Raw genomic sequence first — 57671 nt, 5'->3', positions numbered from 1 at the left:
GGTTGAGATCGACCGCGATCACCTCTGCCGGGTCCGCAGTCAGATAGGACAGCACATTACAGCCGCCGGAACCGATGGCGATCATCCGGCTGCCGGGCTTCAGCTCCAGTACCGCGAGGTCAACATCCGGGTCTTCCCATATCTGCGGATAGACAAGTCCCTTGAAGGCAGCCGTGAACATCCGCTCGAGCAAACCGGCGCGGGTCCAGGGCTTGTACTGATGCACGGCCTTACGCAGACGTTGTTCCGTTGCTTCGGCGGTGGTATCAGCGGGGGCATCTGAAGAAAAAGAACTCGTGGGCTTCGGCGTGTTGCTCATGCCAGTATTCCATAATGATGGGCGTGCCGGGGCACTGCCAGCCGTGCTCCTAGATACGGCAAAACCGGGTATAAGCCAAGCGGCAGCAGCAAGCCAGAGAAGAGTAAAGCAGCAATCCCATGCGTCTCACGGTCCTGATCCTTTCGATCCTACCCCTTGTTGTCGGCCTGATCGGTCTGCTGATCGGCCCGGCGAGCCGTTTCGGCCTGATCGAACCGCGCACCGGGATCAGCCTGCTCGCGATCCTCGCCGTACCGGTCGCGCTTGCCACCCTCGGCGGGCTGGTCGCCATCGGCATTGCCACATGGCGAATGCCACAGATGCTGGGGTTGGCGATCCTCGGCACCCTGCCCGCCCTTGCCCTGACGGCTGCCTTGCTGATGATGAAACAGGCGGTGGACAGCAACCCGTTCATTCATGACATCACCACCGACGTCGAGAACCCGCCGCAGATCATCGCGGGCGCAGACAAGGTGCGGGACAATCCACCGGCATATGATCCTGATGCACCGGTTCCGGGTGCTGCCGAGGGTCAGACGCTGGCCGAGGTTCAACGCGCTGCCTTTCCCGATATTCAGCCGATAACCCTGCCAGTGGCACCGGCAGAAGCAGAAAAACTGACGCGTGATGTCATGTCGGCAATGGGTCTTGCCATTACCGATGAGCGCCGGGTCAATGACGCCATGGTGATCGAGGCAATCGACCGCTCACTCTGGTTCGGTTTCACCGATGACGTGGTTGTACGCCTTCAGGCTCTGTCAGAAACAGAGACCCGCATCGACATACGCTCGAAATCCCGGATCGGGGCCTCTGACCTCGGGGTCAATGGCAAACGGGTGCGGGAACTCAGCCAGCGGCTGAAGGCACAACATCAAGGTTCCTGATCGGTCGTCCCGGTGCCAGCGACTGCACCGCCGACATGATCCCGCGCGCATCGATACCAAAATGGCGGTAGAGATCGGCAATGGTGCCGGTCTGGCCGAAATGCTCAACACCGAGCGACCGTGACCGGTGGCCATAGACCGATCCGAGCCAGCCGAGCGTCGCCGGGTGACCATCCAGAACCGTGACCATGGCAGCATGGTTCGGCACCTGATCGAGCAGACGCTCAACATGGCTGATCGCATGAATCAGGCCGCGCTCACGGGCACGCTGGGCCGCAGTCCAGCCGGCATAGAGGCGATCTGCCGAGGTAATCGCCAACAGGCCAATATCGCGCCGGTCCTCGGCCATCAGCCCCACCGCCTCGATCGCTTCCGGTGCCAGCGCGCCGGTATAGGCAATCACCGCCTGCGCATTCGGCCCCGGTTTGCGCATCCAGTAGGCACCGGCGATGATGTCATGCTCCAGCTCTGCCGTCATGGCCCGCTGCGGTTGCTCCAGTGGCCGGGTGGACAGGCGCAGATAGATTGATCCACCGGTCTGGTCGCGCAGCCATGTGCGCTCATCGGGATCACCCTCGCCATCCCGCTGCATATACTCGAAGCCGAAGCGCATGATCACCGCCAACTCGTCGAGATAGGCCGGCTCGAAGGCGGCGAGGCCATCTTGTGCCATACCAACCAGCGGCGTGCCGATGGACTGATGCGCCCCACCCTCCGGTGCCAGCGTCACGCCCGACGGCGTCGCCACCAGCATGAAGCGGGCATCCTGATAACAGGCATAATTCAGCTGATCAGCACCGCGATAGATGAAGGGATCATAGACCGTACCGACCGGCAGTAGACGCTGGCCGTGGATGCTGTGTGACAGCCCGAGCGCCGAAAGCATCAGGAACAGATTGGATTCCGCAATCCCCAGCTCGAGGTGCTGGCCCTTGGGCGAGAACGACCATTTATAGGTTGAGGGAATACGCTCGGCCTTGAAGGTGTCGTTCAATTCCTCAACCGCGAACAGCCCGCGGCGGTTGACCCAGTTGCCGAGATTGGTCGAGACCGTAACATCCGGCGATGTGGTCACGACACGGGCGGCGAACTCACTGTCCTCGCGGCCCAGATCATTGAGTATCTGGCCGAAACCGGCCTGTGTCGAGACCGGCTTTTCCTTCGGATCGGGATAGCTCAAACTGGCGGGAATACTGATTTCAGGTGCCGTATAACGCCGGGTCCCCTTGGCGAAGAACGGCGCGCTGGCGACAAAATCACCGAGCGCATCGGCACGCTCATCCATTCCGGCCCATTTGTCCCATTCCCGGCCTTCGGGTACCTGCATGGCATGTCGGAAGGCTGCCATCTGGTCCGGGGTCATCAGCCCGGCATGGTTATCCTTGTGCCCGGCGAGCGGCAGGCCAAAGCCCTTGATCGTATAGCACAGGAACAGGGTCGGTCGGTCGTGACGGCCAGCATCTTCGAATGCCTCAAGCAGCGATGGCATGTCATGGCCACCGAGATTGCCCATCAGGGCTGCCAGTTCATCATCACTGCGCTTGTCAATCAGTGCCGAAACCGCCCCCTGATCGCCGAGATCGTTCATCAGGCGCTGGCGCCATGCCTTGCCACCCTGAAAGGTCAGGGCGGAATAAAGCTGGTTCGGGCAATCCTCGATCCATTGTTTCAGGCGATCACCGCCCGGCTCGGCAAAGGCCGCCTGCTGGTTCTTGCCATGGCGCAGGATGATAACGTCCCAGCCGAAGTTGCGGAACATGGTCGCCAGCTTCTCCCACAAGCCCTCACGGACCACGCCGTCGAGGGATTGCCGGTTGTAATCAACCACCCACCAGCAGTTGCGCAGATCATGTTTCCAGCCCTCGAGCAGGGCCTCATAGATATTGCCCTCATCCATCTCGGCATCACCGATCAGGGCAACCATACGGCCCATCTCATCCGGGTTGATCCAGTCATGGGCAGCGACATAATCCTGAACCAGCGAGGAAAACAGCGTCTGTGCCACGCCGAGGCCGACCGAACCGGTGGAGAAGTCCACATCATCCACGTCCTTGGTCCGTGACGGGTAGCTCTGCGCACCCTTGTATTTGCGGAAATCCTGCAGCTTCTCGCGTGTCTGGTTGCCTGCGAGATACTGGATGGCGTGAAAGATCGGCGAGGCATGGGGTTTGACCGCGACCCGGTCCTGCGGGCGAAGCACATCGAAATACAGCGCGGTCATGATGGTGGCGAGCGAGGCGGACGACGCCTGATGCCCACCAACCTTCACGTCCATATCGGATTTTTCGCGCAGGTAATTGGCGTTGTGAATAGTCCATGATGCAAGCCACAGGGCCCGACGCTCCAGGTCAGACAGAAAATCCAGACGATGACGGCTCATGATACCTCCGAAGAACAAGGCAGGCAGTATGCCCGGTTTCAGAAGGCTTGTCGCGACAAGACAGCGGTACGCTCAGGCCGGTCATGCCTGATGCGCCAGCACGGTTTTGAACAGCTTGCGCTGCTCGACCAGCTCATCAAGCAGTTCGGCATCGTTGCGCCCGCTCAACTCGATCTCGAGACAGGTTTTCGACAGACCGGAAAACCCGAAATTGGCAGCCGACCCGGCGAGTTTGTGCGCATGGCTTTTGACGTCTTCGGTGACGCCGTGGGTTACCAGATCAGCCTCAAGCTGATTGAGGTCATGCTCGACCAGTTCCATGCTCTCACGAAACTTCTCCCTCCCCAGCACATCGAGCGCCTGCCCGAACAGATCCTTGTCAAAGGCCGATGGCGGCGCATCAATCGCCATCACCGGATCACTACCGGTCTCCATAACCGGCTGATGACTGTCGATCAGGCTGGCGATGGTGTTGAGCACACCGGCAGCGCGGAACGGCTTGGGGATGATCGCATCAAATCCGGCTTCCTGATAGACGGTCTGCTGTTCCTCAAGCGCGTTTGCCGTGATGGCGACAATCGGCATCTGCTTGTGCAGATCATTGCGGATGGCCGCCAGTGCCTTCATGCCATCCATGACCGGCATCCGGATATCGAGCAGCACGATGTCGAAACCCTGTTGTCTGACCGAATCCACCGCCTCGGCACCGTTCTGCACGGTTTTCACCCGATGCCCGTGATTGCTCAGGATCATTTTCAGGATTTCGCGGTTTTCCTCGACATCATCGGCAATCAGCACCCGCTGTTCCGGCATGGCTCTGGCCTTGGTTGCCGGTTGCTCAAGAGTTGAGTTTTCAGCCTCAACCAGCGGGATCAGCACGGTAAACACGCTGCCGATACCGACCGAACTCCGGCAGGTGATCGTCCCTCCGTGCAGGTCGACCAGCGACCGGCAGATATAGAGGCCGAGGCCGGATCCATAGGCATCGGGCGTATGGGCATCGACCTGCATGAACCGTTCAAAAATCGCCTGCAATTCAGTTGCCGGTATGCCCTTGCCGGTATCACGCACGACAATCCGCAACAGTCGTTCGCCATTCCCATTCGGTTCGACATATGGCTGGGCCGTAACCGTAACGCTGCCATATTTGGTGAATTTCAGTGCATTGCCTACCAGATTGAACACAATCTGGCGGATCACCTTCGGATCGGCCTGAATTGACTGCGGCACGGTTTCATCAACGCTGCAGATCAGGGCAATACCCTTCTGGGATGCCAGAGGGCGGAAGCTCTCCACCAGATCCTCAAGGAACGGCTTGATCAGCAGCGGCACGGTATGCAGCTTGAACTCACCGCTCTCCAGCTGCGAGACGCTGATTACGTCATTGACCAGTGACAGCAGGTTTTCCCCAGCCCGGTCGATCGCCTCGGCATAGCTGCGGATGCCGGGATCATCGGTGGCGTTGAGGATCATGTCGTTCATGTTGCTGATGATATTCAGCGGGGTGCGGATATCGTGACTGACAGTCGCCAGGAACATGGTCTTGGCCGTATTGGCGGTGTCGGCCATATCCTTGGCCTTGCTGAGCGCGAGCTGCGCCTCATGCTTCTCGGTCACGTCCTGAACGATGCCGAACAGCTCGGTCACCTCATTGGCCTTGCCATTCCTGATATTCGGTTCGGCCTCGACCATTACGAAACGAACCTCTCCGCCCGGCGCCACCACCCGGAACAGCTTGCTTTCCGGCTGCTTCGTTGTGGAAACACGGCTCAGCATGGCGCGCAGCTGATCCTGATCCTCCACATGGATACGGGTAATCATTTCACCGAAATTGCTGATGAACTGACCGTGTTCCTTCACAAAGTTATCGGTATCAAAACCGAAGGTGATGATCACACCGGGCGACCAGATCACCTTGTCACTGCCAACCTTCCAGCGCCAATGAGTCAGCCTCGCAGCATTCTGCGCACGCTCGAAATGATCATTCGACAGATTGAGTGCCCGGTTCTCATCCGAGAGCCGGTCAACCGACTGGGCCCGACGGAAATTGAACAATCCGGTCATCAGAGCCAGTGCCGAGACCAGCATTACCACCGCCATGGCGACCAGCATGGCTATCCGCTGACTGTCCCACCAGAAACCAAGGGTATCGGACGAGGCATGACTTACCACCGTCAAATCATTGGCCCCAACGGTCAGATCACGAGCTTCAAACGGCTCACCTGCGCCGAGACTGCCGGCAACCAGATTGTCCCGATTGACCAGCAGGCCGATACTGCAGGTCTGACAGATATCCAACTCGTTGATATAGCTCTCGAAAAAGCTCGGCTCGAAGGCAGCGGCAACAACGCCAATCAGATTGCCTTCCTCATCAAAGGCGGGAAATGAAATCGGGAAATACCGGACACCGGTGAACCTGCCCGGTAGCAGGTCACCGACATAGAGGTCGGAAATGCCCTGCTGACGATGGATGAAGTAATATTCCCGGTCTGACACGTTCAGATCGGGGGCCGGAAAACGATCGGAATAAACGCGCATCCGACCATCACTACCGGCAATCCAGATACTGCGAATGGCAGGTCTTTCCTGCATTTGTTCACGGAATTTTTCCCACGCAGGGCGGCCTTCGGCCACTTGCTCAATGCCGTATTTCTCAATCTCGTCGGCAGTCAGTTCAAGCAACTGCCGGGCAGCATCGAAATTTGCCATCACATGCTGCTCAAGCAGACTGGCCGCTGTGCTCAATCTGGCCTTATTGGCCTCGGCATAGCTCTTGTAGTCCTGAACAAAGACATAGGATGAGACAACCGCCAGCAGCACAACGACAACAAAGCTGAGCACAAGCCCCAATATGCCGATTTTCTTGTTCATAAACGGTCCGGTTTACAAGGCTGCACTGCCGGTGACGATCACCCGGTCAAGAGGCGTCATGATAGGTAAGGCGCTCGCGGAATAACATTTTTTTCGTTTAAAAAACGCGGCGTATTTTAGCAAAATTTCACCTACCGGGTCCGAGCGATATTGTCCGAAAGGCCGGTTTTTCAAGCCTTGGCATAGACCCGTTTGAGGATATACAGGGCATAGAGACGCTTGCGATGATCGGCCCGCCCCTTAAGGTGCTGGTCCCAGAGCGTCATGACATAGTCATGGTTCAGCCAGCCATCGAGCACATGGTCGCGCTGGTTCAGCACATCACCGATGGCTGTACGCAACGGTCCACGGAGCAGGTCGGACAGAGGCGGGGCAAACCCGTGTTTCGGACGCCGGATAATCTCTTTCGGCAGCATGCCCTCAGCCAGAGAGCGCAACAGTCGCTTGCCCTTGCCGCCAGCATATTTATAGGCCGAAGGCAGCGCCAGCGCCGCCTCGGCCAGCTTGCGATCCAGAAACGGGGCCCTCAACTCCAGCGAATTATACATTGAGGCGCGGTCGGTCTTGGTCAGGATATGCCCGGTCATGTAATGCTCGAGAAACTGCCGGGAGACATCGTCGATCAGATCAACACCATCAGCGGCATCGAGCGTACGGGTGTGCAGGGCGTCGGCATCGGGGATCAGTCTGGCCAGCATTTCCGGCGGGAATGGTGACATGAAGTGATGCCACTGATCGCCCTCGGGCTGGCCGAAACCCTGGCTCATCTGCTGCAGGACAAAGCCCGGCCCCATATAGCCGCCCGATGGCGGTGCCAGGGACAAGAGCCGCCGCAAGGCCCGCCCGGCACAGGACGGCACAGCCCCGATCATCCCGGCATATTTCAGCAGCCGCATGGGCGCATAGCCGGCAAACAGCTCATCCGCCCCGTCACCGCCGATTGCCACCGTCACATGCTGGCGTGCCGCCTCACAGACCAGATAGGTCGGGATCAGCGAGGCATCGGCCATCGGCTCGTCGAGCATACCCGTTGCCTTGAGGAATACCCGCTCAACATCCTCATCGCTGAGGTCGATGACTTTGTGATCCAGCCCCAGATGCTCCGCCACCCGGACCGTATAGGGGGTTTCGTCATAACTGCCCGACGGCATGCGGATGGTATAGGCGGTAATGTCCGGCTTGTGCCGTTTGGCGTAAGCGGCAATCAGGCTGGAATCCAGCCCGCCGGACAGGAACAGTCCGAGCGGCACATCGGCAACCAGCCGTTCGGCGACCGAGCGTTCCAGCGACTGCCCGATTGCGGCGACCGCTTCCTCATAGGGTGGAACATCATCACTTGCGACCGGATACCGGCTCGGATGCCAGTAGCATTCCTGCGCGTCCAGATCATCGAGCCCCTCTTCCGCATCCCAGCGCAGCATATGGCCGGGTGCCAGCCTGCGGATACCGAGCCAGCCGGTCTCAATCCCCGGCACATATTCAAAATGCAGGAAGTCATGCAGACCGGCAATGTCCGGGCCAACCGCATCCAGCGCCGGATGCTCGAGCAGCGCCTTGATCTCCGAGGCAAAGATCAGCTGCCCCTGCCGCTCGGCGTAGTAGAGCGGCTTTTCGCCGAACCGGTCACGGACCAGCGTAATGCTGCCATCCTCGCCATCCCGGAAAGCAAAGGCGAACATACCGTCGAGGCGGTCGAGCGCGGCATCGAGGCCCCAATGACGGATGGCCTGAAACAGCACCTCGGTATCGGAAGCATCGGCGAGGTGTATGCCCTCGGCCTGCAACTGCCGGGCGACATTCTGGTAATCATAAATCTCGCCGTTGAAGATCAGGCAATCACCGCTCGCCTCATCATGGCGTGGCTGGTAGCCGCCTTCCGGCGCAATGATCGCCAGTCGCAGCCAGCCGAAGGCCATATGCGGTTCAACCCGTTCGCCGCGCATATCCGGCCCGCGATAGGCGATGCTGTCGAGCATCCGGGACAGGATGCCCGCCGCATCATCATATCGTCCGGTAAAGCCGGCAATGCCACACATGATCCAGCCTATACCCCGGCATCATCGGGCAGATTACGGGTCTCGCGGATGGCGTAAACGGTGCGGTTCTGGGACTCGAAATAGACCCGCGACATCATCTCGGCGAGCAGGCCGAGCAGGATGCACATAACGCCGAGCACGGTCAGCAGCACCATCAGCAGCGGCAAGGGCGTCTGCACGAAGCTGGTACCCATGAATTTCAGATAGATGGCCCACAACCCGACCAAACCGGTCAGGAAGAACGACAGCAGGCCAAGCTTGCCGAAGAACTGCAATGGCCGATCAAGCGCCCGGTCGAGGAAGTATAGCAGGATGGCGTCGAGCAAGACGCGCGGCACCCGGTCGATACCGTATTTTGATTGCCCGGTAGTACGCGCCCGGTGATTGACCGGCAGTTCGGTCACCCGCGCGCCGTTCCAATGGGCATGAACCGGGATGAAACGGTGCATCTCCCCATAGAGCGAGACCCGCTGCATGACGCTGCGGCGATAGGCCTTGAGCGTACAGCCATAGTCATTCAGCTGTACGCGTGTGATCCATGAGATCAGGCGGTTGGCGATACGGGACGGGATCTTGCGGCTGATGGTACGATCCTGACGATCCTTTCGCCAGCCGGAGACCACATCAAAGCCCTTGTCCAGCTCATCGACCAGCCGCGGAATATCCGCCGGATCGTTCTGGCCATCGCCATCCATCGGCACCAGCACCTCACCGCTGGCATGGCGAAAACCGGCCATGAGCGCTGCTGTCTGACCGAAATTGCGGCGGAAATGCACGACTTTGACCAGCGGATCACTGGCCGCGAGTTCATCAAGCAGATCAGCGGAGCCGTCGCTGCTGCCGTCATTCACGAAGATGATCTCATAGGCATCATCGCGCCCGACAAAAGCCTGTCTGGTTTCATCATAGAGGTCGCGTATGGCGCCAACTTCGTTATAGATAGGCACAATAATGGAGATCATGGCGGTATCGACGGTCAAACCTGATGGCAAACTTGGTGGGCAAATTCGATAGGCAAAATTCAAAGGAACAGCTTGAATTTCACACGAGCATGGCCCTTCATGCACGCCTTGGATCACAACAGCAACTATTGAAACGCGGAAAGTGAAAAGATGCTGACCTCCGCAGCACAATCGAGCCCGGACAATCAGGCCGCTTCCCCGCTTGACCGGGTACTGCCGCTGCTGCGCTGCCCGGCAACCGGCAGTGCGCTCACCCATCAGGGCGACAGGCTGGTCAGTGCGGATGAGCCCGACACGAGCTATCCGGTCCAGCCGAACGGCGTGCCGCTGTTTGCCGCCATCCCGAAGACCGAGGACAGCATCCGGCAACAAGCCCATTACGACCGGGTTGCCGCCGCCTATATTGCCAACCTGAATTACCCGCACACCATCGTCTATCAGCAGTCGCTCGATGACGCTGTGACCGAGGCGGTCGCCGACCAGCCGCTTGGCACCACACTTGAGGTCTGCTGCGGTCGCGGCGAGGCTTTCGCCCTGTTCGCCGATCAGATCGAGACCGGGATCGGTGTCGATATTTCCGCCCAGATGCTGGCCAGTGCCCGCGAGCATCATGATCCTGCCCGCTTTACCTTCCTGCAGGGCGATGCCACCAACCTGCCCGTCGCAGACAGCTCAATCGACACGGTGTTCATGCTGGGCGGCGTTCATCATGTGAATGACCGCCAGACCCTGTTCAATGAAATCGCCCGGGTGCTGAAGCCCGGCGGTCGGTTCATCTGTCGCGAGCCGCTCGATGATTTCTGGCTCTGGCGCGGTATCCGCAAGATCATCTATCGCCTGTCCCCGGCCCTCGATGACCAGACCGAGCGCCCGCTGGTGCATGAAGAAACCGTACCGCCGCTGGAACAGGCCGGCCTCACCGTCACCCATTGGAAGACCTATGGCTTCTTTGGCTTCTGCATCTTCATGAACAGCGACGTGCTGGTGTTTAACCGGCTGTTCCGCTTCATTCCCGGCATTCGCGCCATCACCCGTGCGGCGGTCAAGCTCGATGACTTAACGATCCGGGCACCGGGCATGTCGCGGGCCGGGCTGCAGCTGGTCGCGGTTGCCACCAAGCCGGTCGACAAAAAGTAACAGCTTCTCCCCGTGCGCAATTCCATCAGCAAACAACTCGGCCTGTGGCTGCCGCTCCTGCCCCTGCTCATGCTCTGGGGCTGGCACCTCATGGTGTCGTCGGATGCGCGACCTGACGTGCTCTATGCCGATGACTGGGCGGTGTTCCGCATCCCCGGCTATTCCCGCACCTTCCGGCTCGAGAATGTCTTCGGCACCCAGAATGACACCATCGCCGCCTATCAGAACCTCGTGCAGTATCTGGCCCTGCGACTGTTCGACCTGAAATTCACCACCTATATCGCCCTGCAGAACTGCTTCCTGCTCGCCTTCCTGCTGGCGGCATGGCGGGTCCTGCTCAAGGCATCGGGCAAGGCGACGTGGTGGATGTCCGGGCTGATCGTGCTGCTGCTGCTGCCATCGCTTACCGGCACCGTGCATTTCTCGGCACAGGCCATGAGCTTCGTACACCAGATGGCGATTGTGTATCTGACGCTGGCGCTCCTCTGCCTGTCGAGCGACCGGTTGGGCAAGGCGCGGCAACCGCTGGTCGGGCTGTTCCTGTTCCTGAGCGCCGTTTCCTACCTCTCCGGCGTTATGTATCTGCTGGCCGTCACCGGTACACTACTGGCCTTGATCATCCTGCGGGCCGAGCGCACCGCCCTGCCGCGCATCACCACAATCGGTGCCTGCTGGCTGCTGCTGGCAGCGGTTGCCGCAGCCTCGATCATGTTCAGCGACCGCGCATTCCAACTGGTCGAGGCCGGAACCAATCATAAGGACAACCCGCTGCTGCTGCCCAATAATGCACGGTTCTGGACCTATTACCTCATCACCATCGCCCGCGGTGTCGGGTTGAAAGCCGAACCACTGTATGGCGCTGTCGCCATGGTGCTGTTACTGGCCCCGTTACCGCTGTTGGGGTTACGCGAGTGGCCCCTGCCCGCAGCCAATGCCCGATCACTGTTCTGCCTTGCAACGCCAGTGCTTGGCGCACTGGCTGCACTGGCGATGATCACCAGCGGTCGCGCGTTGCTGGCCGGAACCGTGATGCCAAGCGTGATCAATTACGCGGCGACCCATCCCTATTACTATCTGCATGTGACCTTTGCCCTGCCCTTTGCCGCCATCGCCTGGGTATGGCTGCTCAGCGGCTATCGCCTCGCACCGGTTGGAGCCGTGGCCGTGACGGCGATAACCCTTGCCGGGTTTGTGTTCGGTCTGGAGCAACCGCTGGCGGGCCGGTTCGACTATCCCGCCATCTATCAGCGCGATACCGCCAATCTGCGGGACGGGCGCATCTGCCTCGAAAACAAGGTCCGGCTGGTCCATGACACGGATGAGCGAGTACCGGTCTTCTGCCGCATGCTGTTCCCACGGGATTTGCGCGTGCTGATCGAGCGGGCAGAGGCGGCTCGGGTCTCCGCCATCCTCAGCGTCGAGCCATCACCGTTCCCGGTCGGCGAGACGCTGGAGAAGCAGAATGCCCCCAATACGACAGAAACCGTCGGCATCATCGGACAGGATGAGCGCCATGAGGGCTATCGCCAGCTGCACGGTATCATGAACCCGGCCCCGGCAGGCAATGACATGGTCTGGCTGATCGCGACACGCGGTTCGGAAATCATCGCATCGGCTCGGCAGGGCGGCGTTGGCCTCACGCAACCGAACGGCTTTGAACTGCTGTTCACCGATGAAGGTGATGCGGATGAGGACGTGACCGTGTGGGCAATCTGGCTCAACAGCACCGGCGGTCTCGACCGGATCGGGTATATCGAGCCGTTTTCTGAACCGGCTCTGGAGCCCTAGGCTGCCTTCCGCGCCTTGACGGCCAACAGGCTGATGTAATCATCGGCCATTTGCGCCACGGTTTTGCGTGGCTTAATACCCTTGTGCAGCTTACCCCACAGGGGGGCATTGCCACCGCAATCGGCAAGCGTATCAGCCCAGGCGGAAAGATCGCCGACCGGCACATGGCGGCCATCCTTACCGTCACGCACCGCCTCTGCCATGCCACCGATATTACTACACAGTACCGGACGGCCGGCGGCAAAGGCCTCCTGAATCACCAGCGGCGCATTCTCCCACCATAGGGAGGGCACCAACACCCATGCAGCCCGATCCATGGCCCGCGACACATCCAGTTGCTCATAGCGCCCGTGCAAACGGATGGCACCCTTGCTCTCCCGTGCCAGCGCCTTGATCTCTTCCTGCACTGTATCCGGCTGGTACAGGGCATCACCCCAGATATCGAGCTCCAGCGGCAGGCCGCTCCTTTCACAAGCCATATTGAAGGCCCGCATGGCCAGCAACGTACCCTTGCTCGGTCGCAGATTGCCAATCAGGGCAAAGCGATGCGGGTCTGGTTGCGATGACACATCCGGCACGGTCACCGGCCAGCCATGGTTGATCAGTGTTATCTGCTGCTTTGGCACCCCCCAGTTGATGAACTGCTCCATCAGGAAGCGGCTCGGCGCGACGATCCGGTCCACCATAGTCAGATGCTGGAGAACATTGAGACGCTTGGCCTGTGCCTGTGCCACCGGCAGTGCCGGAATGCAGCGACAGATATCGCCGCGCATATGGGCACAGGGACGCCCCTTTTCATCCTGCAGCAAACCGTCATTGGCACAAATGAAGTAATAATCATGCAGGGTCAGGATAATTTTGACGTCAGGCAGCTTGCGGCGCAGGAAGCCGAGCAGCTCAACACCCCAATGATTGAGATGATGGATGTGAATATGGGTCGGGCGCAGCTCATCCAAAAGCCATGAGACATCGAACAGGAACGGCTCCAGTGAATCACGGGTCTGCATTATCGGATCAAAATTGCCATGCCGGAACAGATAGACATCATCATATCCCGGCAGTGCCGATACCGTTGTCCCGGCCAGCCCGGCAGAGAGACCGGGGTCCTGTGCCGCCAGCAACCATGACGCCTCGACATCATCGCGAGCACCATAGGCAGCATGGAGCGCCTCGGCGATATACTCGGTTCCGCCGGGATGGTTGCTGGAGTGGTTATGGACAATGGTCAGGATGCGCATCGGTCAATCACTTCCTGCCCGAACCGGCATCAGGTTTATCGAACAGCGGCTCTATACCAGCCTCCCCGAACCACCGGGTCTGGTGCAGCCACTGGTTATATTCCTCCGCCAGCGTGAAATTATGCAGATCGTGCTGGCCGATCGACTGCCGCTCGAAATGATACAGCACGGCCTTGGGTTCATAGGCGAGGTCATACCCGGCCTGACGCAGCCGGAGGCACAGATCGGTATCCTCGAAATCCCCCACCACATAATCGGTCGAGATACCGCCAACCGCCTCATAGGCCCGCCGGTCGAGCAACAGACAGGCACCGGTCAGGGCATCCGCTTTGCCAGCCTTGTTGGCGGCCGGATAATCACGGGCATAGCCCTTGTACAGGGTGCGGTTATAAAGCCGTCCGCGGTGATCGCGGAAGAAGCCCAGCCTGGCATGTTGCAGTGTCCCGTTGGCGAACAGCAGTTTCGGCCCCACCGCAGCGACCTTGCGGGATTTTAGTTTTTTCAGCAGCAGCGCCAGCCAGCCATGCTGTTCCGGCATCACGTCCGAGTTCAGGTGCAGGATCGTTGGTGCCTTTGAATGATCGACACCGGTAGTGATGGCAGGCGCATAGCCGTAATTATCGTCATGACAGACGAACCGGGCGTTGAGACCATAGATGGCGGTCAGAATTTCCAGTGTGGCAAAGACATGATCCTGACTGTCGGGATCATCGCCAACAAAGACGATCTCGTCATTGGCCAGATCGGGATCAATGGCCAGTGCCGTTGCCAGCGGCTTCAGGAATGACAGGTTCTTGTAGAGCGGGACAATGATCGAACAGCGTGGTTTTTCAGGCATCTGCCCGAACTCATGCACGGCGCGCACCCGGACATTGTCAACAACGCCTCGATGTGCCGAGCGGATGGCCGGGGCAAGACTGGTCGCGATCAGATCATGACTGATCTGCTGTGTTTTTTTCGGCAGGGCCAGTATCAGATCGCGTGCCTTGCGGTCATTGGCAACATGGCTGGAAACCTTGATTGCAACCTCGCCGCCACCGTGGATACGGAGCAGGAACTGCTCGTTCATAAAGGGCAGGCAGGTCGGCGGGGTTTTGAAACAGATCACAAATCCGTCGCGGTCCGAGAATTTCGTGTCATCTGAACCCTTCGCCCCGTGATGCGCCAATGGCTGTCGTTTGCTCCACAGCGATTGCGGTTTGCCAAAAGCATCAATCCACGACAAGTCCTCGATGCTGTCGCCATGATCATGGCACCAGCCGAACAGGATCATGGCACCATCGGCGAGGCGTACCAGCCGCGAGATAAGAAAAGCACCATCGACAAGATTGACCAGCGTGTTGTTGATGATCTCACGCTGTTGCCGCAGGCCGCTCAGAACAGCGCCGAGACCGGATATGCCCTCGACATGATCAACCAGGTGATGGCCAAGGAAGCGGACAAGCGCCGTTTTCTCCCCTTGGGCTGCAGCAACGATTTCAGGCAGGTCAGCAAGTGGCCGCACCGGTGCCCGCCCCACCGTCATGGTAATCGCCCCATGGGATGACCAGAACAGTATATTGCTGCGGCCAAGCATCTCCATGGGGACATCGAGAACGATCAGGGCATCCCGTCCGTTATTCAGCAAAAGCGGTTTCCGGGTGATGCGCTGATAGCCATCCGCGCCATTGGTTATCTGCCCGGCATCGATGACCGGCAACGCTGCCTGCCCCTTCAGGCGACAGAGCACAGCGCCATCCCCGAGCGGCATGATCCAGTCAACCGCCACCGATTGGCGCACACAGCGCTGGCCCAGCGCCTGCGCGAATTCGGCCACCGGGGCGGAATTGCTGCCTTTAAGATAAAGGCACAGGCCATCAATGATCTTGCGGGTCAGCCGGAGCGGGTCGGTAGAAGCAGCGACAAACTGCCAGATATCGTCAGGGCTTGCCGTCTGACACACCGCATCGACCCCGAGTACGCCATCAAAAATCACACCGCTTGTCGCATGGTTGACGACCAGCGCATCACCATCCGCGCAGTCGGCACGAAACAGGAAAAGCGCCGCATGCCGCCGGTCGCGTGTGGTGAGACGCAACAGGCTGACCGGCTGTTCGAGACGGGTTTTATTGACCGTGATGGTGATCTGCCCCACCGGCAATGGATCATCGGTCGGCACCAGCAGAATGCGAAAATCGCCGAGCTGGAATAAACCGGCCCGGCGATCGCTATTGGTCATGTCTGTTTCTGAACGCACCGTTTCAGAGAGAAACGCCAGGCCATTACCCATCGGGATGATATCCTGGCGTTACGGCAATCAGACGATCTGGATGATGGTGCTGATATCGGCGATCACGTCATCGGCCTCAAGACCGGTGAAGGTGATCTGGTTGCCGGCACCGAGGTCGAGAACCGCATTGCCGTCACCATCCGCACTCACACGGGACGCGAGATCGGCAGCAGAAGAAACCGTCAGGCCGTTGACATTGGCAGAAATCTGCAGAACGTCCGTGCCGGTTTCAAAGCCGACAATCACATCGGAACCGCCGTTATTGGTGACGATATAGGTGTCAGCACCCTTGTTACCGAACAGGGCATCATTACCGAGACCGCCAACCAGCGTATCCTCATCCTGACCGCCATAGAGGAAGTCATCCCCCTGACCGCCATAGAGCGCGTCATTCTGCTGGTTACCGTAGAGAACGTCGGTACCGGTATTGCCGTAGAGCGCATCCTGATCACGGTTGCCGAACAGAGCATCATTCTCGGCACCGCCGAAGACGGTGTCATCGCCCTGACCGCCATAGAACAGATCATCACCGGCGTCAGAGCCCATGGAGTCTGCACCCTGGTTGCCATAGATGACATCTTCACCATCACCGCCATACATTAAGTCGTCGCCATCACCGCCACGAACGTAATCATCACCGACACCGCCGGTAACGTTATCATTGCCCGAACCTGCCAGAATACTGTCGGACCCATCACCGCCGGTAATATTAGCACTACCGGAACCGGTCGCCACGACAGTCTTGCCACTACTGCCGGAAAGCACAATATTGTACGTCTCGCCACTGTTGGTGCCAAATGTTACCGTCGGGGTGGTGTCAGTAACCGTTGTGGTAGTACCAGAGGTTACGGTCACTTTTGTGAATGATGAGTCAGAAACTCCAATCGAATCCAGAAAACTACTGATTACGTTACCTTCTTCGCCAGTAATCGTGGAGCCACTTGCTGTTGGATCAAAAAGACCACCCGAAACCGTCGCCATAATATATATTACCCTTACCCTGAACAGCGCTGCGCATATCGCGCCCGCGATATGCCATTAAATTTCAATGTTTTTGCAGCGCCTAACGATGATGGATGCATCATCCCCCAAAAAACACGATTCGTTTCTATCAAAACCAGCAAAATCGTACAACAAAAAAGCGGCTTAACAGCATTGTTTATACGCCCGCCGCTGGAGAAACAGACAAGCCGTCCAACCAGAAAAAACACATAACATGCTATGCAAACAGCAGCTTATGAGGGTGTCGATACGGCCTTGATCTCGAGGAAATCCTCAAGCCCGTAGACACCGCCCTCACGACCGACGCCGGACATTTTATAGCCACCGAACGGGCTGCCATAGCCGGTGTCACTGCCATTGATATGGACCATACCGGCCCGCAGGCGTCGTGCCACCCGCTGCGCCTTCTCCGGATCACCGCACTGGATATAGGCTGCGAGACCATAGGGCGTGTCATTGGCGATGCGAACCGCATCTTCCTCATCATCGAACGGGATCATGGCCAGCACCGGGCCGAACACTTCCTCGCGCGCAATCCGCATATCGTTGCTGACATTGCTGAAGATAGTCGGCTTGACGAAATAACCCTTGTCGAAGCCATCGGGCCTGCCGGGGCCGCCCGCCAGCAAGGTCGCGCCATCCTCCTCGACCGCTGCCTTGATCAGGGTCTGGACCCGGTCGAATTGCAGGGCGCTGACCAACGGCCCGATATGACGCCCCTCCTCCGCCGGATTACCGACAGTGGTTGCGGCTGCCGTTTCCCTGGCGATCTCCACCGCACGGTCATAGACCGAGCGTTCGACCAGCATCCGGGTCGGCGCATTGCAGGACTGGCCGGTATTCTGGAAGCAATGGCGCACGCCACGGGTCACCGCCTTGTCCAGATCGCTGTCGGCAAAGACGATATTCGGCGACTTGCCGCCCAGCTCGAGGGTTACCCGCTTAACCGTCTCCGCGGCATCCCGGCTGACCGCCGTACCGGCACGGGTCGAGCCGGTGAACGACATCATGGCAATATCCGCGTGCTTCGACATGGCTGAGCCGACCACCGGCCCCTCACCATGGACGAGGTTGAAGACACCGGGCGGCACCCCGGCCTCATGCAGCACCTCGGCATAAAGAATGGCGTTGAGCGGGGTAACCTCGCTCGGTTTCAGCACCACGGTACAGCCCGCCGCAATCGCCGGGAGTACCTTGAGCGCGATCTGGTTGATCGGCCAGTTCCATGGCGTGATCAGTCCGCAGACGCCGATCGGCTCATGCAGGATCAGGTCACCGGCAGCAGACGTGCTCTCAAAGTCAAAAGTCTTCAGTGTCTCGATAAACGCCTTGAGATGACCGATGCCGACAGCCGCCTGCGCATTGGTCGACAGGGTGATCGGCGCGCCCAGTTCTGATGTGATCGTCGCGGCAAAATCATCGTAACGCGCCTCATAGGCCGCCAGAATACGCTCCAGCAACTCAACGCGCTCTTCCCGCGAGGTGGTGGAAAATGTCTCGAAGGCAGCCTTGGCGGCAGCAACGGCGCGGTCCACATCCTCAGCGGAACCGAGGGCGATGGTGGCGACCACTTCCTCGGTCGCCGGATTGATCACGTCAGCGGTCCCGTTACCGGCAGGGGCAACCCATTCACCGTTGATATAGAATTCCTGCAGATGCCCGACCGTGGTGCCCATTGCTGTCTGTCCTCGCCTGATATTCATTGATTTCTGTTGCGCCGCATTCGGCCTATCACCGCCATAGCACAAGCCCGCGATGATGACACGGCCTGAATGGCGAACCTTTCTGTAGTCCACTGCGTTATATGGGTATTATCAGTTCACAATTCCATTTCAGACCTCACCCGAATGACCAGACTTGCCGCCTTGATCAACACCGCATCCGGTTCCGCCCCTGCCGATGCGGCAGACCAGCTGATTGCCGCCATTGAAGAGGCGGGCATTGCTGATACTGCCCTGTCGCCCGAGCATGTGTTTACTGTGCCCGATCTGCCGATTGAGGATGCACTCGAACAGCTCGCCGCCACGGATGCCGAGATCGTTATCATCTGGAGCGGAGACGGCACGCTTGCTGCCTGCTTTGATTATGAAGACCTTCAGGGCAAAACCTTTCTGCCCCTGCCCGGCGGCACCATGAATATGCTGCACCGGCAGGTGCACAACCGGAATGCGGATGATCCGGCCCCGCACTGGCGGGAATGCCTCAAAACCTGCCTTGCCGATCGCCATGAAATAACCATTCCCGGTGGTCATATCGCCGGGCGCGGTTTCTACGTTGCGGCCGGGATCGGCAAGCTGGTCAATCTCGCCAAATCACGGGAAGCAATTCGCGACGGCGAGCTGGCAACAGCGGTCAGCGAGTTGATCAACTCCGATGCCTTCGACATGAACGCTTCCTTTGCCTATGAGATCGAACCGCTGGCGTCGGGCGATCCGCCGATCACCGGCCATGCCCACGCCATCGGTGCCCTGCATGTGGATGATGAACCGGGCGTGTTTGAGTTCGGCATCTATGAACAGGGATCGACACTGGACCTTCTCGATCTCGGCATTAAACTGTTAACCGGCAAATGGCGGGAAGCTGAAGGCATCACGGTCGCTAGGGGACGGGTGATGAACATCACACCGGATGAGGATGATACCGTGCCGTTCATGTGTGATGGCGAGCTGAGCGATCCCCATGGCGATGTCTTCACCATTGCCGCCATCGACCACCCGGTAAGAGTACTGACTGCGCGCCCGAAAACAGACTGACATGCCCCGTTTCGTACAGATTTCAGACATTCACTTTGGCGCTGCCAATCCCAAGGTGCTGCAATCGGTAACCGAGCGGATAAAGGAACTGGCACCGGATGCGCTGCTGGTTTGCGGCGACCTGACCCAGCGCGGGCGCAAGACCGAATTTCATGCGGCGCAGAACTGGCTCGAACAGTTCGCCATGCCGATGATCGTGGTGCCCGGCAATCATGACACGCCATGGGCCAATGCCTATGCCCGCACGATCCAGCCGTTTCGCCGGTTCAAGCGCAATTTCGAAAAGGTCCGCGAGACCATCACTGTCGATGGCATCACCGTGGTCGGGATCAATACCGCCCGTGGCTGGCAGTTGCGCCGGAACTGGGCTGAAGGATCGGTTGATCTGAAGGAACTGGATCTGGCGCTAAACCATTCGCCGCCGCCCGCCATTCTGGTGTGCCACCACCCGCTGCTGCCGTTCACCGACATCCCCATGCCGACACGCACCGCCCGCGGACAGGCGGCCAGCCGACGGGTTGCGGCGAGCAAGGTCGGGCTGGTCCTGACCGGGCATGTCCATGTCCCGACCGTGGCCCGGATCGACTATGATGTCGGCAGCTATATCGCGGCCGGGTCCGGTACGGTCTCAACCCGCCTGCGCAACCATCCGCCGCATTTCAACCTGATCGAGATGACCGGCGACGGCACACCGCGCATCACCGGCCAGATACTCCATGACACCGACTGGCAAACCTCAGAGTTCACCTGCTGAGGTCCATTCCAGATTGCCCTTGTAGCGGGCAACCATCGATCCGTTATCATCAAGGACAAACAGATGCAGCCATTTGTTATCAAACAGCTGGCGCACTGTTTCATGTTTTGCGAGTATTGCCGTTACAGCATCACGTGGCGCGGTAACACAGACCATCAGGCGTCTTGGTTCATGATTGTAGGCACTGCCGTCATGTACCGATTGCCAAGACAGCCCTGTCCGCATACGCCCACCATTGCCCTCAACAACACCAATGCCCCCTACAACATTGTGCAGCAGCTTGTTACCCGCACCGAACAGTGTCGGCAAAACCGTTGAGCCGTAATACTGGAGGCTGATCCAGCTTGCGACGACAACCGGAGCGGTCATGATCAACTCGAGAATACTGTAATCCGTATCTGCCACCGCATTGTACTCGTGCAGAAAAACGCGACCGGACAAATCCTTGCCGCGAGTCACATGGCGTGGCGCGATAATAAATGCCTGACATCCCGAAAGCCCCCATTCGGGCCTGACTTCGGACCAGTCACGTGCCCGCACATACAGTCTGTTGCCAGTGTTGGCATGGGGCAAACCGATTGCGCGTTCAGTGCGACACATGCTGCCAGCGGCCTCAAACCAATCCGCCGCGCGCCGAATATCAGAGATATGTGATGAGCCAGGTCGGTCATTGTCATAAAGGGTGACAGTGTCAGTCGTTGTGTCATGCCGACCAGCCAGAAAAACTGTGTCCCGAGGGACATTAATACCATGTTCGACCAGCCCCGCGCGAACATCCATGTTGTTCAGAAGATCGGCCACTACCCGTGCATTAACCTCACCCGAATGACCGCCACAGGCACCGCATTGCAGGGCGCTGGCCTGAGGATTATTTACCACCGATGCACCATGCCCAACGATAACAACCAGTCGCGCCATCTGCCCGGTCAGCGTCATGGCCTGCAGGATATTTTTGGCCATTTCAATCCGCTGTTCACGCGACAAGCTCTGATCCAGCACCGGCAGCGGACCATTGGGCGCCTTGACGCGCTTTAAGCCCAAGCCATCGCGTAATATACGAAAACCGTATAGTGGCCCGGCTGCTTCCACAAAAGCAAAGGAGGAAACGGCAGCCAGTTTGAAACGCCCCCAAGCCCGTTTTGCCCGTGCCTTGTAGCGGGTCTGGATATCCGCATCAGCATTCTTCTGTGTCGTTGATGTCGTTGACAGCGACGGCTTCAGCAGGACAGGCAAGCGGTTCTCCACCACATCCGACGCGAATGCCTTATGCGCCACAGCAGCACCGAAGAAGCCGGCAAAACCAATGGTCTGAATCCGGTCATCAAGAGACTCCAGATGGCGCCGCAATACTTCGGAACGCACATCAATACAAAAAGCCGCCTGTATGAGTGGGCGCTGGCCATCCGCCTGCTGCACGGGTGCAGCAAGTATCTTGCTCAGTCTTTCCTGTCCGGCAAACTCATATGCCGTCTGTAATATCTCGGCAACGACACTGTCGGTTGTGGCTGCGACAGGTTCTGCATGTTTATTGCGTGTTGCATCCCAAGCATCAGCGATCTCGTTGCGATATTGCTCGAACAAGGCGGCTTCCCAGACCATGCGCACGGCAAGCAGCTCAACCATCACATTGCTGGACAACCCGTTAAGGTCAGCCTGCCACATCAGATAGCGGCCATGCTGGGCCCATCCGCCCAGCGTCATCAGCAATTGCTGGAAATATGTCTGCATTCCCGCTGTATCGAGACCAAGCAGGGTAACGGCATCCTCGACCAGTTCTTCCGGTGCCATCGGCGTTTGGGACACATAAGTAGCGAACCCCTTCAACCCGGCGATTTCCGGTGTCAGATCATGGGTCGCGAAACTGCGCCATGACAGGTATGCATTCGGCGCTTTCGGCGAAGCCCAGAGCGCCTGACCATTATCGAAATAACCGGCAACCCAATGGCCAATCCGCTCATCGATAAGTCGAGGCCAGTCAATTCCGGATATTTCTGATGCAAGATCGGCAATGGTCGGCAGCGGTTTTGGCACGAGCGGAGGTTCAGTGCAGTATTTCTTCAACGCCTCGATACTCTTTGGCCTTTGCTTTTCCGGTGCTTCAGCGAGCGCGAGCGCAAGATGGGCATCCGAGATTTCGCCATTATCGATTTTGGCCCTGTACCAGTCCATCCCCATGGTCGCGTCACAGCCTGCAACCCGGTTCAGGAGTGTCGATGCTTCTGCGAGACTATAAGCGGACTGCCCGAGAAACGGATTGACGGCGACCGTTGCCTCCAAGGGCCAGGCTGGTGGTATTGCATGGATCGCGAGATCAATCGCACGGTCCAGATCGGCGCCCTGAATTGACATGAAATCGATATGGTTTGTCATGATTTCGCACCCCCGGCTTTCCGGGCAGGATCGTTTTTCAGGTCAGGGGCGGCGGTGGACCACCTGTTCAGCCAGCGATCGAACAGCGCGTTGACATACAGACCATTGGAGAGATGCACCCGCAGGCCGCCTGATGCCGGATGATTTGCCCATAGCGGAAACATTGCCTGAGCAACCGCAACCAGTCCAAAACTGACAAGTATCAGCACAATGAGAGCCCATTCCAGTGGACCTGCTACAGGTGTTTCCGGCAAAATGCTGGACATAAGAGCATCAGCGCCGGATTGCAGCGCAAAATAACCAACTGCTGCGGCTGTCGAATAGCCGATGGTACGGCGGGTGAGCGCTTCAGGAGCCTGATCGGCAAGTCCCTGTGCCAGCAGATAGGCAACGCCGAAGATCAATATCGCACCAAGCGCAATCGCCTGTGGCGACTTGTCCACGAAACCAAATATTGAGCCTACGATTACATAGATCAGCAAAGCGACCAGAAATGCCCTTCCGACAGCGGCAACATTCGGGATTGCGATCGGACCGGGGCGGCGGATCAAAGCCACTGTCTGCACTGCGCTGCCCGAACTTAAAAACGCATGCGCTTTGTAAAGGGAATGCGCAACGATATGCAGCAGAGCGATTGGAAATAACGCCAGTCCACATTGCAGGATCATGAACCCCATCTGGGCAATCGTTGACCAGGCTAACGAAGTTTTCACAGCCGATTGGGTCAGCATGACCATACTGCCGAAGATCGCTGTAAAGCCGCCAATCATCACCAGTATCGCTAGCACACCAGGTGCGGTCAGCATTATATCGGCGAAGCGGATCAGCAAAAACCCACCGGCATTGATAACGCCTGCATGAAGTGTGGCTGAAACAGGGGTTGGTGTTTCCATGACTTCCGGCAGCCAGACATGGACCGGAAATTGTGCCGATTTGATCAACGCACATAGAGCCAACAGCATGGCGGCAAAAATCGTGATGGTACCGCTTTGGCCGCTACGGGCGAAATCGAGCAGCAGCGCAACATCGCCTGTTCCGGCATCAATCGCCAGCAACAGAGCAGCCAGAAGCAATAAAATATAGCCGATACGATCAAACAGCATCTGCTTGTGCGCCGCGCGGATCGCCGCCTGTCGGTCGGTATAGAACACCAGCAGTTTGTTGAGTGAGAAGCCGGTGGCGATCCAGGCAAAGACCAGCTGTACCAGATTGCCCGATTGCACGAGAAACAGTACAGCTGCCAGCGTCAGGCACAGCCAGCCGGTAAACGCCCCCTGTCGCAATTCGCCATCGAGATAGGTGGCGGAATACCGCAGCACGACCCAGCCGATGACACTGACCAGCAGTAGCATGGTAACGGTGACCGGATCAATACGAGACGAGAAACCGAAACCGGCAAAACCGAGCAGAATGCCGGTACCGGAGCCATGCATCACCTCAACGACAAGGCAGGCAACGGACACCGCAATCCCGGCAATACCGGCAAGCTCACCAAGCCTGAGCGCCTTGGCTGGCCGCAATCCGGGACCGCGAAAGGCATAACAGGCCGCGAGCAGCAGCAGCAAAGGTGCCAGCAATGGCAGGGTATAGAGCAACACCGGTTGATCCCGAAGCTGTGGCAATTCAGTTCAGCCCCTGCTTATCAGCAAAGCATGTAATTAAAAAATTCATAATTATTGAAAAAACGTTCTATAAAATAGAACGTTATGAGCAAACTGAATTACAATCACCTGCGCTATTTCCGGGCCGTCGCCCGTGAGGGCAACCTCACCCGTGCCGCAGAACAGCTGAATCTGTCGCAATCAGCGCTGTCGGTACAGATCCGCAAGCTGGAGGAACAGCTCGGTCAGGAACTGTTCGAGCGACGCGGGCGACAACTGCACCTGACCGAGGCCGGACGGGTCACCCTTGATTATGCCGATACGATCTTTACCGCCGGTGAGGAACTGATTGGCACGCTGAATACCACCGGCGGCAACCGTAAGGCCTTGCGCATCGGGGCGCTGGCGACCCTGTCCCGGAATTTCCAGATCGGGTTCCTGGAGCCGATCCTCGATCGCCCGGATGTGGAAATCATCCTGCGCTCCGGCGGACCGGTTGAGTTGCATCAGGCACTGGCCAGCCTCAGCCTCGATGTAATCCTGACTAATCAACCCCCGGCCAATGACGCGATTACGCCATTTGTCACCCATCGCCTCGCCGAACAGCGGGTCAGCCTGATCGGGTTGCCGGATCAGGTACAGCCGATCAATGACCTGCCCGCCCTGCTCGCGACCCGACCGCTGATCCTGCCGACGCGGGAAACCAGCCTGCGGGTCGGGTTTGATGCACTGGCGGACCGTCTCGATATTCGTCCGCAGATTGCCGCCGAGGTCGATGACATGGCGATGATGCGTCTGCTGACCCGTGAGGGCATCGGCCTTGCCGTTATGCCACCGATTGTAGTGAAGGATGAGCTGGAGAGCGGCTATCTGGTCGAGGCCGCCCGACTGACGGACATTGCGGAGACATTCTACGCCATCACCATCGAGCGGAAATTTCCCAATCCGCTGGTGAAGGAATTACTCGCCGCATCCGCCTGATTTTCACAAAACACAATGGTCAGACAAAGAAATAGCCGCAGTCCGACCGGACTGCGGCTATCCCATACATATCAAACGATATTATTATTCAGGCAGAGCCGATACGAGGGCAGGTACGGCACCTTCGATATCGATCTCGACACGGCGGTTGGCCGGCTCGCGGACACCGTCAGGAGTATCGACAAGGTTATCGCTCTCACCTGAAGCACGGACCGTCATCGACTTGACCGTCTGCTGGGTGATGCCGCGTGCTTCAAGCGCTTCTACAACACTCTCCGCACGATCCATGGAGAGCCCCTGATTATAGGTTACCGGACCAGAGCGGTCGGCGTGACCGACGATGGTAACTTCAGGATCAGGGGTTTCCTTGATCTTCATGGCAGCACTATCGAGGATGGCAAGTGCCTCTTCCTCAAGCTCAGCACTGTCAAAATCAAAGAAGACGATTGATTTGCCAACCGGTGACACGACAGCTTCCTGATTAGGTGTTGCTGGCTGCATGGCTGATACCAGCTTATTGAAGGCATCATAAAAACCTTCGCGGCAAGCTGCGATATGGTCATCCTGCCAGCCTTCCTCAGCCTGCTCGACCCAACAATCATAGCGTGACTGGGCAAAAGCAGCCTCTGCCGGCGCTACAGTGCGGGCACCAGCGTCAAACGCCTGATACAATTGACCACGGGCCTGTACAAGCTCACGCATCATGGCTTCATCGTCGATATCCCACTTCTGAGGCTCTTCGGCAGCCACAAGATCACCATGGGCCGACATGATAGCCTTGTCGGCAAAGTATTCGGCATCTACCCAATCAACCATCTGGTCACGTTCATACAGAGAATATTCCTGATATTCCCGCGCCAGCTGGGCGCTGAATGAATCACCCTGGGTTTTCAAATTCTGAATGGTATCAGCATCATACAGGCTGACCGCTTGTGCCGGACTGATCGCCAGAGCGGAAATCGCAACGGTGGAGACAGTCGCAAGGGCTAATGTTCTAAACATTATCAACTCCTTTTCGTGTTCAACTCCCTCAAAAAACACACCAGCAGATCAAAGGTTCCAAAGCTTTTTGAACAAATAATCAAGATTAATGACATTTAATATACACCCTCACACGCATTGGATTTTTTTCCATCAATTTCGGAACCATTTAGATCCCCAAACTGTTTATTGAGCAGAACAACCCGAAAGGAGATTAACAATGTTAGGTTGGGCTATTACCTTCTTCATTGTCGCTATTATTGCCGGTGTATTTGGCTTTGGCGGCATCGCCAGCGCATCAGCAGGTATCGCACAGTTGCTGTTCTTTATCTTCCTGGTGCTGTTTGTTGGATCAATCATCGCCGCGATCTTCACCGGTCGCCGACCACGGGTCCAATAACATGAAGAACGCATTTAAACTTTTTGGCGCCACCTTGTTGATTGCCAGCAGCCTTGCAGCTTGCGACTTCCAAGATGGCCCGGCAGAGGAATTCGGCGAAGACATCGATGATGCCGCTGAAGAGCTGCAGGAAAGCGTTGAATAATATGAAAAGGGCGGATTATCCGCCCTTTTCCACGTCACCCGAATGGAAAGGAAAAGTACAATGAACGTCCGACCACTGCGCAAGTCACACCCAATGGGGACGCCCGGCATCGGTCTGGATAAGCAGGCCCACGAGGCAATGATCAAGGAACTGGAGGTCACACTGGCCGATACTTTCATGATCATGATCAAAACCCAGGGCGTGCACTGGAACGTTACCGGCTCCAGCTTTTTCTCCGTCCACAACCTGACGGAAGAACATTACAGAGCCCTGTTTGAAGCCATTGATAATCTGGCCGAGCGTATCCGCACCCTTGGTGGCAAAGCCACCGCCAGCTACAACCGTTACATGGAACTCACCTCGTTGAAAGAGACTGACCAGCCAGCGGAAGTGCATGAACAACTGCAGTGGCTGATCGAAGATCACGAGGCCATTGCCCGTCGCCTGCGGCCGCTGGTCGGCAAGGCAGAAGAAGAAAACGACTGGGTCACCCATGACATGCTGACCGGGCGCCTCGGCTTCCATGAAGAAGCAGTCTGGATGCTCCGCGCACTGAACGCATAATCTTGAAAATATGCAGCAAAAAAGGAGGGTTACGACCCTCCTTTTTTATGTGCTCAATCGAGTGTCAGGCGCGCATCTGACACCCTCGTTGTATATCCCGCCTCATCAAAGGTGATCGACAGCTCACCGAACAGCTGACGGGCGAAGCTTTTGATCAGCACACTGCCAAGACCGGTGCTTGTCGTGCCGTCGGCGGGCTTCTGGTCGGTCTTGCCAACACCATCATCGCGGATGATGACATCGAACTTGCCATAACCCTCTGCCATCGGCTGCACCGATATGAGGATCACCCCCCTTTTACGGCCGACAAAGGCATGCTTGATGCTGTTGGTCACCGCCTCGGTAATCAGCAACGCCAGCGGGATTGCCTGATCGGCATTGACCATGGCATCGGCAATATCAGTGTCGATAGAGATCTGACGCTCCCTTGTGGAGGCCAATGGCTGCAACTGCCGACAAAGACGGGTCAGAAAAGCCTGTAAATTCACCTCAGTAACATCCTCGACCTCGTATAAGGCCTGATGAACGGTCGCGAGGGCATTGATCCGGGTCTGGGCGTCAAAGAGCGAACGCTGGCTGTCCAGATCCTTGACCGATGATGCCTGCAGATTGATCAGACTGGTGATGATCTGCAGGTTGTTCTTCACCCGGTGATGGATTTCCTTGACCAGCAGCGCCTTCTCCTCCACCGCCCTCTCGAGCTCCTCATTCTTCTGCTTGAGGTTTTGGGCCATGGATTTCAGCGTATTGGCAACGCCAATGAACTCCGCCGGCGCGCCGTCAATCGAGACGTCGCGGTCGAGACGCCCGGCGGCATACCAATTCGCCTGCCACTGCAATCGCCGCAGCCATTTGAGGGCAAACCGGTCAATCACAAACCAGGCAGATACAACAGCAAGCGCCCACATGAACAGGGGAATGATGATCTGGGTCAGATAGTCGACAAAACCGGCCTTTGCCGCCACAGGGACAGGCTGCAAGCCGATAAAATAATTCGCATCGTCAAGAACGGTACCGATCCCGACATAGTACTCCATGCCCTCAAGGAAGATCGTTCGATATGCTATTTTCTCACCTGTTTGACGCAGCTCATCAAGCATCGCTCGCAATTTGGGGCGTGCCTCCTCAAACAGGTGATCCTCATTATCAAAATAGGTGTCTATCTTCTCGAGACGGGCATTCACCAGATTGTAGATAGCTTGATCCTCAGCTTCCACTTGCGTGTATAGCCACCGCAATCTCTGGCGATCCAACTCAACAAAAACCTGATCTCTCAGGTCACCAGGACGATCGACACTGCGAGAATAATAAACCGGCGGCTCCCCCTCGACCCCATCCATCTTGGCATCAACGATGATCGGTTCAGAGAAAGACACAGCCGTCTGGAACCAACGCTTATCCGCAACATTCTGCGGCAATGACGTGATATCAGCGTAACAGCGGATATCACCCTGCTGATTGGTAATAATGATATTCAGAATGTAGGGGATTTCATCAACGATCTTGGAGATTGCCGTGCGGCAGATCGGTTGCGATCCATTGGTTACCGCAGGCATATTATAGATCAGCTGCACAGCCTGGGTGACCAGACGGAAACCCTGCTGCCGGTCGCGGATACGCTCGGTAATCAGCCGCTCAAACGCCTCGACATTCTTCTGGTCCTCGGTTGACCAGAGAGACAGCGCGCTTAATGAGCCAATGATTGCAATCGGCATCAGAGCGACGCCAATCAGAAAAGCAAATGTAACCCGAAGTGAACGGCGTTCTACCTGCCCCATTGCAGCGTCGCCGATGTTAAACCCGCTATTTGGGTCAGTTACTTTCGGCGAGATTTTCAACATCCTGCATAATACCGTCAATAGCACCCAATGCAGAACCACCTATAGTCTCGGCCGACGGCAGGGTTATGTTACCATTCATCATATCCTGCAGCGCATTACGTGCCCGGAATACGCGACTTTTAATTGTACCAACCGCAACGCCCATGATTTCGGATGCCTCCTCGTGGCTGAAACCACCAGCACCGATCAACATCAGCGCCTCGCGCTGCTCATCAGGCAACATAGATAGGGCGCGACGCATATTTTGCAGTTCTAGCTGATCACCCTGACCGGATGGCGACACCATGTTATCGGTCAGCACACCATCTTCATCCTGCACAATGCGACCCGCACGGCGTCTATCGGAATAATAGGTATTGCGGATAATTGTAAACAGCCAGGCCTTGAGATTGGTGCCCGGCTCAAACCGGTCGCGGGCCTTCCACGCCTTTAAGACACTGTCCTGAACAATGTCATCTGCAAGGTCCGGGCTGCCGGCAAGTGAACGTGAGAAGGCGCGCAAATCAGGCAACAAATGCGCGATTTCCGCCTTCATATCAAAATACTCAACTGCCGAAGCAGCGACTTCAGTAGAACTGGCCATGTGCGCCCCGGCTGTTAAGCTTTAGAATTATCGTTTTTCGGTTTTTTACGGTCAGCATCATCAAGCTGACTCAGCAAGTCACCGAACGCATCCGGCAATGGTTCGTTAAGTACGTCATCATAAACCTGACGCAGCTTATCACCCAGCCACTTATCCTGCTCTGAATCCCAGCCCCCGGTCGGATCTCCTTCCGGCTGATTGTGTTTCTGTCCCATTTGTTACTAAACCTGTAATTCAATTACCTAGGTACATGATAGAGATGAACGCCTCTTGTTGAAAAAAGTTCCCGACCGCTGGAACTTTTTTTTATGCGGCACGTTCCCTACATGCAGACATTATGTTTTTTGAATATTTCTGGAGTGTCCGAGCGTGGCTCAGTCAAAACTTTCCGATCTCATCGCCCCCCATCTTCCAATGTTGCGCCGCTATGCGCGTGCCCTTTGCGGGACACAAGAGCATGGTGACCTTTATGTACGCATCGTACTGGAAGCATTGATCGCTGATCCAGACATGCTCCGCCAATCAACGGATGAGTCCACTGATCCGAAGATTCAGCTGTTCAAGGTATTCCACAGCATCTGGCGTGTTGCCGATACGGTAGAGAACAATGTCTTTAATATTACCCTGCCGCAGGAACTGAGTGCACAGGCGCACTTGCAGAAACTGACCCCACCAGCGCGACAGGCTCTGCTGCTGGTGTCCATGGAGGGTTTCTCGGCCAGCGACGTGGCGATCATTCTCGATATCGATTTCAACGAGGTTGCCAACCTGCTGCAATCCGCACGTGAGGAACTGGACCGTCAAATCAGAACCGACGTTCTGGTTATCGAAGACGAACCGATCATCGCGCTTGATATCGAGCGCATCGTTCGCTCGCTCGGCCATAACGTCACCGGTAACGCCACCACCCATACCGAAGCGGTCGCGATGGTGAAGGAAAAACGGCCGGGCCTGATCCTGGCGGATATCCAGCTTGCCGATGGCAGCTCCGGCATCGAGGCGGTCAATGAAATCCTCAAGGATATCGATGTGCCGATCATCTTCATAACCGCCTTCCCTGAGCGCCTGCTCACCGGCGACCGTCCGGAGCCGGCCTTCCTGATCAGCAAACCGTTCATGCCGGAAGCTGTTGAAATTGCGATTTCACAGGCACTGGTCTTCAACCGCCCAAAGCAGGTTGAAACATTGGCATCTTAATGCCAAACAAATGGAACGTTAGGCCAATGCGCGCGTTATCTTAATACAACAAACAATAACGTTAGGAGTATTAAGATGGCACGCGCACAAGCCAAGAAGACCGACAACAGCAATGTAATTGAACTTCAATCCGATATTGAAGCACTGCAAACTGATATCGGCAGAATTGGCAAACGTCTAAATATCATTGCCGGAAAATCCGTCATGAAGTCGCGCGACACTCTTGCTACTACTGCAGAGACCGCGATGGAAGGCCTGAATGCAGGCATGGAGAATGGCCGCATCAAAGCGAATGAGGTCGCCAATCAGGGACGGACCGCTGTTCAGAAGCGCCCGCTGGCATCATGCGCTGCCGCTCTTGGCGCAGGCATCGTAATTGGGACGATGATGCGTCGTCGGGCTAAAAGCACTGCTAAAACCAAAGCCTGATCATCACGATGTTTGATCAAATCAAACGCATGGCAGCAGACTTTCGACGTCAGACTATGGCGTTGATTGTCTGCTGCTTCCTGTTACCCCTCATCATGTTGTTGATCACCGTCGGTGTTGCAGAATGGATCAATACGATCTACGGCAATCCGGTTGGTTGGTTTGCCACTGCTGGCGCATTGACTCTCGGCCTTGCCGTATTTTCATTGGTCATGCTGATGCCTGATGCAGAATTTCAAAGTGCATCGCCCCATCCGGGCGAAACAGCAGATGAAATGGTTGAGCCAACACCTGTTGCAGCCGATATGCCAAGCCACGCAAACAGCAATGAGCTGGAAGATAATCTGGCAATGGCGGACATAATTCGACAGCAGATCGAGCAGGAAATACAAGACAGTCCGTTGGCCGGCCTTGCCGTCAGCGCCGCCGTCGGCACGCTGATTGGCATGTACCCGGACACGGTAAAATCAGTCCTTGATGATTACATGGAACACCTTTCGACAGGGTCACAATCCGGCTGATGGACATCCTCGACACGGGCAGCTGCCCCCTCTCCCTGTAAAAGCTGCCTCATGATCCCCGACCACAAAAAAATTGAGAAGACCGGCGACGACAGGCCAGCCAAGAGCCTGTTTGGTTTCGTCTGGCGCATGAGCGGCTGGAGCCAGATCTGGCCTGTATCGCTTGCCCTTGCGATCGCCGCACTGAGCATTGCGCCACTCGAATTACAGCGACGGATCATCGACGATGGCATCAAAACGGGCGATGTCGAGCTGATCTACTGGCTCGGCGGATTGTACCTTGCCGTCATCATCCTGCATGGGCTTGCCAAGCTGCTGATGCAGCTGTTTCAGGGCTGGCTGGCCGAGAGCACGATCCTTTATTGTCGCCGCCATCTAGCGAAACTTCACGACAAGCATCACGAAACCCGGCGAATAGAAGAGAATGGGACTGCCGTCTCCATCATTCGGGCAGAAATTGAACAGGTTGGAAACTTTGTCGGCATTGGCTTGTCCGAACCGATAGCCCAGATGGGTATTCTCGTTACCGTGCTTGGATACATGCTGTATGTGGAGCCGCTTATCGCCCTGTGCAGCGCCATTTTCCTAGTGCCGCAAATCCTGTTCGCACCAATCCTGCAACGCAAACTGAATGCGCTGGTCGAGGAACGCATCGGCTATCTGCGCGAGTTGACGGAAAATGTTCCGGACTATCCAGACAGCGATGAAGCACGCGGAGATTTCAGAAAACTGACCTCGGTTATCTACCGCAACCAGATGGTATTCTTCATCTGGAAGTTTTCCGGCAAGGCCGCGATTAATTTCATGAATGCCGTGGCGCCAATTTCAGTGCTCGTCATCGGCGGCATCATGGTTATTCAGGACCAGACCGAGATCGGCATCGTTGTCGCGTTTATCAGCGGCTTCTCAAAACTCTCCGATCCTATTCGCGAGTTGATCACCTATTACCGCGACGCAGCGCAAACCGCTGTGAAGCATCAGATGATCGCTGACTGGATGTAACCAATGAGATCGCTGCTTTCATCAAGTACGCATACTAACATAAGCACTCTTATGATATTTGGGCAATGCCATGCGCACTGACCATTACAGGGACCGTCTGATGGAATCGAATTGTCTGGTCACAAAACTGAGCAACTATCTGGCTCTGTCAAACAAGGACGTCGATCTGTTACTCAAGCTGCAAAGCGAAGAAGCGGATTATCCGAAAAAAGTAACCGTTCGTGAGGCTGGCAACGAAACCGCAGAGCTTTATGTGGTCAAACATGGCTGGCTGTACTCCAGCACGACCCTGCCTGACGGCCGCCGACAGGTGCTGCAACTACATTACCCCGGTGATATTGTCGGCATACCAGATGTTGCCTTCGACTATTCTACCGTCAATCTGGAGACCATCACAGATGTATGCCTGTGCCCGTTTCGCAAGAACCGGCTTGATGAGGTATTCATCAATTCATCCAGACTAACCGCATTGCTGTTCAGCTTCGGCATGGTCGACTACATGGTCCTGCTCGACCGCATCCGCGCCATCAGCCGCATGAATGCGGAAGAGCGCATTGCCCATTTTCTGCTCGAGGTGTCATCGCGCTTGCGTATCACCAACAAGAACCAGAGCAATCACATTGATATGCCTCTGACACAGGAGATTATTGGCGATGCCGTCGGGCTGACCAATGTCTATGTCAGCAAATCCATGCGTAAGCTGGAGGACCAAGGGCTTATTGCGCGTGACAAACGAACGATTGAGATTAAAGATCACAACAGCCTGAAAGAAATGGTCGATTTCCGCGACCGCTACTTCAAACTCGACACAAGCTGGTTCCCGGAAAGCAAGATTCCGTGAAACTTAATTCAGATTAACGACAAAAGGCGTGAATAAGCATATTAGGTGATGCTTAATTTTGAGATCATAATCACACATGCCCCTGCTTCATCATTCACTACGGGCCAAATGGCGGGCCTGTATAACCTCTGCGCTGACGAACCATGCGCGGAAAGGGCCTGTAGTATCGCCTTTTGAGTACCGCAAGTATCTCATTGCACACTACATTTTCTATAATCAGATATTTCAGACCCAGATATTTGATGCCGGCCCCCACCAATCCAGAACACTGGCAGCAACAATCCTACCCACAGCCATAACGGCCTTGGAACAGGATCTGCGCATATTCTACTGGAACCCCGCTAGCGTCATTGATGACCGTCAGGCACTGCCGACACAACTAAGTGCTGAATCCGTCGACTATGCGCTTGAAAGAACGCTGGTTCTGACGCGCATCATGCAAACTCAATGGCGACAGAACCCTGAGTTATCGCAAAAAACAGCCGATACTTTCATTGCCCTGAAAATGCCGATCAGCCTTTTCAGGCAGACGAAGCTGAAATCAGCAAACCACGACAAAAAACAAACCAAAATCATACAATACGATACGGATTACCTGACCAAAGGCTTCACCAACGCTTGCGCCAAAAGTGAGAAGATCGCAAAGCTGTAAATCGTCTAGACATTACAGCAGCTTCTGATACGGTGCCGCGCAAATATCAGTGGGCTGGCTTACAGCCCCACCCGTTCCCATACAGCACCCGATCCCTGAACCGTCCGCGCCACCGTCGCGGGCATGTGGCTATTCGCGCATTCAACGCATGGTAACGACAATGCAGCCTGCACCGAACAACAACTTCAAGGGCGCGCTCTTCTCGCTCATCGCCTACGGCATCTACTCAACCCACGATATCTTCATCAAGCTTCTGGGTGGCAGTCATTCGCCGATACAGATTATCTTTTTCTCCGGTCTGCTCGGTTTTCCGCTGGTCACCCTGATGCTGATCAAAGACCGGACCGCCGGGCATTTGCGCCCGATTTATCCGGGATGGACCGCCATTCGCTGCACGGCGATGATTGCCAATGCGCTCGGTGCCTTCATTGCCTTTGCCAACCTGCCTCTGGCCCAGGCTTACGCCATCCTGTTCGCCATGCCGCTGCTGATTACGGTGCTGTCGATCCCGATCCTGAAAGAGACGGTTAAACTCCGGCGCTGGACAGCGGTTATTGTCGGTCTGCTCGGGGTCCTCGTCGTCCTGCAACCGGGCACAGCCGAACTGTCATGGGCACATCTGGCTGCCCTTATCTCGGCTGTTGGCGGTGCCACCAATTCCGTTATCGTCCGCAAGATTGGACAGGAAGAACGCAGTGTCGTCCTGATCCTTTATCCGATGATGGCCACGTTTCTCGCCATGGGTGTCATGCTGCCATTCGTTTATGAACCGATGGCGATCGAACATTTCGGACTGGTATCGCTGGTCGCGCTGTTCTCCTTCATCGCCATGTTCTGCCTGATCAGCGCCTATCGGTTTGGTGAGGCGGTCATTGTCGCGCCGATGCAGTATTCCCAGATGCTGTGGGCCATTGCCTATGGCTATCTGATTTTCAACGAGAGCATCGATCTTGCCACCGCGCTTGGCTCCGGGCTGATTATCGCCAGTGGCCTCTACATCCTGTTCCGTGAAAGCAAGGGTGAGAATTCCGAGAATACGCCGGTGCTTAAAACCCGGACGCGGGCCGGCACCGTCTACAGCCTGCGCATCAGTTTTCTGACGAAACTGACCCAGAAAACGGGTGCCATGCAGGACTCACCCGGGCATAGCAAATAAAGCCGACAGATCAGGCAACCACATCGCGCAGGAACCGGATAAACCGGCTGTCATTGGCGCGCGCCACATTGATCCGCATGCCGGGGATGAGGTTGTCCGGGTCGACGGTAAAGAAGGTACCGGGCGAGATGAAAATGCTCTGCTTCGATGCCTTCTGGGCCAGATCGAGATCGGACATGCCCTCGGGCAGCATGAGATAGGCATAGTAGCCCGCCTGCTGTTCACTATAGAGCGTCAGCCCCAGCGGTTTGATGCTGTTGCGGAAATCCTCGGCGGCATCGGCGAGACGCTTGGACACCCGGACCATATGTTTGTGGAACCGGCCGCTATGAATGATTTTGGTGACCAGCAATTCGGAGAACCGGCCACTGTTGACCGTGGTAATCATCTTCAACTCCGCCAGCTCCGCTGCGGTCGATGCCGCCGCCGCGATATAGCCGACCCGGAAACTGGCGGACATGGTCTTGGAGTACGTACCGGTAAAGATAACGCTCCTGAATTCATCAAGCGCCGCGAGCCGCACACCCGGAATGCCATGCAGATCAACAAAGGGGTCATCATCGACCACCTGAAACCCGAACTCGCTGGCAATCTGCAGGATACCATGGGCAACCGGCAGCTCCAGTGATCCACCAGTCGGGTTCTGCCCCAGCGACTGGGTGAAGAACAGGGCCGGGCGTTCTCGCTCCGCCTTGGCTCGCAGATCGTCGAGGTCCGGGCCATTCGGATTGCGTCTGACGCCGACAAACCGGACCTGCGCCAACTTCAGCTTGGCGATCAGCGGGTAGTAACCGGGGTCATCGACCAGCACCACATCGCCCGCACCCAGAAACCGCCGGATAATCAGGTCCAGCGCGTGATTGGCACCAAAGGTGGTAACGATCTGTTGCGGCATCAGGCGGATACCCTGTGCCTGATGCCGGGAGGCGATCAGTTCCCGCAACGGGCCATAGCCATGGGGCGAGCCGTAACCGGAGCTGTCGCCGCCCTCGACCTCGCCACCGATATCGACCATGCGCCGAGGCATGATGCCATCCATCCATGATGCCGGGGGGCGACCGTCCCCGACCCGCACATCATGGGTCTGATGCAGTTGTGCCCGCAGCAGTGAGATGCTGTCGACCGCTTCCAGCAGGTGTTTGGGCGGTGCCAGATCGGTTGCCGAGAACGAGCGCTGATCGACCACGGCAAAGCCCGAGCCGGCCCGCGCGCCAATCAGCCCCATGGCGACCAGACGGTCATAGGCCTCAACGATCGTGTTCTTCGACACATCGAAATGCTGGGATGCCCGACGGATCGACAACAGCCGCGCACCCGGTGCCAGGGCGCCGTTCTCGATCTGCCGTTGTATCTGGGTAACCACCCGCTCTGTCTTGTTCACTATGCCTTACGCCTTAACCGTGACTGGCCAGTCTGCTGACACCACCAACGTACCGGGAACACTATGGGTACAGTTTGGACAATTCAACACAAACCGTACCTGTAAGTGAGAAAGTTTTATGACTAGAAAATAATGAAAATGAGTTGGCGAAATCGTCATCCTTTGGAGGAAACATGTCTGGCAGTGCTGCGCATACCGATGCGTCGGTCAATTCCCGTATTGAAAATTTCCGCAATCTTGAGCCTGCAGACCGCATGAACGCTGCCGCGTCCGCTGCCGGTCTTGATGATGTTGCGCGCCGCGCGCTCGCTGGCCCAGATACCCTGCCGATGTCGATCGCCAATGGCATGATCGAGAATGTGGTTGGCAAATTCGAGCTGCCGGTCGGTGTGGCCACCAACTTCACCATCAATGGCAAGGATTACCTGATCCCAATGGTGGTCGAGGAGCCCTCTGTGGTTGCCGCCGCCTCCTACATGGCCAAGATTGCCCGCGACTGCGGCGGCTTCAAGACTTCAAGCTCTGAACCGATCATGCGTGCCCAGATCCAGATACTGGATGTACAGGACCCGCATGGCGCCAAGCACCGTCTGCTCGGTGCTGCTGAAGAACTCATCACCACCGCCAATTCCCGTGACAAGGTCCTGATCGGCCTTGGCGGTGGCTGTAAAGATATCGAGGTCTTTGTCTACGAGACCTCACCCGTTGGCCCGATGGTCGTGCTGCACATTCTGGTGAATGTGAAGGATGCCATGGGTGCTAATACCGTCAATTCAATGGCCGAGATGATAGCACCACGCGTGGCTGAAATAGCCGGCGGCCGTGTCCGTTTGCGTATCCTGTCCAATCTCGCCGATCGTCGCCTAGCCCGTGCGAGTGTCACCCTGACGCCTGAAGCCCTTACAACCTCGTCCCTTGAAGGTAAGGATGTAGCGCAGGGAATTGTCGAGGGCTGCGCCCTTGCCATAATTGACCCGTACCGGGCGGCGACGCATAACAAAGGCATCATGAACGGCATTGATCCGGTCGTGGTTGCCACCGGGAATGACTGGCGTGCGATCGAGGCCGGTGCCCATACCTGGGCCGCCCGTAATGGCCAGTACACTTCCCTGACCAACTGGGAACTGAGCGCTGACGGCAACCTCGTCGGCAGCATCGAAATGCCCATGGCCCTCGGTCTCGTCGGCGGTGCCACCAAGACCCATCCAGCAGCCCAAGCCGCAATCAAGATGATGGGTGTGGAAACCGCACAGGAACTGGCCGAAGTTACCGTCGCTGTCGGCCTCGCCCAGAATATGGCAGCACTGCGTGCGCTCGCCACCGAAGGCATCCAGAAAGGCCATATGGCCCTTCACGCCAGAAACATCGCCATCCTTGCCGGAGCCAAGGGTGAGCAGGTAGAGACCGTTGCCAAGGCAATCGCCGCGGCCGGAGAAGTAAGCGTTGATAAGGCCAAGGAGGTTCTGGCAACGCTTTAACCACCGCTCAGCCATCAAAACGCTGACAAAACTTACTAAAACCCCAAGGGAGACCAATAATAATGACCCAAGAGAGTCGCAGAAAATTCGTTAGCCGTGCAGCCGCCGCAGGCGTTGCCGCACCCGCCATCGTTGCCGCCACCAGCCTTGAGGCCCGCGCGCAGGCACCCGTTGAATGGCGCATGCAGGCCCTGTGGGGCGGCGGCACCACGCCACAGATCTACGAAGAGAAATTCTGTGCCCGCGTCTCCCAACTGACCGACGGCAAATTCAATATCCGCCCCTTCGCTGGCGGCCAGATCGTTCCATCCGCACAGGCATTCGATGCCGTTCGCGGTGGCGCGTTCCAGATGATGAAAACCTTTGATGGTTACACCGCCGGTAAAATTCCGGTTCACGGCTTCACCTCGACCGTGCCGTTCGGTTTCCCCGAGGCTGACCAGTATGAGGCATGGTTCTATGAGCGCGACGGTATGGATATCGCCAAGGAATCCTATGCCAGCGCCGGTCTGACCTATGTTGCGCCAACCGTCTATGGCGAAGAGCCGATCCACTCCAAGGTCGCGATCCGCAAGATTGCCGATATGAATGGCCTCAAGGGCCGCTTCGTCGGTCTCGCTGCTGCCGTCATGGCAGATTTCGGTGTCTCGGTGTCGCCTCTGCCGACCTCTGAGGTCTATTCCGCTCTCGACAAAGGCCTGATCGATTTCGCCGATCGCGGTGATATCAAGGCCAATTACGAGGAAGGCCTGCATGAAGTGGCAAAATATCTTGTTCTGCCGGGCGTGCATCAGCCAAGCACAGCTACCTGCTACGTCGCCAATACCGGTGCCTATAACCAGTTGAGCGACCAGTTCCGTGCCGCTCTCGAAGTTGCCGCCCGTGAAGTGTCAGGCGCCCTGCGTCAGAACATCATCGTCGACAACGCCGAATACCTCGCCAAATACGAGGAAGCAGGCGTCGAGATCATTCACCTTGATCCGGAAGACGTTCGGGAGAACCGCGTCAAGGCGATTGAATCATGGAAAAAAGCGACTAAAGGCGACGCCCTAGCCACACGTGCCATGGAATCCCAGATGGCACTGATGAAGGAAATGCGCCTGCTCTAGGACATTAGTAGTTTAACTCCCTGACTCCCGGTCAGTTGCTGTCAGTCCTCGGACATGACAGTGACTGACCGGCCTTTTTATGTATCAAGGCTACCTATGTTATTCGCAGCGAAGGCAATCACCGCCACCAACCGGTTCCTGTTCCAGCTTACCAAATGGGCGGTATACGTGATCGCGGGGCTGATGCTGTATGAGGTGATTGCCCGCTACAGTTTTGAGCATCCGACCTCATGGGCCCCGGAGCTGGCGACCCTGATCTTCGGTCCATTCTTCCTGCTTGGCGGCCCCTATCTGCTGCATCTCGGCGGTCACGTTGCAGTTGATATCGTCTCATCCCGCGCCACCGGCTGGCTGAAACTGGTGCTCGACATTGTCGGCATGCTGCTGGTGCTCGCCTTCGGGATCATTCTGGTGCGCTACAGCATCGATCCGGTCCTGCAATCCTATGAATACAACGAGACAAGCTATTCCGGCTGGAACCCGATCATCTGGCCGACCAAGGCGTTCCTGCCGCTGGCAACGGCCCTGATTGGCCTGCAGGCACTCGCCGAAATCATTCTGGCCATCGGCAATTTCAGAAACCCGCCTGACAAACCGACGGTAACCGAAGAGGCACCGGCAATCGCCGAGCCGGAACCGGAGATTGGTAACACCACTATTCAGGCAGGCACCGCATAATGGAATCCTCACTGACCCTGATCCTGATGTTTGCCTCGCTGATCCTGCTGATGCTGACCGGTACCGGCCTTGCCTTCGTGCTCGGTGCCATCGCATTTCTGGCGACCATCTTTACCCTCGGCCCGCAGGCGCTGATCGTTGCGGTTCTCAATACCTTCGAGACCATGACCTCGGAAGCGCTGATGGCCATTCCGCTCTATGTGCTGATGGCGACGATTCTGCAGAAATCGCAGATCATCGACGACCTCTACAACGCTATGGAGAAGTGGTTCGGCAATCTGGTCGGTGGCCTCGCCGTTGGCACGATTATCATCTGCACCATCATGGCAGCCATGACCGGCATTGTCGGTGCCGCCGTCGCCGCCATGGGTATCCTCGCCCTGCCCTCGATGCTGGCACGCCGCTATGACGAGCCGCTGGCACTTGGTGCGATCTGTGCCGGGGGCACGCTGGGCATCCTTATCCCGCCCTCGGTCGTGACCATCGTCTATGCGATCACGGCACAAATCTCGATCGGGCAAATGTTCATCGCCGGCATTGTGCCCGGCATCATTCTGGCGACCGCTTATTGCCTCTACATCCTGATCCGGGCGCGACTCAATCCATCACTGGCGCCAGCACCGGAGAATGTGGACGACGTAACCTGGCGGGATAAACTGCTGTCACTCAAAACCCTGATCCTGCCAACACTGGTAATCTTCAGTGTACTGGGCTCGATCTATATGGGCTTCGCCACCCCGACCGAGGCTGCCGCTGTTGGCGTATTCGGTGCTTTGATTTCTGCAGCAGTAAGCGGACGCTTCAAGATCAAGATACTCAACGATGCAGCAACCGACACGCTGCGCGTGACCGCCATGATCCTGTGGATCACCATTGGCGCCCGTGCCTTTATCTCGGTCTTCGTTGCCAGCGGCGGTGCTGATTCCGTGCTCAACTTCGTCGAGGATATGGAGGCATCACGCTGGATCGTACTCTGTGCCATGCTGGGCGTGCTGATCTTCCTCGGCCTGTTTCTGGACGAGATCGGCATTATCCTGCTCTGCGTGCCCGTCTTCCTGCCGATCGTGAAGACCATGGGCTTTGATCCGCTCTGGTTTGGCGTGCTGTTCATGATTACGGCACAGATGGCCTATATCACCCCGCCATTCGGCTACACCCTGTTCTACCTGAAAGGGGTGCTGCCACCGGAAATCGGCATCGAGAAGGTCTATAAGGGCGTGATCCCGTTCTTCCTGATTCAGGTGCTGATCCTGATCCTGTTCGCGATCTTCCCGGACATTGTCACCTGGCTGCCTGAACTCGCCGCCGCCCGCCTGCGCTGATCCTAGCCACGCGGCATGGCGAGATGGTTATCCCAGCTGATGCTGCTGGTCGGTTGCTTGAGGGATGAGATCTGCTTGCCGCTGACCGCATTGGCATGCACGACCGCGCCATTGCCGGAGCTTAGATAGAAGGTGCCGGGCTTGGCCGCTGCGGTCACGCCGCAAACATCAGTCATGGTCAGGCTGTTGAGATAGCGCGGCGTGCCCTCAACGCTCCAGAAGGTCGCGACATTGCCGCGCGGGTGGGTCACCGCCACCACCTTGCCGCTGCTGTCGAAGGCAACACTGCCGCAATAGTTATCGAGACTGGTCTGCACCTCATCGGGTGCGGTCAGCAGGCTCTGCCTGCCATCGCTGCCGACAATCGCGATCAGGGGCAGTACAACGCTGTCGCTGCCCTGCCATTGCCCGCCAATCGCCGCTACCCCGTCACCATTGGTCGCCAGATGGCGCAGGCTCAACTGCTGGAAGGCCGGGTCTTCAAGGCGTATCTGACGACGCAAGCCACCGCTCTTCAGGTCGAGCAGATCCATTGAGGATTGCATGGTGTCGAGATTGAGTTTGACCCGCCCGGTATCCGGGTGGGTCTGGATACCGCCATTGGCAATCAGCACCGAACCGCCATCTGCGTTGAGCACCAGTTCATGCGGGCCGATTGCACCGCTGTCCCATTCACCGAGACGACGATAGCCGTCCTCGATGTCATAGATGCCGATAACCCCGCGCGCATTGTCGAAATCATTCTCGGTAGTCAGCAGATGCCGACCATCGGGATGGAAAATCGCATGACCATAAAAATGCCGGTCTTCCGGTGGCTCGAAGCGGTGCAACTCCGTCAGTCGAACCGGATCGAACACCACCGCAAACCGGTCCGGGCGGCGCGCCATGATGATGCCAAGCGGCTTGCTCGGGTGGAACGAGACCGCATGGCCACGGGCTGGCAATCCGGCAATCTTACGGGTCTCACCGCCATCGAGAACCGTCAGCGCATCCTCGCCCATATCATTGGTCGTGGAACTGAACAGTTGTACCGGATTGCGGGTACCGACCGCTGCGTGGGATACACTGATCGGCAGTGTCAGACCCGCGGCAGCACCGCCGACAAGCGCAGAGGCAAAGGCGCGACGATCAAACATGGTATCAATCCCCATCCAGACTGTTGAAACCGATGGTCAGGCCGAGGGCCGGGGCGAAGTCCTGCGCCATGATGCGGCGCAATTCCTTGATCTCTGAGACCATCTCCTCAAGATCACGTCGCGCCGCCTCATCCGTCACCAGATCAGCCATGGGGCGGGTGGCATACCGGTTAGCGGTGGCGCGTACCTGCTCCAGCCCTTTGACAAAGGGCACCCAGCCATCAATGGCACCCAGCTTTTCAGACCATGGCGATGGTGCTTCGAGCATGATCTCGCTGACGTAGTCCAGCCCGGCAACCACATTGCCCATGGATGCCTTGCTGCGTCGGGCCTCGGCCTGTTCTGGCCGGGCGTCCGCCGGTGTTTCACCGAGAATGCGCTTGATCTTTCGGTCTGCGATCAACTCAAACTGGGTATAGACCGCGCTGAAGATGGTCTGCTCGAATTCATCCTCACCGGTTTCCGGCATGATATCGACACGTTGCCAATCCGCTGCAATGGCCTCGGCCATCCCAGCCATATTGGCGGTGATCGCCATGGTCAGCGTGCAGTCAGTCGTGCCCGGTAAGGCTGGCCCATCCTCAAACAGCAGGCGTTCGAGCGCGGGCAGTCCCTGCACCGCCACGCTCTGTTTGGTGATGTCGAAATCAGCAGCCTCGATCTTGTCGGCATTGTTGCGCAGGCTGCGTAACTGCCGGTTCACCGCATTGCGGTCATCTGGCCAGAAATTCAGCCGAAACTTGCGATTGAACAGTTCCGCTGGCCCGAACCCCAATAGCTGCATTCGGGTCAGCTTGTCCTGCACTGCATAGAACTGCTCCTGCAGTGCCGCCATATCGGTATCGCCAGCGCAATATTGTCCGGCCACCGCATCGAGACCGGCGGCCTCCACGGCTGTCGCCTCGGCAAGCGGCATGATGTGTTCGGCGACCATGTCGTCGCGGAACGTCGCCTCCGCCAATCCGGGAAACCCGGTTGCGATAACAGCGATGGCAGAGAACAGGGCAAGCGGGCGGAACATTGGAGCCTCAGAGTGAGTTCAGGAACAAAAGCAGGGCGGCACGATCATCGGCATTCATGGCGGCAAACGCATCGCGAGGTCCTTGCGCCTCACCACCATGCCAGAGGATCGCTTCGGTCAGGCTGCGCGCTCGGCCATCATGCAGGAAATAGGTGTGGTCGCTGACCGCCTCGGTCAGGCCGATACCCCATAGCGGCGGTGTTCGCCATTCCTGCCCCGATGCCTGCGCCACCGGGCGATTATCCGACAGTCCCTCGCCCATGTCATGGAGCAGCATGTCGGTATAGGGCCAAATCAACTGGTGGCTGAAGATCGCTTCGGCAGCATCGTCACGGGTGACGAATTTGGGGTTGTGGCACCCGGTGCAACGAGCCTCATAGAACAGCTTCTTGCCACGCAGTACGTCAGGGTGCTGCACATTCCGGCGCACCGGCACAGCCAGACTGCGGGTGTAGAACAGCAGCTGCTCCATCAGTTCATCGGTGATCTCCGGTCCCGGCGTGTCATCCGCAAGCGTGTCTCCATGCGGTGCATTCCGGCAATCGGCCTGCGCCTCGGTGCAATCACCATAGGCGGCGTGTCTGGCAAAGGATGACATGCCGATATCGCCGTTGAAGGCATCGGCATTCTGATCCATCAGGCTGAGCTGGGTTGCCTTCCAGCCGAAACGACCAAGGCCGAAGCGCTGCTCGACATTGCTCCAGACACGGTTCGGGCGACCAGAGATACCATCCCCATCGGCGTCATCGGGATCGGCCAGCGCGAGGATCGTCTCATCCGGCACTGCCTCGAGCAACCCCAGCCCGATCATCGGCGTCGCCATGCGTACCGACATCATAAGCTCAGGATCATGGGGGCCATAGGCTAGATGATCGAGACTGTACTCCGGGCGGCGCAGACTGACCGCTGTGCCATCGCCAAGAGTGACCATTTCCTCGTGCCAGATGGTATGGATCTTGGCCTCCGGCTGCAGACCCTGTACCGCCAGATCCTGAACCTGCCCGCCATAGACCGGATCGGGAATGCTGGCAATCGTGCCATCGGCGAGGCGCTGGCGTTCTGCATCACTGCGCGGTGGCACGCTGATCCGCATCAGCATGGAAATCGCATCATCATCCGGAAAGTTGGCCGCCGGTGGATGCCCCCGACCATCCTTCAGGTGACAGTGCTGACAGGCACGGGCATTGAACAATGGCCCCAGACCATCGGCGCTCTTGGTTGACGAAGGTGCCGAAACCCATGGGCGGCGAAAGATCGCATTGCCGATATTGAACCGGGCGCGCTCTCCAAAACTTACATTGTCCGCGGGTTGGGAGAAGGCATTGCGCTCGGCAGTACCGGTAAAGGTACCGGCACCACCGGCCATAGCCTCATAGCGCTCGGCCTTGCTGAAATCATCGGTCGGCTCGGTAATCGGATGCACGAAACGGCTGGTCGCGGCCTGCAGCGACGGTGTACTCGCCATATAGCCCAGCCCGGCAAGACCGCCGCTAACAGCCAGAGACAACAGAAACCTGACGGCAAATACCCGACGTTGGACATTGCCAGACGTCGCATTCCGACAAATATGCCTTGGCCACGAAAACATTGGGATGCGGTATCGGTTGTTGGCAGGCGGCGCGAGCGGCCTGCGGGCTTCAGATATTATTGAGAATGATTATCAGAAACCAATCCGGGTTCATAGGGGCGAGCGGGCGACAAACCGTGACACCAACTGTCGCAGCCCTAATCCAGCCGGATATATTTGATCAGATCGCGCCGGGAATACGGTTTCTGGATGAAATCGGGCAATTCGTCTTCCGTCACCCGCTCGGCCATGGTCTCCATCGGGTAGCCGGACGCCAGCACCACACGGATATCGGGATATGTCGCTCGCACCTCACGCCACAAGTCCCATCCGGTCGCGCCGCCGGGCAAGGCAACATCGGAGAGCACCAGTTGGATGGAAGAATTTTCCGCCAGCACAGCAAGAGCGGCAGCGACATCCTCCACATCAATCACAGTCAGCCCCATACGCTTGAGCGTTGAGCGGGTGAAGCTCCGCACGCTCTCGTCATCCTCGACCAGCAAGACGGTAAAGCCCGTTGGCACCGCCTCTTCTTGCGCCGCTCCGGGTCGCCAGGCAACACCGACAGGCTCCGTCGCCGACATAGCCGATGCCTTACCTGCAACCGCAGGCAGATAGATGGTCACCGTGGTACCCAGCCCGACCTCGCTATAGACCGCCACATGGCCCCGGCTCTGCTTGACGAAGCCGAAAACCTGACTGAGGCCCAGACCAGTGCCCTTGCCGGTTTCCTTGGTGGTGAAGAACGGCTCAAAAACCTGTTTCAGATGCTCAGGCTCAATCCCGGTACCTGTATCAGTGATTGAAATCATGACATAGGGGCCGGGCTGCACATCGACATTGCGAACCGAGTAATTGTCATCCAGCTCGGTACATGCGGTCTTGATGACAATACGTCCGCCATTGGGCATGGCATCCTTGGCATTGATCGCGATATTCAGGATCGCCTGTTCAAGCTGCGCCGCATCCACTTCGACCAGCTGTGCGGCATCCGCCTTGATTACTTCTATTTCGTTATGAGCACCGATCAGGCGATTGATGATACCAACGAGGTTGTCGAGCAGTTCATTGATATCAACCCTGACCGGTCGCAGGAGCTGCTTGCGGCTGAAGGCCAGCAACCGTTGGGTAAGCTTGGCCCCGCGATCGGCAGCGATACCGATCTCCTGTGCGAATTCGGCGAGGTCAGGCCGGGCCTGCAGGCTCTCCGACAACAGTTCGGCATTGCCGGCAATAACCGTCAGCAGGTTGTTGAAATCATGGGCAACGCCACCGGCAAGACGCCCGATAACTTCCAGCTTCTGTGCCTCGACGATCTGTTGTTGCAGCATCCGCTGTTCGGTCTGGTCACGAACCACGAGGACATACACCCGTTGGCCGTGCAGGGTGCGCTGGCTGATCTGTATCTCCAGCGGAAAGCGTTCGCCCGAATACTTGATGCCCGTCACATCGACGATGCGCCTGACATTGCCGGATGACTGCGTTCCTTCAGGCAGGGACGGCAGGAAATTACCCTGATCGCTGCGCAGAATGCTCCTGATGCCCAGCGGCTCGCCGTCGAACCACTCCCGGCCAAACAGCTCGGCAAAGGCGTCGTTGTGTTCAACGATAAAGCCGTGCCCGTCGATCATGGCGACACCGTCGAAGGCGGTATCCAGCATGGTCCAGAGCAGTTCCTCGACCGCCCGACGCTTGCCGATCTCGCCCCGCAGTTCGTTCATTTTCTGGGTAAGGGCGGCAAATTCTCTCGGATCAGCCCGACCCTCATCCATATACAGGATGAGATAGGTGCGACCGGTCTTATCCTCGGCAATATCGAGAACACCAGCATAGACCCGAAAATCATGCTTGGTATCGAGATGCTCCAGCGTTATGCGGCTGAAGCTGGGCGAACTGGACCGAGCAGCCAGTTGGGCAAATTTCAGGAACTTCTCGCCAAAGACATCAGCCAGAATGTTACCGGTATCAAAGCCGAGCTTTGATGCCGCAGCATTAACGGCCATCACTTCCGTATCGAGCGTGACCAGCAAGGCCGGTGTCGGCAGAACCTTTGTTGTCCGTGTGAAAGACCGGACAGCGGCCTCATTACTCATCGGATACCCTGTAATATTCCCGGCCCGGCCCCTCACCCTTCCTGAGAGAGACTACAACCCGACATTCCTTGCAACCGGAAGCTATTGTTTCAGGCAGATGCACCCGCGCATAGCCCAGATGCTCGGAAGCAATCGTGCCAAATACATTTGAGGTCATCATGCAAAGCGACTGTTTGCCCTCAACCGACGCCCCGAAGGGACAGGTGCGATTGCCGAGGACGATCTCGTCCTCGTTAATATTGACAATAAAGAAATCGCCATTGATCCGCCGCTTGAGGTCAACCAGAACCTCGGCCACCTGCTGCCGATCGAAACGCTCGGTTGCCTTTTCATACTTGTAGAGGGCGTTGATTTCCTCGCCGATCTGCGCGCCGACAATGCTGACATAGCCCTCGGCATCCTCTGGTCCGACCACATCCTCGAGGCTTTCGGCCAACTTCAGGATCAGATTACGCAGAAAACTGTCTCTTGTGAGCGTATCGCCCATTATGTCCCCCCTTGGGTAGCAATTCGAGCTACCGGCAGTTTGGCTTGTTGTTTCTTCTGCCTGTGCAGACAATTCACCAAAAGTGCCTTGGCCGTCAATCATGCATGAAAGTTGTTAATCCCTTCATAGGGTGGGAAATCTTAACAGTCTGTTAACAAGAAAGCCCGGTGCGTGTCGCACCGGGCTTTTCACGTGTTACCACGCATTTACCTATAGGTAAGGCTGCTTACTGGAAGACAGCATTCGGATCGTCGAGGCTGTCCGAGCCTTCAAACTCGCTGACATTCAGGCCGAGGGCAGCAACCACTGCTTCGAACTGCTTCGCCTGTGCGGTCAGAGCGTCGATCACATCCTGTACGATCGCATTGCCGACAGGGTTGTCAGAGGCCAGCATCTGATCGTATGCCATGCCGCCATCGGCAGCCGCCTTCATGACATCCATCTTGTCATGGGTATTGGACAGGGCGGTCAGCACATCGCGGTTCAGCTCTGGGTTGGCTTCCGCCACAACCGATGCCACTGACGGGCCGGAGACCTGACGGCCATCAACCCGGGTATAGCGACCGGTATAGATCGCCTGCATCCCGGCCTGATCGTAGTAATGGCTGTTATGGGTGTTATCGGCAAAACAGTCGTGCTCTTCCTCGGGATCGTTGAGCAGCAGGCCGAGCTGCATCCGCTCACCCGCCAGCTCGCCATAGGACAGCGAGCCAAGCCCGGTGATAATAGTTGCCAGCGCATCCGGGCCATCGGCTTCCGTCACCGCGAGACGGGCTGCACCATTCTGATCCCAGGCCTCAACCATCTCTTCAAGATCGGCAATCAGCAGATCGGTTGCCGCCTGCAGATAGGCGATACGGCGGTCACAATTACCACCGGTGCAGTTTGCAGTGTCGAAATCGGTATAGGGACGATTACCGGCACCGGCCTCGGTACCATTCAGATCCTGACCCCAGAGCAGAAACTCGATTGCATGGTAACCGGTCGCGACATTGGCCTCGATATTGTCGGCCTCATGCAGGCTGTCCTGCAGCAGTGCCGGGGTAATCTCCGTCGCATCAACGGTCTCGCCGCCAAAACGCAGGGACTTGTTGGCAATCACATTGGCGGTGTAGAGGCGGTTGGTATCGCTCTCGGCGCCATAGCTGTCGCTATCCACATAATCGATCAGACCTTCATCGAGTGGCCAGGCATTCACGCGGCCCTCCCAGTCATCGACCATGGCGTTGCCGAAACGGTAGCCCTCGGTCTGCTGGTATGGCACCCGTGCCGCCAACCATGAACCGCGAGCATAGGCAAGCGTGGCCGGTGACGGGTCGGCAACCAGTGCATCAACCGCCGTTTTCAGCTTGTTGGCGGTGATCAGGGCATCGCCATACATGGCGTGGGCAATATTGGCATAGTTCTCTGACACGCCACGGTAATCAGGGTTTGCGACGGCGGTTGCGCCAAAGGTGACTGAGGCAGCAAGGCCGATCAGCCCCGCCATGATCTGTTGTTTCATCAATCTCTCCCGCAGGAATTTTTCAGAAATGGTTTTCAGAATATGAGTAATCCGAACGCCGATTGTTTACCGCAGCCGAAATGATATTGCTACTCATTTGCAATTAAAATTACCCGTCCTGCCGGATGACCTGCCGGAACGTGATGGCGTATGTCGCGTTAGCTAAGCATGCGCCACCGTCCTCAATCATATTCAATCGGCAGATGGATGATGACCGACCTGATTGTGCAATACACATCCGGCTGGCAATGGCAGAAACCTCTGATCAAGACGGGCAAACGATGAGCAGTCCCGGCGGTAAACCCGTTGTCCTCATTACCGGCGCTGCCGGTTCCATTGGACGCGCCCTGTGCGATGCTCTGACCGATCGCTATGATGTTGTCGGATTGGACATAGAATGCGATGGCACGGATTTCCCCTGCCTTGAAATGGACATCACCAATCCCGCATCAGTTGAACTGGCCCTGACAAAAGTTGCAGAGCAATTCGGCACGTCATTTGCCGCCGTCATCCATCTGGCAGCCTATTTTGATTTCACCGGCAAGGACCATCCGATGTATCAGGCGGTCAATGTCGACGGCACCCGGCATCTGGTCCGGGCACTGCAGCACTACACAGTTGAGCGGTTCATCTATTCCGGCACGATGCTTGTGCATGAACCCGTCAAACCAGGGGAACTGATTACCGAAGAGCAGCCGATAGCCCCGAAATGGGCCTACCCGCAATCCAAGGCAGCAGCAGAGGAGGTCATCCGGAACGAGGCTGGCGACATGCCCTATACATTGCTGCATCTGGCCGGGCTTTATGATGACAAAACCGCCGTTCCGACCCTGTCAAACCAGATTGCGCGGATTTATGAACGGGAACTCAAATCCCATGTCTATGCCGGTGACTTTTCTGCAGGCCAGTCGATGCTGCATCGCGAGGATATGATCAATGCCATGCAGCGGGTTGTTGACCGGCGACAGGAGCTGCCCGAACAAACCACCATCCTGATTGGCGAGCCGGAAGGTGTCAGCTATGAACGGCTGCAGGAGCGTATCGGCAATCTCATTCATGGCGAGAAGGAATGGCGGACCATTTCCCTGCCCCAACCGCTGGCCAAACTGGGATCGGCGGTTGAGGTTGCCTCCGAACCCGTCGTGCCCGATGCGATTGATGATGGCGAAAAGCCCTTTATCCGCCCGTTCATGATCGACATGGCCGAGGATCATTATGCTCTCGACATAGCACGGGCGCGCGACCTGCTTGGCTGGGAACCGAAACACAATCTCCATGATGATCTGGAGTCGTTGATCGCGACCCTGAAGGACGATGCCCATGGCTGGTATCAGGCGAATGGCATTACCCCACCCCCATGGCTGCGGCATGCAGAAGAACATGGTGATGATGGTGAAACGGTGCGCAGCAACCACGAGCGCCTCTATCGCCATCAACATCAGCAGAATCTCTGGGCGCATTTCCTGAATATGGGTGTGGGCAGCTGGCTGATCACCGCACCGCTGCTCATGGGTTATGAAACCACCGCGATGACCGTTAGTGACATTGTATCCGGCATCGCACTCATCATTTTCAGCTTTATCTCACTGTCATGGCGCATGGGCTGGGCCCGATGGGCATCGGCAATCATTGGCTGCTGGCTGTTGATGGCACCGCTGGTTTTCTGGGCGCCATCGGCACTTGCCTATCACAGTGGCACCCTGTGCGGCATGCTGGCGATCGGCCTGGCGGTATTGACAAGACCGGCACCGGGTGTTTCAGCCGTTGCCAGCCAGACCGGCCCGACCATTCCACCCGGTTGGGACTTTTCTCCATCAGACTGGCTGCAACGCCTGCCGATTATCCTGCTGGCCTTCATCGGCCTGCATGTCTCGCGGTATCTCGCAGCCTATCAGCTCGGCTATATCGATACGGTCTGGGAGCCGTTTTTCACCGGCCCGGCAAGCCCTGAGAAGAACGGAACCGAGGAAATCATCACGTCCAGCGTATCGGAAGCATGGCCGGTGCCCGATGCCGGGCTCGGAGCGGTTACCTACATGCTGGAGATCCTGATCGGCTTCATCGGGTCACGCCAGCGCTGGCGCACGATGCCCTGGCTGGTACTGATCTTTGGCATCATGATTGTGCCACTGGGTGCGGTCTCGATAACCTTTATCATCATCCAGCCGATCATACTGGATACCTGGTGCACCCTCTGCCTGATTGCGGCATCGGCCATGCTGTTGCAGATCCCCTATTCGCTTGATGAGCTTGTTGCCACTACCCAGTTCCTGATCCGGCGTAAAACCCAGGGACACAGTCTGCTGCGCACGCTGTTTGTCGGCGATACCGATGACGGTCGGGATGAGCTGCCACCGGAAAACGAGTTCACCGCCACACCACTGGCGATCATCAAGGATACCTGGACAGGTGGCATCAGTCTGCCATGGACACTTGCTCTGACCATGCTGGTGGGTATCTGGCTGATGTTTACCCGGCTGACACTTGACAGCAGTGGAGACATGGCCAATGCCGAGCATCTGATCGGGGCAATGGTCCTGACCGTGGCCGTGACGGCAATGGCAGATGTTGCCCGTCCGGTAAGGTTCCTCAACATCCTGTTCGCCGCGGGTCTGCTGATCGTGCCCTTCGTGTATGGCATTACCGGATTGCATCTGGTCGCAACCATAGTCGCGGGAATTGCCATCATTCTGCTCAGCCTTCCCAAGGGTCGCATTACCGGCAGCTATGGCAGCTACAGCCGATTTATCGTTTGAAATCAATTCGCTGATATGCACTGAAACCATTCGGCTTATTTTGGTGAATTATATCGCTTGACTTTATATCGCGCGCTATTTAAATATGGGGTCAGAGAGTGGAGACATAACGATGACCCAAACCACAGACAGCAAACTTCAGACCCTCGATGCACAACTGTGCTTCGCCCTTTATTCAACCCAGCTGGGCCTGAATAAAGTCTATCGCGGTCTGTTGAAGGACCTGAATCTGACCTATCCGCAGTATCTGGTCATGCTGGTCCTGTGGGAGAAGGACGGCGTGAATGTCTCCGAAATCTGTGACCGTTTGTTTCTGGAGACGACGACCCTGACTCCCCTGCTCAAACGACTGGAAGCGCGTGGTTTGATCAAGCGCACCCGCTCGATTGAGGATGAGCGTCAGGTGATTGTCACCCTGACCGGGGAAGGTCAGGAGCTGAAAGCAACCGCATCACATATCCCTGCCTGTGTCGGGGAAGCGATGGACTGTTCACTGACAGAAATCGCCGACCTCCGGGACAGGTTGAACGAGGTACGGGCCAGTCTATTTAAGTCAGCATCATGATGTAGCTTGGCCTCCCTTTTTTTACCTATAAATATCGCTCGCGATATTTATTCACACGATGTACAAGAAGGAACAAGATAATGAGCAATGAAGATCGGAATATCACCAGTACAAGCGCCATTCTGGCCCACCCTTTTGGCAAACCATCCAATGACCTGACGGCAGGCAGCCCCGGCATTGAGCATACAACCCAGTCGTTTCTGGAGGCACTTGCGGCAGGCGGTGGTCCTGCAATGGAAACCCTGTCCCCACAGGAAGCCCGGCAGGTGCTGATCGGTGCACAAGCCGATGATGACAACCTGCTGGCCCCCGCCGATGTTTCAGAAAAGATTATCACGGTCGATGGAGAGGAAATCAGCCTGACCATTGTACGGCCCGAGAATGCCGAAAGCGGACGCCCGGCCTTCATGTTCTTCCATGGCGGCGGCTGGATACTTGGCGACTACCCGACCCATGAACGCTTCGTACGCGATCTGGTTGCCGATACCGGCTATACCGCAATCTTCGTCAACTATGATCCATCACCGGAAGCACGCTATCCGGTTGCGATCAACCAGGCCTATGCCGCAACAAAATGGGTTGCAGAACATGGTGCCGAGATCGGTGTCGATGGTGCCCGGCTTGCCGTGGTCGGCAACAGTGTCGGCGGCAATATGGCAGCCGTCACCGCCCTGAAGGCAAAGCTGGAGGGTGGCCCGGAACTGAAGGCACAAATTCTGTTCTGGCCGGTCACCAATGCCGATTTCGACAGCGCTTCATACAAGGAATTTGCCGATGGGCACTTCCTGACCCGCAACATGATGAAGTGGTTCTGGGATGCCTATACCACCGACCCTGCGGAACGGGCCGAGATCACCGCCTCGCCATTGCAGGCAGATCGCGCGCAACTGGCGGGCCTGCCACCAACACTGGTGATTACAGCAGAGAAGGATGTCTTACGTGATGAAGGTGAGGCCTATGCCCGCAAGCTTGATGCGGCTGGCGTGACCGTCACGGCAACCCGGTACAACGGCATGATCCACGATTTCGGTCTGCTCAACGCCCTCAGCCGTGTACCCGCAACCAGAGCAGCCCTGCATCAGGCGGCTGAACAGTTGAAACTCTATCTGGAAGACTGAACGGATGACTGAAAAAGTGCGGTTGCGGTGCCCATTCTGGACTACCGCAACCGCCAAGTCACCCCTGCCCCCAGGGAAGTAGAGGATCAGAGTTCCCGCTCGCCGGGACCTGTGTATTTGTAGGACAGCTTCGGGTTGACCGGGCCTTTGATCCGGCCACCCTGTTGTTTCTGTTCATAGGCATGCGCCAGAATGCCGACCGACCGTGACAGGATAAACAGCCCGCGTGCCATATCCGGCTCAAAGCCCAACTCGCCGTAAATCACCGCCGTCACACCGTCGATATTCATCGGCAGGTGGCGGCCTTTGGCTTTCTCAAGCCATGCCTCGACCGCCTTGCCGATCGCAACGAACCGACCGCCGATAACACCATCGGCCACAGCCTTGTCACAGAGTTCAAACAGGCGCGGTGTCCGCGGGTCGATAGGATGGAAGCGATGACCAAAGCCGGGGATGATCTGTTTCTCCGCCAGACGCGGTGCCAGCGCCCGATCAACGGCAGCATCAAGGCTTTCCCCGGCATCCATATGGCCGAGGATTTCGAGGTAAATCTCAAGCGCCCCCTGCCCGGCACCGCCATGCACATCGCCGAGCACATTGATCGCCGAGGCCATCGCGCTGTTGATACCAATCCCGCAGGTCATTGCCATCCGCGCCGTGGCGATGGAGGGCGCCAGCGGTCCGTGGTCGACGGCGGCGACAAGCGCTGCCTCAAGCAGGGCCGCCTGTTTCTCATCGGGTACCTCGCCGCGCACCATCAGCCAGATCATCTGAACGAAGCTCAACTCACCAATCAGGCTTTGTACCGGATAGCCGCGCAGGTTGATCTTGCCCGGTTCCATATCGATGATACCGGTCTGCCACCAGTCACGGAACTCCGTGCCTGCGTCCGATTGTTTGCCGTTATCTGCACTCATGACTGCCTGCCCTCGCCCTTACTCAAATACCTGTTCAATGAGGTGGCTGTAATCAGCCGCCGTCAATGATCGTGGATTGGTTTTATGAGCATTGTCCTGCAGGGCCTGTTCCGGGATCCGGGTCAGATCCGACTGCTTGATGCCGAGCGTGGCAAGGCGGGTCGGCAAGTCGATACGGGTCAGCAGGGCCTCGATTGCATCGGCGAAATCCTGACCGGCCAGTTCCGTGGGCAGGCAGGAGCGCATGATGTCGTATTTCACGCCAAGCGCATCGCGGTTATAGCGGAGGACCGCAGGTAGGAAGATGCCGTTCAATGTGCCGTGGTGATAGCCGAGTGCACCGATCGGATGGGACAGGGAATGCACCGCCCCCATGCCCTTCTGGAAGCAAACCGCACCCTGCAATGACGCCATCATCATGTGCCAGCGGGCATGCTTGTCGCTGCTGCCATGGGTAACGGCACGTTCAATGTGATGCAGCGCCCGGCGCAAACCGTCGATGGCAATCGCATCGGCAGGCGGGTTCACGGTTGGCGAGGAATAGGTCTCGACACAATGGGACAGCGCATCGATACCGGTTGCAGCCGTCACCGAGGGTGGCAGGCGCAGGGTCAGGTCGGGATCGCAGATCGCCGCCTTGACGATACCGGCACAGCCGACACCGGCCTTCACCCCGTTATTGAAGATAATCACCGCCGAGCGGCCGACCTCACTGCCGGAACCGGATGTGGTCGGCATGGCAATCAGTGGTGCCGGGTTGATAATCGCCCTTGGTTTGGCATGGCGGTTACAGAAATCCCATAGCGTGCCGTCATGGGTCGCCATAATGGCAATACCCTTGGCAAGATCGAGGGCGGCACCGCCACCGATGGCCACCACGCCATCGCAACCGGCATGTTTATAGGTTTCTGCCCCCAGTCTTGCGGCCTCTTCGGTCGGGTTTGGCGGCGTATCAAGCCATGAGGGCAACTTGTCGCTACACGGGACGGCATTCAGCGCCTGCTCCAGCACCCCGGCCCGCTCGACACCGTAATCGGAGACGATAAGCGGTCGCGTGCTGCCGATCTGTTCGAGCAACTGCGGCAGGCGGGCACTGGCACCAAACCCGAAATGGGTCGTGGTCATGAATTGCAGCACAGAGATGCCGGACAAGTCCGGTTCCACCTCGGAAACTGCAGCAGCCATCATTACCATAGGGTTGAACTCACATTATGCGTATCGGGTGGTTATGGTTTTGGAGACGAGATAGGCCTCAAGCCCCTCAATGCCGCCTTCCAGACCGTCGCCGCTTTCCTTGACGCCGCCAAAGGGTGAATACGGGGTCGAGACCGAGAAGTGATTGACCACAACCATACCGGCCTCAATGCCATCGCTCAGCTCTTCCGAGCGCAGCAAGGACCGGGTCATGACATAACCGGCGAGGCCAAATGGCGTGTTATTCGCCCGGGTCAGCACATCGTCGAAATCATCGAAGGACTGGAACGGCACCACGGGACCGAACGGCTCTTCCTGCATGATCCGGGCAGCGTCTGGCACATCTGCAAACACCGTCGGTTGATAGAAATAGCCCTGATTGCCGATCCGGTTACCGCCGGTTACCAGCCGGGCACCGGACCCTGCCGTATCAGCGACAAACTGCTCAATCGAGGCAAGCTGACGACTGTTGGCGAGCGGTCCCATCGCCACATCCGCCTGATCGCCCGGCCCGACCTTTACATCTGCGGCGGCGGCGGCAAATGCCTCGATGAACGGCTCATAGATACCGCTCTGGACAAAGAATCTTGTCGGGCTGGTACAGACCTGACCGGCATTGCGGAATTTGAAAGACACAGCCATTTTTGCCGCCGCCTCCACATCCACATCATCACAGACGATGACCGGCGCATGGCCGCCCAGCTCCATGGTGCTGCGTTTGGCATTGGCAGCCGCCTTGGCCGCCAGCATCTTGCCCACGCGGGTCGAGCCGGTGAACGTCACCTTGCGAATGACCGGCGATGAAATCAGATGCTCGGAAATCATTGGCGGGTCACCGAGCACCAGATTGAGCACACCGGCAGGCAACCCGGCATCGGCGAAAGCCTTGACCAGCTCAATCGCCGTGAACGGTGTTTCCTCGGCCGGTTTCAGGATCAGCGAGCAACCGGAGGCCAGACTGCCGGCCATCTTGCGCAGCGGTGTCAGGGCCGGGAAGTTCCAGGGGGTAAAGGCCGCGACCGGCCCAATCGGATAGCGCCGGACCGTCTGACCGACACCATCGGCCCGCGCAGGCAGAAAGCGACCATAGGCACGGGTTGCCTCTTCGGCCATCCATTCCAGATTCTCCACGCTGGTCAGTATCTCACCGCGTGCTTCGGGAACCGGCTTGCCCTGCTCCCGGCTCAGGATTTTGGCAATCTCATCGGCACGCTCGCGCATCAGTGTGCAGGCATCCCGGAGAATCCCGGTACGCTTATGGGCCGGTGTTTCGGACCAGATGGCAAAGCCGCGTGCGGCAGCCGCCAGCGCATCATCGAGATCACCTGCCGATGCCCGGGTAACCGTCCCCACAACGGCCTCGGTTGCCGGGTTGATGACCTTGATGGTCTCACCCGTACCGCGCCCCTCGCGCCATTGTCCGTCAATGAAGAGTAACGCCTGCATGGTCATGTCGTCAGTTGCTCACTGTCTAGTCGGTCACAATACGGATCAGTTGCTTGCCCACATTGCCGCCATTGAGCATGCCGATGAATGAGGCCGGAGAGTTCTCCAGCCCGTCATGGATGGTCTCTTCATAGACCAGCTTGCCCGCAGCATAGGCGGCTTCAAGGTCGGCTTGCGCCTTGCCGAACAGATCACGGTGATCGGAGATGACAAAACCGCGAATGGTCAGGCGCTTGTTGAAC

General features: G+C 57.4%; 48 protein-coding genes (2 of these 48 only partly in view). 22 read left to right on the top strand and 26 right to left on the bottom strand.

What is annotated here, in order from left to right:
* On the bottom strand, positions 1 to 319 hold the 5' end (the start) of the coding sequence (locus CBB62_13855; GenBank protein OUT39456.1) for an S-adenosylmethionine--diacylglycerol 3-amino-3-carboxypropyl transferase. Its footprint begins 962 nt before the window's first position; the window shows 319 of its 1281 coding nt (coding positions 1-319); the start codon lies at positions 317 to 319; the stop codon falls past the left edge of the window.
* Between the two features lie 119 nt (positions 320 to 438).
* On the opposite strand from CBB62_13855, the gene CBB62_13850 reads away from it, so the two are divergent.
* Positions 439 to 1203, top strand: coding sequence for a hypothetical protein (locus tag CBB62_13850; GenBank protein ID OUT39455.1), 765 nt, complete (start codon positions 439 to 441; stop codon positions 1201 to 1203).
* On the opposite strand, the gene CBB62_13845 is transcribed toward CBB62_13850, so the two are convergent.
* From CBB62_13845 to CBB62_13830, 4 genes are all read right to left on the bottom strand, one after another.
* The gene (locus CBB62_13845; GenBank protein OUT39454.1) at positions 1166 to 3583 is read right to left on the bottom strand and encodes a transketolase; all 2418 of its coding nucleotides are present in this window, start codon (positions 3581 to 3583) and stop codon (positions 1166 to 1168) included. The genes CBB62_13850 and CBB62_13845 overlap by 38 nt on opposite strands.
* A gap of 81 nt (positions 3584 to 3664) precedes the next feature.
* The gene (locus CBB62_13840; protein OUT39453.1) at positions 3665 to 6454 is read right to left on the bottom strand and encodes a hypothetical protein; all 2790 of its coding nucleotides are present in this window, start codon (positions 6452 to 6454) and stop codon (positions 3665 to 3667) included.
* A gap of 170 nt (positions 6455 to 6624) precedes the next feature.
* Complete coding sequence (locus tag CBB62_13835) at positions 6625 to 8490, bottom strand: asparagine synthase (glutamine-hydrolyzing) (protein ID OUT39452.1); 1866 nt, start codon at positions 8488 to 8490, stop codon at positions 6625 to 6627.
* Between the two features lie 8 nt (positions 8491 to 8498).
* Positions 8499 to 9452 (bottom strand): glycosyltransferase, encoded by a 954-nt coding sequence (locus CBB62_13830; GenBank protein ID OUT39830.1) that lies wholly within the window; start codon positions 9450 to 9452, stop codon positions 8499 to 8501.
* Positions 9453 to 9602: 150 nt separating this feature from the next.
* Here CBB62_13830 and CBB62_13825 point away from each other — a divergent pair, with 150 nt between their 5' ends.
* Positions 9603 to 10589 (top strand): methyltransferase type 11, encoded by a 987-nt coding sequence (locus CBB62_13825; GenBank protein OUT39451.1) that lies wholly within the window; start codon positions 9603 to 9605, stop codon positions 10587 to 10589.
* 12 nt (positions 10590 to 10601) lie between these two features.
* On the top strand, positions 10602 to 12377 hold the full coding sequence (locus tag CBB62_13820) for a hypothetical protein (protein ID OUT39450.1): 1776 nt from the start codon (positions 10602 to 10604) through the stop codon (positions 12375 to 12377).
* On the opposite strand, the gene CBB62_13815 is transcribed toward CBB62_13820, so the two are convergent.
* The 4 genes from CBB62_13815 to CBB62_13800 form a co-directional block, all read right to left on the bottom strand.
* Positions 12374 to 13615 (bottom strand): hypothetical protein, encoded by a 1242-nt coding sequence (locus tag CBB62_13815; GenBank protein ID OUT39449.1) that lies wholly within the window; start codon positions 13613 to 13615, stop codon positions 12374 to 12376. The two genes, CBB62_13820 and CBB62_13815, sit on opposite strands and share 4 nt — an antisense overlap.
* Before the next feature lie 7 nt (positions 13616 to 13622).
* The gene (locus tag CBB62_13810) at positions 13623 to 15884 is read right to left on the bottom strand and encodes a hypothetical protein (protein ID OUT39448.1); all 2262 of its coding nucleotides are present in this window, start codon (positions 15882 to 15884) and stop codon (positions 13623 to 13625) included.
* A 27-nt stretch (positions 15885 to 15911) separates the two neighbouring features.
* Positions 15912 to 16619 carry a hypothetical protein gene (locus CBB62_13805; protein ID OUT39447.1) on the bottom strand — a complete coding sequence of 236 codons (708 nt, stop codon included), beginning with the start codon at positions 16617 to 16619 and terminating at the stop codon, positions 15912 to 15914.
* A 500-nt stretch (positions 16620 to 17119) separates the two neighbouring features.
* Positions 17120 to 18562, bottom strand: a complete 1443-nt coding sequence (locus CBB62_13800; protein OUT39446.1) for an aldehyde dehydrogenase family protein — start codon at positions 18560 to 18562, stop codon at positions 17120 to 17122.
* Positions 18563 to 18733: 171 nt separating this feature from the next.
* Between CBB62_13800 and CBB62_13795 the strand changes: the two genes are divergently transcribed.
* Together CBB62_13795 and CBB62_13790 are read left to right on the top strand one after the other, a co-directional pair.
* Complete coding sequence (locus CBB62_13795) at positions 18734 to 19639, top strand: hypothetical protein (protein OUT39445.1); 906 nt, start codon at positions 18734 to 18736, stop codon at positions 19637 to 19639.
* 1 nt (position 19640) lies between these two features.
* Entirely contained in the window at positions 19641 to 20393 is a 753-nt protein-coding gene (locus CBB62_13790; protein OUT39444.1) for a hypothetical protein, read from the top strand.
* Here CBB62_13790 and CBB62_13785 read toward each other — a convergent pair.
* Entirely contained in the window at positions 20376 to 22763 is a 2388-nt protein-coding gene (locus CBB62_13785) for a hypothetical protein (GenBank protein ID OUT39443.1), read from the bottom strand. The genes CBB62_13790 and CBB62_13785 overlap by 18 nt on opposite strands.
* Positions 22760 to 24361 (bottom strand): oxidoreductase, encoded by a 1602-nt coding sequence (locus CBB62_13780; GenBank protein OUT39829.1) that lies wholly within the window; start codon positions 24359 to 24361, stop codon positions 22760 to 22762. Before CBB62_13780 ends, CBB62_13785 begins: the two co-directional genes overlap by 4 nt.
* A 108-nt stretch (positions 24362 to 24469) precedes the next feature.
* Here CBB62_13780 and CBB62_13775 point away from each other — a divergent pair, with 108 nt between their 5' ends.
* Positions 24470 to 25345 carry a LysR family transcriptional regulator gene (locus tag CBB62_13775; protein OUT39442.1) on the top strand — a complete coding sequence of 292 codons (876 nt, stop codon included), beginning with the start codon at positions 24470 to 24472 and terminating at the stop codon, positions 25343 to 25345.
* A gap of 84 nt (positions 25346 to 25429) precedes the next feature.
* On the opposite strand, the gene CBB62_13770 is transcribed toward CBB62_13775, so the two are convergent.
* Positions 25430 to 26347 (bottom strand): hypothetical protein, encoded by a 918-nt coding sequence (locus tag CBB62_13770; protein ID OUT39441.1) that lies wholly within the window; start codon positions 26345 to 26347, stop codon positions 25430 to 25432.
* A gap of 199 nt (positions 26348 to 26546) precedes the next feature.
* Between CBB62_13770 and CBB62_13765 the strand changes: the two genes are divergently transcribed.
* Positions 26547 to 26726, top strand: coding sequence for a DUF1328 domain-containing protein (locus CBB62_13765; protein OUT39440.1), 180 nt, complete (start codon positions 26547 to 26549; stop codon positions 26724 to 26726).
* Positions 26727 to 26913: 187 nt separating this feature from the next.
* Positions 26914 to 27435, top strand: coding sequence for a hypothetical protein (locus CBB62_13760; GenBank protein ID OUT39439.1), 522 nt, complete (start codon positions 26914 to 26916; stop codon positions 27433 to 27435).
* 53 nt (positions 27436 to 27488) lie between these two features.
* Here the strand turns inward: CBB62_13760 and CBB62_13755 are convergent, their stop codons facing one another.
* The 3 genes from CBB62_13755 to CBB62_13745 are packed head-to-tail and all read right to left on the bottom strand — an operon-like array spanning position 27489 to position 30074.
* A complete protein-coding gene (locus tag CBB62_13755; GenBank protein ID OUT39438.1) occupies positions 27489 to 29276 on the bottom strand; it encodes a hypothetical protein in 1788 nt (595 codons plus the stop codon).
* Positions 29248 to 29859 carry a hypothetical protein gene (locus CBB62_13750; GenBank protein OUT39437.1) on the bottom strand — a complete coding sequence of 204 codons (612 nt, stop codon included), beginning with the start codon at positions 29857 to 29859 and terminating at the stop codon, positions 29248 to 29250. The genes CBB62_13755 and CBB62_13750 overlap by 29 nt, the downstream gene beginning before the upstream one ends.
* 14 nt (positions 29860 to 29873) lie before the next feature.
* Positions 29874 to 30074 (bottom strand): hypothetical protein, encoded by a 201-nt coding sequence (locus CBB62_13745; GenBank protein ID OUT39436.1) that lies wholly within the window; start codon positions 30072 to 30074, stop codon positions 29874 to 29876.
* Between the two features lie 199 nt (positions 30075 to 30273).
* On the opposite strand from CBB62_13745, the gene CBB62_13740 reads away from it, so the two are divergent.
* From CBB62_13740 to CBB62_13710, 7 genes are all read left to right on the top strand, one after another.
* The gene (locus tag CBB62_13740) at positions 30274 to 31056 is read left to right on the top strand and encodes a response regulator (GenBank protein ID OUT39435.1); all 783 of its coding nucleotides are present in this window, start codon (positions 30274 to 30276) and stop codon (positions 31054 to 31056) included.
* A gap of 75 nt (positions 31057 to 31131) precedes the next feature.
* The gene (locus CBB62_13735) at positions 31132 to 31485 is read left to right on the top strand and encodes a hypothetical protein (GenBank protein ID OUT39434.1); all 354 of its coding nucleotides are present in this window, start codon (positions 31132 to 31134) and stop codon (positions 31483 to 31485) included.
* A gap of 56 nt (positions 31486 to 31541) precedes the next feature.
* Entirely contained in the window at positions 31542 to 32006 is a 465-nt protein-coding gene (locus tag CBB62_13730) for a hypothetical protein (GenBank protein OUT39433.1), read from the top strand.
* Positions 32007 to 32057: 51 nt separating this feature from the next.
* A complete protein-coding gene (locus tag CBB62_13725; protein OUT39432.1) occupies positions 32058 to 33008 on the top strand; it encodes a hypothetical protein in 951 nt (316 codons plus the stop codon).
* A gap of 70 nt (positions 33009 to 33078) precedes the next feature.
* Positions 33079 to 33849: a Crp/Fnr family transcriptional regulator gene (locus CBB62_13720; protein OUT39828.1), complete on the top strand. Its 771-nt coding sequence runs from the start codon at positions 33079 to 33081 to the stop codon at positions 33847 to 33849.
* 76 nt (positions 33850 to 33925) lie between these two features.
* The gene (locus CBB62_13715; GenBank protein OUT39431.1) at positions 33926 to 34501 is read left to right on the top strand and encodes a hypothetical protein; all 576 of its coding nucleotides are present in this window, start codon (positions 33926 to 33928) and stop codon (positions 34499 to 34501) included.
* Between the two features lie 160 nt (positions 34502 to 34661).
* Positions 34662 to 35657 (top strand): EamA family transporter, encoded by a 996-nt coding sequence (locus CBB62_13710; protein OUT39430.1) that lies wholly within the window; start codon positions 34662 to 34664, stop codon positions 35655 to 35657.
* A gap of 10 nt (positions 35658 to 35667) precedes the next feature.
* Here the strand turns inward: CBB62_13710 and CBB62_13705 are convergent, their stop codons facing one another.
* On the bottom strand, positions 35668 to 37038 hold the full coding sequence (locus CBB62_13705) for a hypothetical protein (GenBank protein OUT39429.1): 1371 nt from the start codon (positions 37036 to 37038) through the stop codon (positions 35668 to 35670).
* 173 nt (positions 37039 to 37211) lie between these two features.
* Here CBB62_13705 and CBB62_13700 point away from each other — a divergent pair, with 173 nt between their 5' ends.
* From CBB62_13700 to CBB62_13685, 4 genes are all read left to right on the top strand, one after another.
* Positions 37212 to 38516: a hydroxymethylglutaryl-CoA reductase, degradative gene (locus tag CBB62_13700; GenBank protein ID OUT39428.1), complete on the top strand. Its 1305-nt coding sequence runs from the start codon at positions 37212 to 37214 to the stop codon at positions 38514 to 38516.
* Positions 38517 to 38578: 62 nt separating this feature from the next.
* A complete protein-coding gene (locus CBB62_13695; GenBank protein OUT39427.1) occupies positions 38579 to 39625 on the top strand; it encodes a C4-dicarboxylate ABC transporter substrate-binding protein in 1047 nt (348 codons plus the stop codon).
* 96 nt (positions 39626 to 39721) lie between these two features.
* Positions 39722 to 40303: a TRAP transporter permease DctQ gene (locus CBB62_13690; protein ID OUT39426.1), complete on the top strand. Its 582-nt coding sequence runs from the start codon at positions 39722 to 39724 to the stop codon at positions 40301 to 40303.
* Positions 40303 to 41625, top strand: coding sequence for a TRAP transporter permease DctM/Q (locus tag CBB62_13685; GenBank protein ID OUT39425.1), 1323 nt, complete (start codon positions 40303 to 40305; stop codon positions 41623 to 41625). Before CBB62_13690 ends, CBB62_13685 begins: the two co-directional genes overlap by 1 nt.
* Before the next feature lie 2 nt (positions 41626 to 41627).
* On the opposite strand, the gene CBB62_13680 is transcribed toward CBB62_13685, so the two are convergent.
* The 6 genes from CBB62_13680 to CBB62_13655 form a co-directional block, all read right to left on the bottom strand.
* Entirely contained in the window at positions 41628 to 42776 is a 1149-nt protein-coding gene (locus CBB62_13680; GenBank protein OUT39424.1) for a hypothetical protein, read from the bottom strand.
* Positions 42766 to 43782: a hypothetical protein gene (locus CBB62_13675; protein OUT39423.1), complete on the bottom strand. Its 1017-nt coding sequence runs from the start codon at positions 43780 to 43782 to the stop codon at positions 42766 to 42768. The genes CBB62_13680 and CBB62_13675 overlap by 11 nt, the downstream gene beginning before the upstream one ends.
* Positions 43783 to 43789: 7 nt before the next feature.
* On the bottom strand, positions 43790 to 45370 hold the full coding sequence (locus CBB62_13670; GenBank protein ID OUT39422.1) for a thiol oxidoreductase: 1581 nt from the start codon (positions 45368 to 45370) through the stop codon (positions 43790 to 43792).
* A gap of 137 nt (positions 45371 to 45507) precedes the next feature.
* Positions 45508 to 47442: a hypothetical protein gene (locus tag CBB62_13665; protein ID OUT39421.1), complete on the bottom strand. Its 1935-nt coding sequence runs from the start codon at positions 47440 to 47442 to the stop codon at positions 45508 to 45510.
* Positions 47435 to 47929, bottom strand: a complete 495-nt coding sequence (locus CBB62_13660; protein OUT39420.1) for a transcriptional regulator — start codon at positions 47927 to 47929, stop codon at positions 47435 to 47437. The genes CBB62_13665 and CBB62_13660 overlap by 8 nt, the downstream gene beginning before the upstream one ends.
* Positions 47930 to 48155: 226 nt before the next feature.
* Positions 48156 to 49433, bottom strand: coding sequence for a peptidase (locus CBB62_13655; GenBank protein OUT39419.1), 1278 nt, complete (start codon positions 49431 to 49433; stop codon positions 48156 to 48158).
* A gap of 248 nt (positions 49434 to 49681) precedes the next feature.
* Between CBB62_13655 and CBB62_13650 the strand changes: the two genes are divergently transcribed.
* The 3 genes from CBB62_13650 to CBB62_13640 all read left to right on the top strand — a co-directional run bounded on the left by CBB62_13650 (position 49682) and on the right by CBB62_13640 (position 53872).
* Complete coding sequence (locus CBB62_13650; GenBank protein OUT39418.1) at positions 49682 to 52189, top strand: DNA polymerase III subunit epsilon; 2508 nt, start codon at positions 49682 to 49684, stop codon at positions 52187 to 52189.
* Between the two features lie 85 nt (positions 52190 to 52274).
* Positions 52275 to 52754: a MarR family transcriptional regulator gene (locus CBB62_13645; GenBank protein ID OUT39417.1), complete on the top strand. Its 480-nt coding sequence runs from the start codon at positions 52275 to 52277 to the stop codon at positions 52752 to 52754.
* Positions 52755 to 52834: 80 nt separating this feature from the next.
* Positions 52835 to 53872: an alpha/beta hydrolase gene (locus tag CBB62_13640; protein OUT39416.1), complete on the top strand. Its 1038-nt coding sequence runs from the start codon at positions 52835 to 52837 to the stop codon at positions 53870 to 53872.
* Positions 53873 to 53958: 86 nt separating this feature from the next.
* On the opposite strand, the gene CBB62_13635 is transcribed toward CBB62_13640, so the two are convergent.
* From CBB62_13635 to CBB62_13620, 4 genes are all read right to left on the bottom strand, one after another.
* Positions 53959 to 54789, bottom strand: coding sequence for a citryl-CoA lyase (locus CBB62_13635; protein OUT39415.1), 831 nt, complete (start codon positions 54787 to 54789; stop codon positions 53959 to 53961).
* Positions 54790 to 54807: 18 nt separating this feature from the next.
* Positions 54808 to 55932: a hypothetical protein gene (locus tag CBB62_13630; GenBank protein ID OUT39827.1), complete on the bottom strand. Its 1125-nt coding sequence runs from the start codon at positions 55930 to 55932 to the stop codon at positions 54808 to 54810.
* Positions 55933 to 55998: 66 nt separating this feature from the next.
* Positions 55999 to 57435: an NAD-dependent succinate-semialdehyde dehydrogenase gene (locus CBB62_13625; GenBank protein ID OUT39414.1), complete on the bottom strand. Its 1437-nt coding sequence runs from the start codon at positions 57433 to 57435 to the stop codon at positions 55999 to 56001.
* 19 nt (positions 57436 to 57454) lie between these two features.
* Positions 57455 to 57671 carry the 3' end of a hypothetical protein gene (locus CBB62_13620; GenBank protein OUT39413.1) on the bottom strand. Its footprint extends 797 nt past the window's final position, so the window shows 217 of its 1014 coding nt (coding positions 798-1014); its start codon lies off the right edge, out of view; its stop codon occupies positions 57455 to 57457.

This window comes from Micavibrio sp. TMED2 (genome assembly GCA_002168225.1).
GTDB lineage: Bacteria > Pseudomonadota > Alphaproteobacteria > TMED2 > TMED2 > TMED2.
This window is presented reverse-complemented; position numbering and strand designations above follow the sequence as displayed.

What these genes read in the sequence shown, in the direction of transcription:
- CBB62_13850 (OUT39455.1), top strand. Translation starts at nt 439, where the DNA reads ATGCGTCTCACGGTCCTGATCCTTTCGATCCTACCCCTTGTTGTCGGC.
- CBB62_13845 (OUT39454.1), bottom strand. Translation starts at nt 3,583, where the DNA reads ATGAGCCGTCATCGTCTGGATTTTCTGTCTGACCTGGAGCGTCGGGCC.
- CBB62_13840 (OUT39453.1), bottom strand. Translation starts at nt 6,454, where the DNA reads ATGAACAAGAAAATCGGCATATTGGGGCTTGTGCTCAGCTTTGTTGTC.
- CBB62_13835 (OUT39452.1), bottom strand. Translation starts at nt 8,490, where the DNA reads ATGTGTGGCATTGCCGGCTTTACCGGACGATATGATGATGCGGCGGGC.
- CBB62_13830 (OUT39830.1), bottom strand. Translation starts at nt 9,452, where the DNA reads ATGATCTCCATTATTGTGCCTATCTATAACGAAGTTGGCGCCATACGC.
- CBB62_13825 (OUT39451.1), top strand. Translation starts at nt 9,603, where the DNA reads ATGCTGACCTCCGCAGCACAATCGAGCCCGGACAATCAGGCCGCTTCC.
- CBB62_13815 (OUT39449.1), bottom strand. Translation starts at nt 13,615, where the DNA reads ATGCGCATCCTGACCATTGTCCATAACCACTCCAGCAACCATCCCGGC.
- CBB62_13810 (OUT39448.1), bottom strand. Translation starts at nt 15,884, where the DNA reads ATGGGTAATGGCCTGGCGTTTCTCTCTGAAACGGTGCGTTCAGAAACA.
- CBB62_13800 (OUT39446.1), bottom strand. Translation starts at nt 18,562, where the DNA reads ATGGGCACCACGGTCGGGCATCTGCAGGAATTCTATATCAACGGTGAA.
- CBB62_13795 (OUT39445.1), top strand. Translation starts at nt 18,734, where the DNA reads ATGACCAGACTTGCCGCCTTGATCAACACCGCATCCGGTTCCGCCCCT.
- CBB62_13790 (OUT39444.1), top strand. Translation starts at nt 19,641, where the DNA reads ATGCCCCGTTTCGTACAGATTTCAGACATTCACTTTGGCGCTGCCAAT.
- CBB62_13785 (OUT39443.1), bottom strand. Translation starts at nt 22,763, where the DNA reads ATGACAAACCATATCGATTTCATGTCAATTCAGGGCGCCGATCTGGAC.
- CBB62_13775 (OUT39442.1), top strand. Translation starts at nt 24,470, where the DNA reads ATGAGCAAACTGAATTACAATCACCTGCGCTATTTCCGGGCCGTCGCC.
- CBB62_13770 (OUT39441.1), bottom strand. Translation starts at nt 26,347, where the DNA reads ATGTTTAGAACATTAGCCCTTGCGACTGTCTCCACCGTTGCGATTTCC.
- CBB62_13765 (OUT39440.1), top strand. Translation starts at nt 26,547, where the DNA reads ATGTTAGGTTGGGCTATTACCTTCTTCATTGTCGCTATTATTGCCGGT.
- CBB62_13760 (OUT39439.1), top strand. Translation starts at nt 26,914, where the DNA reads ATGGAAAGGAAAAGTACAATGAACGTCCGACCACTGCGCAAGTCACAC.
- CBB62_13755 (OUT39438.1), bottom strand. Translation starts at nt 29,276, where the DNA reads ATGTTGAAAATCTCGCCGAAAGTAACTGACCCAAATAGCGGGTTTAAC.
- CBB62_13750 (OUT39437.1), bottom strand. Translation starts at nt 29,859, where the DNA reads ATGGCCAGTTCTACTGAAGTCGCTGCTTCGGCAGTTGAGTATTTTGAT.
- CBB62_13745 (OUT39436.1), bottom strand. Translation starts at nt 30,074, where the DNA reads ATGGGACAGAAACACAATCAGCCGGAAGGAGATCCGACCGGGGGCTGG.
- CBB62_13740 (OUT39435.1), top strand. Translation starts at nt 30,274, where the DNA reads ATGTTGCGCCGCTATGCGCGTGCCCTTTGCGGGACACAAGAGCATGGT.
- CBB62_13735 (OUT39434.1), top strand. Translation starts at nt 31,132, where the DNA reads ATGGCACGCGCACAAGCCAAGAAGACCGACAACAGCAATGTAATTGAA.
- CBB62_13730 (OUT39433.1), top strand. Translation starts at nt 31,542, where the DNA reads ATGGCGTTGATTGTCTGCTGCTTCCTGTTACCCCTCATCATGTTGTTG.
- CBB62_13725 (OUT39432.1), top strand. Translation starts at nt 32,058, where the DNA reads ATGATCCCCGACCACAAAAAAATTGAGAAGACCGGCGACGACAGGCCA.
- CBB62_13720 (OUT39828.1), top strand. Translation starts at nt 33,079, where the DNA reads ATGCGCACTGACCATTACAGGGACCGTCTGATGGAATCGAATTGTCTG.
- CBB62_13715 (OUT39431.1), top strand. Translation starts at nt 33,926, where the DNA reads ATGCCCCTGCTTCATCATTCACTACGGGCCAAATGGCGGGCCTGTATA.
- CBB62_13710 (OUT39430.1), top strand. Translation starts at nt 34,662, where the DNA reads ATGCAGCCTGCACCGAACAACAACTTCAAGGGCGCGCTCTTCTCGCTC.
- CBB62_13700 (OUT39428.1), top strand. Translation starts at nt 37,212, where the DNA reads ATGTCTGGCAGTGCTGCGCATACCGATGCGTCGGTCAATTCCCGTATT.
- CBB62_13695 (OUT39427.1), top strand. Translation starts at nt 38,579, where the DNA reads ATGACCCAAGAGAGTCGCAGAAAATTCGTTAGCCGTGCAGCCGCCGCA.
- CBB62_13690 (OUT39426.1), top strand. Translation starts at nt 39,722, where the DNA reads ATGTTATTCGCAGCGAAGGCAATCACCGCCACCAACCGGTTCCTGTTC.
- CBB62_13685 (OUT39425.1), top strand. Translation starts at nt 40,303, where the DNA reads ATGGAATCCTCACTGACCCTGATCCTGATGTTTGCCTCGCTGATCCTG.
- CBB62_13680 (OUT39424.1), bottom strand. Translation starts at nt 42,776, where the DNA reads ATGGGGATTGATACCATGTTTGATCGTCGCGCCTTTGCCTCTGCGCTT.
- CBB62_13675 (OUT39423.1), bottom strand. Translation starts at nt 43,782, where the DNA reads ATGTTCCGCCCGCTTGCCCTGTTCTCTGCCATCGCTGTTATCGCAACC.
- CBB62_13670 (OUT39422.1), bottom strand. Translation starts at nt 45,370, where the DNA reads ATGTTTTCGTGGCCAAGGCATATTTGTCGGAATGCGACGTCTGGCAAT.
- CBB62_13665 (OUT39421.1), bottom strand. Translation starts at nt 47,442, where the DNA reads ATGAGTAATGAGGCCGCTGTCCGGTCTTTCACACGGACAACAAAGGTT.
- CBB62_13660 (OUT39420.1), bottom strand. Translation starts at nt 47,929, where the DNA reads ATGGGCGATACGCTCACAAGAGACAGTTTTCTGCGTAATCTGATCCTG.
- CBB62_13655 (OUT39419.1), bottom strand. Translation starts at nt 49,433, where the DNA reads ATGAAACAACAGATCATGGCGGGGCTGATCGGCCTTGCTGCCTCAGTC.
- CBB62_13650 (OUT39418.1), top strand. Translation starts at nt 49,682, where the DNA reads ATGGCAGAAACCTCTGATCAAGACGGGCAAACGATGAGCAGTCCCGGC.
- CBB62_13645 (OUT39417.1), top strand. Translation starts at nt 52,275, where the DNA reads ATGGGGTCAGAGAGTGGAGACATAACGATGACCCAAACCACAGACAGC.
- CBB62_13640 (OUT39416.1), top strand. Translation starts at nt 52,835, where the DNA reads ATGAGCAATGAAGATCGGAATATCACCAGTACAAGCGCCATTCTGGCC.
- CBB62_13635 (OUT39415.1), bottom strand. Translation starts at nt 54,789, where the DNA reads ATGAGTGCAGATAACGGCAAACAATCGGACGCAGGCACGGAGTTCCGT.
- CBB62_13625 (OUT39414.1), bottom strand. Translation starts at nt 57,435, where the DNA reads ATGACCATGCAGGCGTTACTCTTCATTGACGGACAATGGCGCGAGGGG.